This window comes from Stanieria cyanosphaera PCC 7437 (genome assembly GCF_000317575.1).
Lineage (GTDB): Bacteria > Cyanobacteriota > Cyanobacteriia > Cyanobacteriales > Xenococcaceae > Stanieria > Stanieria cyanosphaera.
Genome location: NC_019748.1, coordinates 1,026,715 through 1,084,385 on the forward strand (window position 1 = coordinate 1,026,715; position 57,671 = coordinate 1,084,385).

At 35.0% G+C, this 57,671-nt stretch carries 59 protein-coding genes and 2 riboswitches (2 of these 61 only partly in view); of the genes, 36 read left to right on the forward strand and 23 right to left on the reverse strand.

Annotation, left to right across the window (positions count from 1 at the left end; all coding sequences use genetic code 11):
- On the forward strand, positions 1 to 486 hold the final stretch of the coding sequence (gene tkt, locus STA7437_RS04455; RefSeq protein ID WP_015192175.1) for a transketolase. It extends 1,521 nt beyond the left edge of the window; the window shows 486 of its 2,007 coding nt (coding positions 1,522-2,007); the start codon falls outside the window, past its left edge; it ends in the stop codon at positions 484 to 486.
- A 120-nt stretch (positions 487 to 606) separates the two neighbouring features.
- Here the strand turns inward: tkt and STA7437_RS04460 are convergent, their stop codons facing one another.
- From STA7437_RS04460 to STA7437_RS27340, 6 genes are all read right to left on the reverse strand, one after another.
- On the reverse strand, positions 607 to 2,214 hold the full coding sequence (locus STA7437_RS04460) for a glycoside hydrolase family 3 protein (protein ID WP_015192176.1): 1,608 nt from the start codon (positions 2,212 to 2,214) through the stop codon (positions 607 to 609).
- A gap of 6 nt (positions 2,215 to 2,220) precedes the next feature.
- Complete coding sequence (rbfA, locus tag STA7437_RS04465; RefSeq protein ID WP_015192177.1) at positions 2,221 to 2,622, reverse strand: 30S ribosome-binding factor RbfA; 402 nt, start codon at positions 2,620 to 2,622, stop codon at positions 2,221 to 2,223.
- A 116-nt stretch (positions 2,623 to 2,738) separates the two neighbouring features.
- A complete protein-coding gene (locus tag STA7437_RS04470) occupies positions 2,739 to 2,942 on the reverse strand; it encodes a DUF751 family protein (RefSeq protein WP_015192178.1) in 204 nt (67 codons plus the stop codon).
- A gap of 251 nt (positions 2,943 to 3,193) precedes the next feature.
- Positions 3,194 to 4,039: a hypothetical protein gene (locus STA7437_RS04475; protein WP_015192179.1), complete on the reverse strand. Its 846-nt coding sequence runs from the start codon at positions 4,037 to 4,039 to the stop codon at positions 3,194 to 3,196.
- Positions 4,040 to 4,252: 213 nt separating this feature from the next.
- Positions 4,253 to 4,660 carry a methyltransferase gene (locus STA7437_RS27335; RefSeq protein WP_051036030.1) on the reverse strand — a complete coding sequence of 136 codons (408 nt, stop codon included), beginning with the start codon at positions 4,658 to 4,660 and terminating at the stop codon, positions 4,253 to 4,255.
- Positions 4,654 to 4,989, reverse strand: coding sequence for a methyltransferase (locus STA7437_RS27340; RefSeq protein WP_051036031.1), 336 nt, complete (start codon positions 4,987 to 4,989; stop codon positions 4,654 to 4,656). The genes STA7437_RS27335 and STA7437_RS27340 overlap by 7 nt, the downstream gene beginning before the upstream one ends.
- A gap of 129 nt (positions 4,990 to 5,118) precedes the next feature.
- Here STA7437_RS27340 and STA7437_RS04485 point away from each other — a divergent pair, with 129 nt between their 5' ends.
- Positions 5,119 to 5,976, forward strand: coding sequence for a transglutaminase family protein (locus STA7437_RS04485; RefSeq protein WP_015192180.1), 858 nt, complete (start codon positions 5,119 to 5,121; stop codon positions 5,974 to 5,976).
- 55 nt (positions 5,977 to 6,031) lie between these two features.
- Here the strand turns inward: STA7437_RS04485 and STA7437_RS04490 are convergent, their stop codons facing one another.
- Together STA7437_RS04490 and STA7437_RS04495 are read right to left on the reverse strand one after the other, a co-directional pair.
- Positions 6,032 to 6,355: a thioredoxin family protein gene (locus STA7437_RS04490; protein WP_015192181.1), complete on the reverse strand. Its 324-nt coding sequence runs from the start codon at positions 6,353 to 6,355 to the stop codon at positions 6,032 to 6,034.
- 126 nt (positions 6,356 to 6,481) lie between these two features.
- A complete protein-coding gene (locus STA7437_RS04495) occupies positions 6,482 to 7,252 on the reverse strand; it encodes a PspA/IM30 family protein (RefSeq protein WP_015192182.1) in 771 nt (256 codons plus the stop codon).
- A gap of 681 nt (positions 7,253 to 7,933) precedes the next feature.
- On the opposite strand from STA7437_RS04495, the gene STA7437_RS24690 reads away from it, so the two are divergent.
- Both STA7437_RS24690 and STA7437_RS04505 read left to right on the forward strand, forming a co-directional pair.
- Positions 7,934 to 9,301, forward strand: a complete 1,368-nt coding sequence (locus STA7437_RS24690) for a pentapeptide repeat-containing protein (RefSeq protein ID WP_015192183.1) — start codon at positions 7,934 to 7,936, stop codon at positions 9,299 to 9,301.
- Between the two features lie 93 nt (positions 9,302 to 9,394).
- Positions 9,395 to 9,871, forward strand: a complete 477-nt coding sequence (locus STA7437_RS04505) for a Tic20 family protein (RefSeq protein WP_015192184.1) — start codon at positions 9,395 to 9,397, stop codon at positions 9,869 to 9,871.
- Here the strand turns inward: STA7437_RS04505 and STA7437_RS04510 are convergent.
- The 4 genes from STA7437_RS04510 to dusA form a co-directional block, all read right to left on the reverse strand.
- On the reverse strand, positions 9,868 to 11,079 hold the full coding sequence (locus tag STA7437_RS04510; protein ID WP_015192185.1) for an acetate kinase: 1,212 nt from the start codon (positions 11,077 to 11,079) through the stop codon (positions 9,868 to 9,870). The two genes, STA7437_RS04505 and STA7437_RS04510, sit on opposite strands and share 4 nt — an antisense overlap.
- A 176-nt stretch (positions 11,080 to 11,255) precedes the next feature.
- On the reverse strand, positions 11,256 to 11,630 hold the full coding sequence (locus tag STA7437_RS04515; protein ID WP_015192186.1) for a cyclic nucleotide-binding domain-containing protein: 375 nt from the start codon (positions 11,628 to 11,630) through the stop codon (positions 11,256 to 11,258).
- A gap of 263 nt (positions 11,631 to 11,893) precedes the next feature.
- A complete protein-coding gene (locus STA7437_RS04520) occupies positions 11,894 to 12,613 on the reverse strand; it encodes a cytochrome b/b6 domain-containing protein (RefSeq protein WP_041619150.1) in 720 nt (239 codons plus the stop codon).
- 27 nt (positions 12,614 to 12,640) lie between these two features.
- The gene (dusA, locus tag STA7437_RS04525) at positions 12,641 to 13,633 is read right to left on the reverse strand and encodes a tRNA dihydrouridine(20/20a) synthase DusA (protein ID WP_015192188.1); all 993 of its coding nucleotides are present in this window, start codon (positions 13,631 to 13,633) and stop codon (positions 12,641 to 12,643) included.
- On the opposite strand from dusA, the gene STA7437_RS04530 reads away from it, so the two are divergent.
- Positions 13,632 to 14,054, forward strand: a complete 423-nt coding sequence (locus STA7437_RS04530; RefSeq protein ID WP_015192189.1) for a hypothetical protein — start codon at positions 13,632 to 13,634, stop codon at positions 14,052 to 14,054. The two genes, dusA and STA7437_RS04530, sit on opposite strands and share 2 nt — an antisense overlap.
- 186 nt (positions 14,055 to 14,240) lie before the next feature.
- Here STA7437_RS04530 and nusB read toward each other — a convergent pair whose 3' ends face one another.
- Positions 14,241 to 14,882 carry a transcription antitermination factor NusB gene (nusB, locus tag STA7437_RS27555; protein WP_015192190.1) on the reverse strand — a complete coding sequence of 214 codons (642 nt, stop codon included), beginning with the start codon at positions 14,880 to 14,882 and terminating at the stop codon, positions 14,241 to 14,243.
- A 71-nt stretch (positions 14,883 to 14,953) separates the two neighbouring features.
- Positions 14,954 to 15,691 (reverse strand): DUF502 domain-containing protein, encoded by a 738-nt coding sequence (locus tag STA7437_RS04540; protein WP_015192191.1) that lies wholly within the window; start codon positions 15,689 to 15,691, stop codon positions 14,954 to 14,956.
- 415 nt (positions 15,692 to 16,106) lie between these two features.
- On the opposite strand from STA7437_RS04540, the gene STA7437_RS26455 reads away from it, so the two are divergent.
- The 5 genes from STA7437_RS26455 (at position 16,107) to STA7437_RS04550 (ending at position 18,813) form a co-directional block, all read left to right on the forward strand.
- A complete protein-coding gene (locus tag STA7437_RS26455) occupies positions 16,107 to 16,274 on the forward strand; it encodes a hypothetical protein (protein ID WP_015192192.1) in 168 nt (55 codons plus the stop codon).
- A gap of 209 nt (positions 16,275 to 16,483) precedes the next feature.
- A riboswitch (Glutamine riboswitch) is annotated at positions 16,484 to 16,541 on the forward strand.
- Between the two features lie 33 nt (positions 16,542 to 16,574).
- Positions 16,575 to 16,730, forward strand: a complete 156-nt coding sequence (locus STA7437_RS26460; protein WP_015192193.1) for a hypothetical protein — start codon at positions 16,575 to 16,577, stop codon at positions 16,728 to 16,730.
- Between the two features lie 33 nt (positions 16,731 to 16,763).
- Complete coding sequence (pirA, locus tag STA7437_RS26465) at positions 16,764 to 16,901, forward strand: arginine synthesis PII-interacting regulator PirA (RefSeq protein ID WP_015192194.1); 138 nt, start codon at positions 16,764 to 16,766, stop codon at positions 16,899 to 16,901.
- Between the two features lie 354 nt (positions 16,902 to 17,255).
- Entirely contained in the window at positions 17,256 to 17,471 is a 216-nt protein-coding gene (locus tag STA7437_RS04545) for a hypothetical protein (protein ID WP_015192196.1), read from the forward strand.
- Positions 17,472 to 17,481: 10 nt separating this feature from the next.
- Positions 17,482 to 18,813: a deoxyguanosinetriphosphate triphosphohydrolase family protein gene (locus STA7437_RS04550; protein WP_015192197.1), complete on the forward strand. Its 1,332-nt coding sequence runs from the start codon at positions 17,482 to 17,484 to the stop codon at positions 18,811 to 18,813.
- A 305-nt stretch (positions 18,814 to 19,118) separates the two neighbouring features.
- Here the strand turns inward: STA7437_RS04550 and STA7437_RS04555 are convergent, their stop codons facing one another.
- From STA7437_RS04555 to cobN, 3 genes are all read right to left on the reverse strand, one after another.
- Positions 19,119 to 19,451 (reverse strand): hypothetical protein, encoded by a 333-nt coding sequence (locus STA7437_RS04555; protein WP_015192198.1) that lies wholly within the window; start codon positions 19,449 to 19,451, stop codon positions 19,119 to 19,121.
- Positions 19,452 to 19,702: 251 nt separating this feature from the next.
- Positions 19,703 to 20,308: an alpha/beta hydrolase gene (locus tag STA7437_RS04560; protein ID WP_083856846.1), complete on the reverse strand. Its 606-nt coding sequence runs from the start codon at positions 20,306 to 20,308 to the stop codon at positions 19,703 to 19,705.
- Between the two features lie 548 nt (positions 20,309 to 20,856).
- Positions 20,857 to 24,735 carry a cobaltochelatase subunit CobN gene (gene cobN, locus STA7437_RS04565; protein WP_015192200.1) on the reverse strand — a complete coding sequence of 1,293 codons (3,879 nt, stop codon included), beginning with the start codon at positions 24,733 to 24,735 and terminating at the stop codon, positions 20,857 to 20,859.
- A 107-nt stretch (positions 24,736 to 24,842) separates the two neighbouring features.
- On the opposite strand from cobN, the gene STA7437_RS04570 reads away from it, so the two are divergent.
- Genes STA7437_RS04570 through STA7437_RS04580 form a run of 3 tightly spaced genes read left to right on the forward strand, consistent with a single transcriptional unit; the run spans position 24,843 to position 29,817 of the window.
- Positions 24,843 to 27,116 (forward strand): sensor histidine kinase, encoded by a 2,274-nt coding sequence (locus STA7437_RS04570; protein WP_015192201.1) that lies wholly within the window; start codon positions 24,843 to 24,845, stop codon positions 27,114 to 27,116.
- A complete protein-coding gene (locus tag STA7437_RS04575) occupies positions 27,113 to 27,793 on the forward strand; it encodes an N-acetylmannosamine-6-phosphate 2-epimerase (RefSeq protein WP_015192202.1) in 681 nt (226 codons plus the stop codon). Before STA7437_RS04570 ends, STA7437_RS04575 begins: the two co-directional genes overlap by 4 nt.
- A gap of 44 nt (positions 27,794 to 27,837) precedes the next feature.
- Complete coding sequence (locus tag STA7437_RS04580) at positions 27,838 to 29,817, forward strand: potassium channel family protein (RefSeq protein WP_015192203.1); 1,980 nt, start codon at positions 27,838 to 27,840, stop codon at positions 29,815 to 29,817.
- Between the two features lie 79 nt (positions 29,818 to 29,896).
- Here STA7437_RS04580 and STA7437_RS04585 read toward each other — a convergent pair whose 3' ends face one another.
- Positions 29,897 to 30,397, reverse strand: a complete 501-nt coding sequence (locus STA7437_RS04585; protein ID WP_015192204.1) for a TolB family protein — start codon at positions 30,395 to 30,397, stop codon at positions 29,897 to 29,899.
- A 269-nt stretch (positions 30,398 to 30,666) separates the two neighbouring features.
- On the opposite strand from STA7437_RS04585, the gene STA7437_RS04590 reads away from it, so the two are divergent.
- From STA7437_RS04590 to STA7437_RS04635, 13 genes are all read left to right on the forward strand, one after another.
- Complete coding sequence (locus tag STA7437_RS04590) at positions 30,667 to 32,049, forward strand: sugar transferase (protein ID WP_015192205.1); 1,383 nt, start codon at positions 30,667 to 30,669, stop codon at positions 32,047 to 32,049.
- A gap of 139 nt (positions 32,050 to 32,188) precedes the next feature.
- Positions 32,189 to 34,387 (forward strand): phosphoketolase family protein, encoded by a 2,199-nt coding sequence (locus STA7437_RS04595; protein WP_015192206.1) that lies wholly within the window; start codon positions 32,189 to 32,191, stop codon positions 34,385 to 34,387.
- Between the two features lie 554 nt (positions 34,388 to 34,941).
- Positions 34,942 to 35,850 carry a hypothetical protein gene (locus tag STA7437_RS04600; protein ID WP_015192207.1) on the forward strand — a complete coding sequence of 303 codons (909 nt, stop codon included), beginning with the start codon at positions 34,942 to 34,944 and terminating at the stop codon, positions 35,848 to 35,850.
- Positions 35,851 to 35,947: 97 nt separating this feature from the next.
- Positions 35,948 to 36,094 carry a hypothetical protein gene (locus STA7437_RS26470; RefSeq protein ID WP_015192208.1) on the forward strand — a complete coding sequence of 49 codons (147 nt, stop codon included), beginning with the start codon at positions 35,948 to 35,950 and terminating at the stop codon, positions 36,092 to 36,094.
- 319 nt (positions 36,095 to 36,413) lie between these two features.
- Entirely contained in the window at positions 36,414 to 37,652 is a 1,239-nt protein-coding gene (locus STA7437_RS04605) for an ABC transporter substrate-binding protein (RefSeq protein ID WP_015192209.1), read from the forward strand.
- Positions 37,653 to 37,714: 62 nt separating this feature from the next.
- Entirely contained in the window at positions 37,715 to 38,269 is a 555-nt protein-coding gene (locus STA7437_RS04610; RefSeq protein WP_015192210.1) for a phycobiliprotein lyase, read from the forward strand.
- Between the two features lie 592 nt (positions 38,270 to 38,861).
- On the forward strand, positions 38,862 to 39,737 hold the full coding sequence (locus tag STA7437_RS04615; RefSeq protein ID WP_015192211.1) for a phycobilisome linker polypeptide: 876 nt from the start codon (positions 38,862 to 38,864) through the stop codon (positions 39,735 to 39,737).
- Positions 39,738 to 39,803: 66 nt separating this feature from the next.
- Positions 39,804 to 39,929, forward strand: coding sequence for a hypothetical protein (locus tag STA7437_RS27350; protein WP_015192212.1), 126 nt, complete (start codon positions 39,804 to 39,806; stop codon positions 39,927 to 39,929).
- A gap of 309 nt (positions 39,930 to 40,238) precedes the next feature.
- The gene (locus STA7437_RS04620; RefSeq protein WP_015192213.1) at positions 40,239 to 41,000 is read left to right on the forward strand and encodes a phycobilisome rod-core linker polypeptide; all 762 of its coding nucleotides are present in this window, start codon (positions 40,239 to 40,241) and stop codon (positions 40,998 to 41,000) included.
- A 96-nt stretch (positions 41,001 to 41,096) separates the two neighbouring features.
- The gene (locus STA7437_RS25380) at positions 41,097 to 41,369 is read left to right on the forward strand and encodes a phycobilisome linker polypeptide (protein WP_015192214.1); all 273 of its coding nucleotides are present in this window, start codon (positions 41,097 to 41,099) and stop codon (positions 41,367 to 41,369) included.
- A 199-nt stretch (positions 41,370 to 41,568) separates the two neighbouring features.
- Entirely contained in the window at positions 41,569 to 42,105 is a 537-nt protein-coding gene (locus STA7437_RS04625) for a phycobiliprotein lyase (protein WP_041619156.1), read from the forward strand.
- Between the two features lie 84 nt (positions 42,106 to 42,189).
- A complete protein-coding gene (locus STA7437_RS04630) occupies positions 42,190 to 42,816 on the forward strand; it encodes a chromophore lyase CpcT/CpeT (protein WP_015192216.1) in 627 nt (208 codons plus the stop codon).
- A 55-nt stretch (positions 42,817 to 42,871) separates the two neighbouring features.
- Positions 42,872 to 43,180: a CpeR family transcriptional regulator gene (locus STA7437_RS04635; protein ID WP_150109035.1), complete on the forward strand. Its 309-nt coding sequence runs from the start codon at positions 42,872 to 42,874 to the stop codon at positions 43,178 to 43,180.
- A gap of 95 nt (positions 43,181 to 43,275) precedes the next feature.
- Here the strand turns inward: STA7437_RS04635 and STA7437_RS04640 are convergent, their stop codons facing one another.
- From STA7437_RS04640 to STA7437_RS04655, 4 genes are all read right to left on the reverse strand, one after another.
- Positions 43,276 to 44,109, reverse strand: coding sequence for a 2OG-Fe(II) oxygenase (locus tag STA7437_RS04640; RefSeq protein ID WP_015192218.1), 834 nt, complete (start codon positions 44,107 to 44,109; stop codon positions 43,276 to 43,278).
- Positions 44,110 to 44,166: 57 nt separating this feature from the next.
- Positions 44,167 to 45,675, reverse strand: coding sequence for a haloacid dehalogenase-like hydrolase (locus STA7437_RS04645; protein ID WP_015192219.1), 1,509 nt, complete (start codon positions 45,673 to 45,675; stop codon positions 44,167 to 44,169).
- Positions 45,676 to 46,393: 718 nt separating this feature from the next.
- Complete coding sequence (locus STA7437_RS04650) at positions 46,394 to 47,497, reverse strand: glucokinase (RefSeq protein WP_041619157.1); 1,104 nt, start codon at positions 47,495 to 47,497, stop codon at positions 46,394 to 46,396.
- A gap of 2 nt (positions 47,498 to 47,499) precedes the next feature.
- Positions 47,500 to 48,072, reverse strand: coding sequence for a DUF924 family protein (locus STA7437_RS04655; protein WP_015192221.1), 573 nt, complete (start codon positions 48,070 to 48,072; stop codon positions 47,500 to 47,502).
- Between the two features lie 61 nt (positions 48,073 to 48,133).
- Here STA7437_RS04655 and ureG point away from each other — a divergent pair, with 61 nt between their 5' ends.
- From ureG to urtE, 6 genes are all read left to right on the forward strand, one after another.
- Entirely contained in the window at positions 48,134 to 48,730 is a 597-nt protein-coding gene (gene ureG / locus STA7437_RS04660; protein WP_015192222.1) for an urease accessory protein UreG, read from the forward strand.
- A 209-nt stretch (positions 48,731 to 48,939) separates the two neighbouring features.
- On the forward strand, positions 48,940 to 50,268 hold the full coding sequence (gene urtA / locus STA7437_RS04665) for an urea ABC transporter substrate-binding protein (RefSeq protein ID WP_015192223.1): 1,329 nt from the start codon (positions 48,940 to 48,942) through the stop codon (positions 50,266 to 50,268).
- Between the two features lie 190 nt (positions 50,269 to 50,458).
- Positions 50,459 to 51,625 (forward strand): ABC transporter permease, encoded by a 1,167-nt coding sequence (locus STA7437_RS04670; protein WP_015192224.1) that lies wholly within the window; start codon positions 50,459 to 50,461, stop codon positions 51,623 to 51,625.
- A 67-nt stretch (positions 51,626 to 51,692) separates the two neighbouring features.
- Entirely contained in the window at positions 51,693 to 52,862 is a 1,170-nt protein-coding gene (urtC, locus tag STA7437_RS04675; RefSeq protein WP_015192225.1) for an urea ABC transporter permease subunit UrtC, read from the forward strand.
- A gap of 111 nt (positions 52,863 to 52,973) precedes the next feature.
- Positions 52,974 to 53,726, forward strand: coding sequence for an urea ABC transporter ATP-binding protein UrtD (urtD, locus tag STA7437_RS04680; RefSeq protein ID WP_015192226.1), 753 nt, complete (start codon positions 52,974 to 52,976; stop codon positions 53,724 to 53,726).
- A gap of 73 nt (positions 53,727 to 53,799) precedes the next feature.
- Positions 53,800 to 54,546, forward strand: a complete 747-nt coding sequence (urtE, locus tag STA7437_RS04685) for an urea ABC transporter ATP-binding subunit UrtE (RefSeq protein ID WP_015192227.1) — start codon at positions 53,800 to 53,802, stop codon at positions 54,544 to 54,546.
- 45 nt (positions 54,547 to 54,591) lie between these two features.
- Here urtE and STA7437_RS04690 read toward each other — a convergent pair whose 3' ends face one another.
- On the reverse strand, positions 54,592 to 54,981 hold the full coding sequence (locus STA7437_RS04690; RefSeq protein ID WP_015192228.1) for a hypothetical protein: 390 nt from the start codon (positions 54,979 to 54,981) through the stop codon (positions 54,592 to 54,594).
- A 34-nt stretch (positions 54,982 to 55,015) separates the two neighbouring features.
- Positions 55,016 to 55,092: riboswitch (Glutamine riboswitch) on the reverse strand.
- 160 nt (positions 55,093 to 55,252) lie between these two features.
- Here STA7437_RS04690 and STA7437_RS04695 point away from each other — a divergent pair.
- The 4 genes from STA7437_RS04695 to STA7437_RS04710 all read left to right on the forward strand — a co-directional run.
- Positions 55,253 to 55,711, forward strand: coding sequence for a hypothetical protein (locus STA7437_RS04695; protein WP_015192229.1), 459 nt, complete (start codon positions 55,253 to 55,255; stop codon positions 55,709 to 55,711).
- A gap of 67 nt (positions 55,712 to 55,778) precedes the next feature.
- Positions 55,779 to 56,033, forward strand: coding sequence for a SemiSWEET transporter (locus STA7437_RS04700; protein ID WP_015192230.1), 255 nt, complete (start codon positions 55,779 to 55,781; stop codon positions 56,031 to 56,033).
- Between the two features lie 188 nt (positions 56,034 to 56,221).
- Positions 56,222 to 57,454 (forward strand): exonuclease subunit SbcD, encoded by a 1,233-nt coding sequence (gene sbcD, locus STA7437_RS04705; RefSeq protein WP_015192231.1) that lies wholly within the window; start codon positions 56,222 to 56,224, stop codon positions 57,452 to 57,454.
- Between the two features lie 110 nt (positions 57,455 to 57,564).
- Positions 57,565 to 57,671, forward strand: partial view of a photosystem II reaction center protein K gene (locus STA7437_RS04710; RefSeq protein WP_041619159.1) — the 5' portion only. Its footprint extends 31 nt past the window's final position; the window shows 107 of its 138 coding nt (coding positions 1-107); it begins with the start codon at positions 57,565 to 57,567; its stop codon lies beyond the right edge, outside the window.

Here is a 57,671-nt window from a genome sequence, read left to right on the forward strand (position 1 = left end):
GCTTACAAGGTAGCAGTTGAAAATACTCACGGCCCAACTTTACTCGCTCTTTCTCGTCAGGGACTACCCAACCTAGCTGGCTCTTCAATTGAAGCTGCTGCTAAAGGTGGTTATATTCTTAGTGATAGCGATGGTACTCCAGATATTATTTTGATTGGTACTGGTAGCGAAGTTGCACTCTGTGTTCAAGCAGCCGAAAAATTAACTAGCGAAGGTAAAAAAGTTCGGGTAGTTTCTCTACCTAGCTGGGAACGCTTTGAGGCTCAAGGTGCAGAATATAAAGAATCTGTACTACCAAAAGCAGTTAAAAAACGTTTAGCTGTTGAAGCTGGTTGTACAATGGGCTGGTGTCGCTATGTTGGTGATGAAGGTGGAGTCATTGGTGTTGATACCTTTGGCGCTTCTGCTCCAGCTAATATTGTTTTTGAAAAATATGGCTTTACCGTTGATAACGTTGTTGCTAAGGCTAAAGAAATTTTAGGTTAAATCAATCTACTTTTTTAGCAACTAAATCCAGTTTAAGTTTAGCTCTCTCTTGGTCGAGAGGGCTGTTTTATTTACACCTTCGGTCTTGTCTCTACTAAATAATTAATTTTGCACGACTACTTAAAAACCAAAATTAGATTGATTGTTTAAATTAGAGGTTTCAGAATTAGATAAACCAAATAAAATCTTTAAAGCCATTCCTTGTGCCAAATCCATTTGTCCATAGCTAAATACCCAGGGTAAGTCGTTAGTTAATTGAGCTACAAACCAATCTTTTACATAAGGACTACCATAAATAACTAATCCTTCAAGTTGTCCTGAGTGCAATAGTTGTTGATAAAATTCTTGAGCGACTTTAGTTAAACCTGCTGTACCACGAAAAGGATTACCGCGAATAAATACTTGTAGTAGAGTGCTTCTGGAATCAGATTGAGCAGAAAATAAACTATTTTGATCAATGATTTGTCTTTGATAGCCAAATTTCTGGGGAATAGCGATCGCTGGAGTTTGAAGATCGAGGAAAGAACAATTAAGAACATCATCAACTACAATAAGATTACGTAAATTTTGCTCTGATTGAGGTTTTAAGGGCAAATTACTTCCCATTTGTAGAGAATCTCGCAGAATTGAATTAACAGTTACAGTTGCTTCTGGTTGTGCAAGTTGATTGAGATTGGGGGAATTAGGTAAAAGTTTTTGTTTTGCTTGCCAAATCCTTTTTAACGCTTGATGAATCAAAGATTTGCTTAATTTACCCGATCGCACTGCCTGATAAACTGCTTCAATTGCTTCTTCAGGATCACTAGGCATTAATAAAATATCTACACCTGCTGCTACTGCCATCACAGCTATTTCTGCTAGGGAGGCATATTTGGTTATTCCTCCCATAATTAACGCATCGGTAACAATTAACCCCTCAAATTCTAGTTTCTGTCTCAGTTTACCTCTCAGAATTTTTTCAGAAAGAGTGGCAGGATAATCACTGTCCCAAGCAGGAATTATTAGATGAGCCGTCATGATACTATCTATTTGAGACGTAATGGCATTTTGAAAGGGTAGTAATTCAACTTGATTTAAACGCGAGTCAGAGTGAGGAATCGTAGGTAAATCAAGATGAGAGTCAGTAGCAGTATCACCGTGTCCAGGAAAGTGTTTAGCAGTAGTTAAAATCGGATAGGTTTTTGCTCCTTCAATAAAAGCGGAAGTTAAACTACTAACAACTTCAGGATGTTCACCAAAAGCACGAATATTAATTACAGGATTATCAGAATTATTATTAACATCTACGACTGGTGCAAGCAACCAATTAATACCCACTGCCAAAGCTTCTTGGGCGGTAATCTTACCCATTGCGGTGGCGTAGTTTTGAGCCAGAGATAAATCGTTAGAAGCAATTTCTCCCAATGACATTGGGGGAGGAAACCAAGTCGCACCAGCGAACCTTTGTCCTACTCCTTCCTCAATATCTGCTGCGATCAATAAAGGAATTTTTGCCCAAGCTTGTAATTGCTGCGTCTTCAAAGATAATTCGGCTGCACTACCACCTAATAAAATTACCCCACCCAGAGATAACTCCTCCAACCATTGTTTTAACTTAGGAGTAGAAACTTCCCAGACAGGATAACGAATTTGGTGATCGAACAAATAGCCAGAGGCGCGTACTACAACCATTTGTCCGATTTGTTGTTTGAGAGAAAGTTCTTGCCAATTGGGGAGCAATTGAGACACAGTAATTTAATTAATGTCCTCTTCCAGATCGTCTGTGATTGAATTGTCGTCAGAGCGATCGCTACTAATTTGATTGATTAGGTTTAAAATGCGATCGCCTCTTTCTAAAGAATTATCTTCAAGAAAGATAACTTCAGGAGTTCGACGTAGCCGAATTCGATGACCTAATTCTTTTCTCACAAAAGCAGTAGAAGATTTTAATCCTTCCATTGTTTCTGCTTTTGCTTCTTCAGTCCCATAGATACTAACAAAAATTTTTGCGTGTTGTAGATCGCCAGAAACATCAACATCAGTAATGCTAACCATTCCAGCACCAACGCGGTCGTCTTTAATACCATTAAGTAGCATTTGGCTAACTTCTCGTTTGATTAAAGAAGAAATGCGAGAAACGCGACGGTTATTAGCCATAATTTTCGCCCCCTAAGTTTTCTAACTATGGAATTTAACTCAGTTTCTCGGTTTTACTAGCAAAAAGCAGAAACTATGCCTGAGAACAACCAAGTAAATAGCCATACTTTTCTAGTTTAAACTGGATTTAAGCCAAGCATTGCTCGTAGAGTAAAATAAAAGAAGGCAAAAGTACCTACTGCCAAACCCATCAGGGCAGTAGCGGTGAGAGGATTGTTGAGTAAAGGTCTAAATCGAGCAAAAAAAGCCAGAAAAATTCCCAAAATTAAACCTAGTATAAAGCGAGGATAGCGAGCAATATTTTCAAAAAAATCTTTCATTGTTGTAATTAAAATTTAGGTTAGTTTAAAGTTTTATTGTATGATAAATCTCCACTAAAAAAACTGAACTAAATAATCACTTTATAGCTTTGTTTTTATTCGGAGACAAACCATCAAATTAACATAAAATTTATCAATTAAAAAACGAGAGCCAAAACCCTAAATTCATCTTTGTTTATTTGTGGGCATTCGTAGATAAATATAATTCAATATTCTTGTTAGAAAAAAGCTAAAAATCTCTAATTAAAAATTTATCTAATTGTTTCTGCTTTTCCTAAAGGAGAAAAACGAATTTCTATTCTTCTTCTTTTTGAATCTGCTTGACGATTAGTAGTTGCAAAATCTCCTGAAGGTAAAAGTAACTGAGCAGCAGAATAAGCCCGAAATTGCACTCCTTGTAAACGTCCTTGCTTTTGTAATTCTTGTAATTCTTTAACTACTTCTAAAGCTCGCATCAAACCTAAATCTACATTAGAACCTGGATTTAAACTATTAATTGGTTTTTCTCCATTAGCTACCGCTTCTAATTGTTGGTCTAAATTACTAGGACTATTAACATTAATTTGTCCATCAGTATGCCCAATTATTTCTACTACATAAAGATTTCTTTGTTGACTGATTGACTCAATTCTATTGGCTAAATCTTGAACAATATAATTTTTCAAAGCTTGAGGTAATTCTGCACTACCAGAAGCAAATTGATATTCTCCAGAATCTTGAATCACTACTACAGGAGGAGCAGACTTTAAACGCTGCACTTCTAAGGCTAATAAATCTGCTCGGCTATCACTTTGTTGTAAACGTTGTGCTAAATTTGATGAACCTCTATTTAATTGTCTAATTTCATCAAGGCTTTCGCCTAATTCATTTTCTAAGGATGCTATTTGTCGTTTTAAAACTCTAACTTGTGTTTCACTTTCACTGAGATTTAATTCCGTTTCTTCTGCTGTATATTTTAAAAACAATGATTTAAATAAAGCGAGCAATAAAAACAGACTAATAATCATAAAAGCATTAGCCATTAAATCGGTAAAAGATGGCCAAATATTAAGATCATCAGTTGCTTCATGATTGGGACGAATTTTTTTTCTAGCCATAGTAAGTTTTTGTTAGAAAATATTTGAAAAACCAAAAGTATTAGAGACGTAATAGATTAAGTTTGTCAAAAAAATTAAAAACCAGAGAGGCAAAAGTGCGACAGAAGAATTTATAAACAATAATACTAGGTATCTCCTTCTCTCCTTTTTTTCTAAAGCAAATTACTGGTTACTGATAACTGTTAACTGTAAGCAAGTTTTCTTAGCCGTAATCTAAATTGGTACTGCTTCAATTACACTAATATCGGCTGCGGTAGAAATGATTTGTTTGATCTCAAATCCTGCTGCTGTCAATAATTGACTAAATTCCGCTTGAGTACGTTCTTTTCCCCCAGAAGTCAGAACCAACATATTTAAATCCATGAATTTTCCAGCCATAGGTTCGTTTCCTGATGGAATTACTCGGTCAACTATTAATAGTTTACTTTGATAATTCATAGCTTGATGGCAATTTTGCAGAATAATTAACGCTTGTTGGTCATCCCAATCATGAATGATATGCTTGAGTAGATAAGCATCTCCATTGCTTGGAACTGATTTAAAAAAATTTCCTCCTTGAACTAACAAGCGATCGCATATGCGCCAGCGAAGCTGCTCGCATACTTTTTCTTGAACTAACAATTTGTCTGCTTGTTAACCACATAAGGTTCATCAAATAAAATTCCTTGGAGATGGGGATATTTTTGCAGGATACCCGCTAATAAACTACCTTTGCCACCACCAACATCGACAACTGTTTTAAACTCAGCAAAGTTATAAGCTGCCAAAACAGCTTGGCGATCATAAAAGGAAAAATCTGTCATCGACTGTTCAAAAATAGTCGCAGCTTGGGAATTTTGTTGCAGATAAGCAAAAATATTTGCACCATAAACTTCTTCAAATGCTGAGTTTCCTGTTTGAACACTTTGACACTCCCCGCCGTACAGCGGACGGGGATTCTTAAGAAACAAAAATCTTTAGTCGATACTATTCACAAAGATCGAGGTTTTGACCGTATCTCATGATTAATGAGAACCACTATACAATTGTCAGAAAGTAGTTAAAGTTTTTGTGCTACTACTTTGCTCAACTTTGGCAAAATGTTATATCAAATCAGTCATCAAACAACTTATACTTACAGTCAAACAGTTTCTTTAAATCCTCACTTTGTCAGACTTTGTCCCCGTTGCGATCATTGGCAAAAACTTCATAATTTTTCTTTATTAATTAGTCCCCAACCTCAAGGCATATCTGAATTGATCGATTTGGATGGCAATAATGTGAGTAAGGTCTGGTTTAATACACCTACTAATCAATTAAACTTGCAAATACTAGCTCAGGTAGAAACTTGGCAAACCAATCCTTTTAACTATTTACTTCAACCTTGGACAACAACTTTACCCCTTGATTATCCCAGTTCTCTTTATACTCAACTTAAATCTTATTTAAAACCTTATAGTTTCTTGCTAGATACGGTGATTGTGGAATTAGCAGAAGAAATTATTCAAGAAGTTAACGCCAATACTGTAGCTTTTTTATCGAAATTAAATCAGTGTATTTATGAAAACTGCCAATATATTACAAGGGAAACAGGTGAACCTTGGCAAGCAGGCATAACTTGGCGCAGAAAACAAGGTTCTTGCCGAGATTTTGCTATTTTATTTATGGAAGTATGTCGCGCAGTAGGTTTGGCAGCAAGATTTGTTAGTGGTTATCAAGAAGGAGATCCCGAGCAACAAGAAAGAGATTTACACGCTTGGGCAGAAGTATACTTACCTGGTGCAGGTTGGCGTGGTTACGATCCGACTCATGGTTTAGCAGTTAGCGATCGCAATATAGCTTTAGCTGCTTCTGCTATACCGAGTTATACTGCACCTGTTTCTGGAACTGTTAATTCTCAAAATGGAACAAAAGCTGATTCTCGATTAGCAGCACAGATTATGATTAAATCAATTTAGCCACAACCTAATGCAGTGAAATGCGTCTCGCTAGAAGCGAGATGCAATCATTTAATTAAAGATGATCGTCTAACATTTTTTGTAATTGCTGTTTACCAATAGCTCCTTCATGGGAAGCTACTATCTCATTGTTATTAAACAATCTTAAAGCAGGAACACCTTCAACATTACATTTGGCTACAGATGTAGGACTAGGATCTATTTCTAATTTAACCACTTTCAAGCGATCGCTATAGTTATCAGCTATCCAATTAATTGAAGGAGATACCAAACGACACGGACCACACCAAGAAGCCCAAAAATAGACTAAAACTGGTTTATCAGCTTCAAATACTTCCTGCTCAAATTGTTCATCGGCAATTTCGATTACACTACTCATTTCTCTTGCTCCTCAATAATTAACACAAAATTAAATTTACCGAATAATGTCAAAATATGGAAAGAGCAGGCAACTCGTACCTGCTTAATTCCAGACAATCAGTTCTCAGTTTTACTATTGAACAATTTAACTTTGATTAAGTTCGTTGCGTAATGCTTCTAACTCAGCATCAATCACAGAATCTTTAGGAGTAGAAGAAGGGTTATCCGCAGCAGGAAGGGCAGTTTGAGAAGGAGAAGCACCAGTTAATTGAGCTTTCATGGCAGCCAATTCATCTTCAACACCGCTACCAGCTTCGAGGGCAGCAAACTGTTGTTCTAAACCCATACCGCCCAATTCAGCAGCAGACTGAGATTCAGCTTCTAATTGCATGACTTTATCTTCCATCCGCTCAAAAGCACCCATCGCACTACTGGTATCAATTCCGCCAATAGTTTCTTGGAGTTGTTTTTGGGCTTTGGCTGCATTAGCTCTTGCCTTAAGCATATCTTTCTTAGTTTTAGCTTCAGAAATTTTGCTTTCTAAAGCAATTAAATTACGCTTAAGGCTATCAACGTTAGTCATTTGTTGATCTAACTGATTTTTCAGAGTTACTGCTGCATCATTAAAAGACTTTTTGCGTACCAAAGCCTCACGCGCTAGATTTTCATCTCCTTTAGACAAAGCTAACTGCGCTCTTTGTTGCCATTGATTTGCTTCAGTTTGATTTTTGTTGTATTGTTGCTCAGTACGTTTTTGAGTTGCGATCGCTCTAGCTACTGCTTGGCGAAGCTGTACTAAGTCTTCCTGCATATCGATCACAGCTTGTTCTAAAACTTTTTCTGGATCTTCTGCTTTGCTAACTAAATCGTTGAGATTGGCGCGAACAACTCGACTAAGACGGTCAAATAATCCCATGACTATGTTTATCCTTTAGTGATTTACAAGATTTTTGGTATCAAAAACAAGCTCAAGGATATTAGCTTGCTTTTATTACGGAAATACGGCGAAACGCCGTCCTTCGGGAAGCAAGCACCCGAACTGAGTTTGAGTGTCTTACTCTAAAAATTTCACAGTGAAGCCGTTACTGACTACCCCTTATTGTTCTAGTGTAAACTACCCACCACCAATTGATTCGCTCTACGCACTCGCAATATTGATATATTCCATAGCCTACTTAAACTTGAGCAGATAAGTCCATAAATATTATCTGAAAAGCATACTATAAGCTTGAGGAAACCCAAGTAGGCAAGTAGGGATGTTTCATTTTCGTACTCAAGATAAATGGGGAGATCACGAGATCAATACTCGTTTATGTCAACATTATTGATTGGGTTTAGAAAACACAAAAAAACTATTTGTTATTACTAACAATCAAAAGACTGCTGATTTAATTCATAAAATATATTTTTTTTTAATAAACTAGTCAAATGCAAATTTTAAGTATTATCAATTAAATTAAATAATAGTTAATCAAAAATTACAACCTATTTCTCACTAATTATTTGAGAATATTATATATTGATTGTGTCAATCAGTTTAATTGTTATTTAAGTTTTTTAAACCTAAATTATTGGTCATAATTCGACCAATCTGGACATGACAAATCAAAAATACTATGCTTTACTCAAGCGAAATGTAAGTCTTTGGAATAGCTGGAGAGATAAATATCCAATTAACCAGCCAGATCTTAGGGGACTTAATTTTAATAACGCCAATTTAGTTAATGCTAATTTAAGTAATGTTAATCTCAGTGGCACAAATTTCATTGATGCTAATTTAAGTAATGCTAATCTTGATGGTGCAGATCTGACTAATGCTAATCTAACTAGAGCAAGTTTGACAGGAGCTAGTCTTAATGGGGCAAATTTGACAGGAGCGGTGCTAATTGCTGCTAATCCCCGAGGAGCAAGATTAGTTGGTTCTAATCTTAACTTAGCTAATTTTAGTGGTGCAGATCTGCGCGTTGCTAATTTTAACGGTGCAGATTTGACAGCAGCTAATCTGAGTCAAGCTAATCTTAGTGGTGCAGATTTTTTTGGAGCTACTTTAATTCGGGCAGATCTAAGTTTAGCCAATTTAGAGGGTGCTATTCTTCGAGATGCAAATCTAAGTAAAGCTTATCTTTTTAAAACTCAACTGAAAAACTCAAATTTAAAAGGCGCAGATTTGAGTGAAGCTAATCTCAACAAAGCTAATTTTCAGAGAGCTAATTTAACTGAAGCAGATTTTGTCGAAGCAAATTTAGTCCAAACCAATTTCAAGGGAGCTAATCTAAGTAGAGCTAATTTGACTGAAGCAGATTTGTTAGAAAGCAATTTTTTTCAAGCTAACTTAATCGAAGCAGATTTAAGCCGAGCAGATTTAAGTAAGGCGAATTTTAGTCATAGTAATTTAGCGAAAACAACTTTAATTGAAACAAAAGCTTGGATGACTAATTTTCAAGGTTGCATTTTAACAGGAGCTTGTCTAGAAAATTGGCAAATTAATCTTTATACTATCTTTGATGGTGTAATTTGTGATTATGTTTATTTACAATATGGTCAGCAAAAACGTCGACCACAAAATCCTCAGCAAAACTTTGCTTTGGGAGAATTTAAAGATTTAATTGAGCATTTTTTAGGAACAATTGACTTAGTATTTGAGTCGGGAATTGATTGGCAAGTATTTCTTAAAGCTTTCCAAAAATTACAATTAGAGGCAAAAAAAAATAAAATTTATGTAAAATCAATTGAGGCGGTCTCTAATAATAAATTTGTGATTAAACTCAATGTTCCTCTTGCTTTAAATACTCAAACTGTCAAAAAATCTTTTTGGCACAAATATAGATTGATTTTGCTGGCTAAACAAAAAAAAATCAAAATGAAACAAGAAGAATTTAAAACTCAAAATCAAAAAAATACCGAATTATTAGAAATGATGAAAATTTTATCTCAACAAGAAAATATCTTTTTGTCGTTTTCTTGAGTACAATTAAAACTTAAGAGTAATTATAAAAGTGAGAAAGAAAGCTAGAATAATTAAGTAAAAACCAAATTTAAAATAAAAATTAGCATTATTATGTCTAATCTTGAAGTAGATGGAAAAGAAAGAGCGATCGCAGCATTAGTTTATTTATTGCCTCTGATTTATGTCCTACCATTTGGTTTAATCTTACTGAGGCAGTTTCCTTTTCTCAGTATTATCTATGCTCCTCTGAGTCCCTTAATTAGCATTTATTATGGTCTGCCTTTTGCTGGATTAATTGTTTTCTTTGCCTTATATTTTGCCATTGTCAGAAACGAAAAAGCGAGTTATTTTGTTCGCTTTAACACTATGCAAGCAATCTTAATGGATATTTTGTTAATTCTTTGTAGCGTCTTGATGAGTATTTTAGAAATGGGATTAGGACGCAGTAGTTTGTTAATTGAAACCTTAAATAATACAGTTTTTATTGGTACTTTGGTTGCTTGTTTTTATAGCATTGCCCAATCAGTCAGAGGACAATACGCCGAAATTCCTACTATTTCTGAAGCTGCTTCTTCCCAAATTCGTTAATGAATCAAACGCCAACATTTGCAAGCGATCGCCCAATCTTCATTAGTATGAATTACTAAGACTTGAATCTTTGAGTCTGATGCAGCAATATTTTCATCCTGCGGAGAGGAGTTATTTTTAGCTAGATCTAGTTTTAAACCTAAAAACTCAAACTGAGAAGCAACTCTTTCTCTGACAATTGCTGCATTCTCCCCAATCCCTGCTGTAAACACCAACACATCTAAACCTCCAAGAGAAGCTATCATTGCGCCCAGATTGGTTATTAATCGATGAATAAATAAATCTAAGGCTAATTGGGCGCGCTGGTTTCCCTCAGCAATAGCATCCCGAATGATTCTAAGATCGCTTGATAATCCCGAAATTCCCTTAATTCCAGACTCTTTATTCAACATTTGGTCTAAATCATCAGCAGAAAAATTATGTTCGCGCAGCAAATAAATTAAAATAGCTGGATCGATTGAACCGCTACGAGTCCCCATCATTAATCCTTCTAAAGGAGTAAAACCCATTGTAGTATTAATACTTACGCCATTTTTAATTGCAGCTAGAGAACAACCATTACCTAAATGACAGGTGATTAATTTGAGAGATGCTAAAGGTTGATTAATGATTTGGGCTGCTTGATGAGCGCAATACTGATGAGAAATACCATGAAAACCATAGCGACGAATTCCTTGTTCGTACCAATGATAAGGAATAGGGTAAATTACTGCTTCTAGAGGCATTTGACTGTGAAAAGCGGTATCAAAAACTGCTATTTGGGTTACATCTCCCAATAAGTTTTCTACAGCCTCTATTCCTTGCAAATGGGCAGGATTATGATTAGGTGCAAGGGGAATTAAACGAGAAATTGTCTCTTTTACGTTTGGAGTAATTTTAGTTGCTTGAGAATATTCTGTACCACCATGAACTACTCGATGTCCAACTACGTCAAGATCGGATAATTGTTCTAAGACTTTGGTATCTCCTGAAACAAGCGTTTCTAACATTTGTGCTGTAGCAGCTTGAGTGTCTTGAGATGAAAGTCGAATTTCCTTGGTGATCTTTTGAGTTTTTACTGTTAATTTGGCATTGTCACGAGAAACAGTTAAATCAAGATTAGCCTCCCAAAGCGGGTGGAGTGGAGTTGCTGGTAGTAGATCTGATGGCAGTTGATATAAACAGCTTTTTTGGCTACTTGAACCAGCATTTAAGACTAATATTTTCATGGATAAAAATCCTGGAAGTTTGTAACTTTGTGTAAGAGCAATTGGTGAATTGCCCTTACAACTTTTGCCTTCACTTAACTAAAGTCTCTATTCTTGTTCTAGCTTGATTTTTGCATTATGCAAATTTGTCTTTATGGTAATGCTCTCACAAAACAATCTTGAGCAATGACTTAATTTTAAAATTGCTGTTTAAACTTACGAAGACGATTAGAATAACTTCTCATCACATGAAGGGCAAACATTGGTGTTTCCTGTACAACAAATAAAAAACGCTCTTTATCTAAACAAGCTAACTTACAATCGGTTTTGGCTACGGCATTAGAAGCTCTAGTTGCTTCAGGTTGCACTAATGCTCCCTCTCCAAATACATCTCCTGCATGGATAGTTTCTAGAACTTTACCATTAATTACAATATCAACTTCTCCTTCAATAATGCCGTACATGACATTACCCAATTCTCCCTGCTGAAAAATAGTCTCTCCTGCTGCAAAGCGTTGAAATTCCTGATTAGCTTGAAAAATACTGACTGTTTTGGCTGGTTCTAATAACATATGTTTTTGACTTAAGACAAATAAAAATAATACTTTAGCAATCTTCAATTAAGAAAAGAATAAGATGTAGCAATTTCTCAGTTGAGTTGGTTATCAAAACGAGCAAGCTAAATAAAAGTTGATAGGATTTACTTTACCTAATTAATTTGGGAAACGATAAAACTAAATTATTTGCAGTTACTTAAGAATAAAAAACTTTTTAGAAAGCGATCGCTATAAACTTATTTTTGATAAATATTATAATTTAGAAGCAAAAATATTCATCAAATAATTTCTTTGATTATTGAAATTACCCAAGCTAAAACAATACTAATTAACACAAAAATCTCTATAATTTTGAGTGTAGAAAGAGATAAAAACCATTGTTTAACTATTGCGTGATCAAAATTAGAAGGCCAATTAGTAATATGTTTGCACCACAAAGTAGGACTATCTTGACTGCGAAATTGCCAATTGATCATCGATAAAATTAAGGGAATGCCTCCAACTTTAACACTCATTAAAAGATGAAGCGCAATAAAAATTACTAAAATTAGCCAAGAAATTAGATGGGCATAATACCAGATATGATTAAGTTCTCCTTGAGGTAGCCATTTTTCGTTCATCATCTTGCCAGAAAAAACAGCAAAAGTTAATGCCAAAATACTCAAGGTATTAATTGAGCGATGGACAGTGTACCACCAAATGGGTTGACCAAATCGAGTTATTTTTTTTAAAGAATCAGACTGAATTAATCTTCGTTGACCCCGATGAAAAGCATAAACAACAAAGAAAGGAAAAATCAATAATGTCCATAACCCAAAGGTTCCATGAATACCTTCAATTTCTGGAAATTTAGGTAAAGCAACTTGACCCCAACGTCCGTCATAAGTATTGTAAGTCCAAAAAGCAGTTATAATAGCAGCGATCGCAAATAAACTAGTTAGTCCGTGAAGAATACGAAGTAAAAGTGGTTGATAAGGGTGGGAAAATTTGGTTGGCATCATAACTCCCTCGTCTAATTTTTAATTTTATGAAGGAACTTTGGCTAAAGCATTACTAATAACTATTGAATCAGCATCCATTAAATGAGCATTTTCACTAATATATCTTTTCCAAGCTTTAGTGCCAGGTTGACCAGCAAATAACTGTAACATATGACGACTAATGCCATGAAGTTTTAGCCCTTTTTTAGTCCAATAATCGATATAGGGAAGCATTGCTTCCACTACTTGATGACGAGTCGGTGGCGTAGCTGATTGTTGATAAATATCTCGATCTACAGTGGCAAATAAATAAGGATCGTCATAAGCTGCCCTACCAATCATTACTGCATCAACATAATTTAATTGCTCTTTGATTTGTTCTAAAGTAATAATTCCACCGTTAATTTCAATCAATAAATGAGGAAATTCCTGTTTGAGACGATGAACATCTTGATAGCGTAGAGGCGGAATATTACGATTTTCTTTAGGACTTAAACCCTTTAACCAAGCTTTGCGGGCATGAACAATAAAATGACGACAACCAGCTTCAGCGACAATCTGAACAAATTGAGCTAAATCCTCATAGCGATCGCGTTCATCTATGCCAATTCGATGTTTTACAGTTACAGGAATACTTACAGCATCTTGCATCTTTGCTACTGCCGTTGCTACCAATTCAGGCTGTGCCATTAAACAAGCCCCAAAGTTGCCATTCTGCACCCTCGGACTAGGACAACCAACATTGAGATTTACTGCATCATAACCCCAATCTTCCCCAATTTTGGCACATTGAGCTAATTCTTGAGGATGATCGCCTCCAAGTTGTAAAACCAGGGGTTTTTCTTCAAGCGAAAAATCTAATAACTTATGGCGATCGCCATGAATAATTGCTGCTGTAGTAATCATCTCAGTATAAAGTAAGGTGCGACGGGTAATTTGACGCATTAGATAGCGAAAATGACGGTCTGTACGTTCCATCATGGGTGCTATGCTAAGGGGATTACCAATGTTTGTTTGAAGATGATTTGAGTGGCTCATGCTGCAATTACCTGGATTTTGGCTGACTTTTCTGTATTATTTTGCTGTAACTAATTTAATCGTTGCTATTACAGTTTCTCAAGGCATGGGAATCGATTGGCAAGATAAATCTATTTATCAGTTAGGAGTTTTTTTAGGGTTAATTGCAGGATTATTAGGAGCTAAATTTAATCGCAACATTACCATTAATAAAGCTTTTAAAAATCAAAAAACTTTAGTCAAAACTCTTAATCAAAGTTTAGCTGAAATGGGTTTTCAAGCAAAATCTGAATTGGACGATTTTACTGTTTATGAAAAGTCTAAACTTGCTGCTATTTTTGCTGGTAAAGTATTTGTAAAAATAGAAAAAAATCTCAAGTGTGTTACCATCACTGGGCGAGCTAGCGTCATTGAAAAACTAAATCAAATTTTTGACAATTAAAAACCGCTTCTCAATTAAATGAAATCTAGTCGGATAGTTTAATTTTTGTTGATAGTTGATGGTTAATTGTTAATTGTTTGTCGCTACGCGCACCTTCGGTGAGGTTAATTATTCATCCCTCATAATTAGTAATTAGTAATTAGTAATTAGTAATTAGTAATTACTAACTGGTTTTAAAAAGAAAAATTAATTCTGAATTGCTTCTTGTTTAAGGCGATCGCTAACTCTTCTAAGAACTCCGTTAATAAAACGATAACCTTCCTCATCTGAATAGCGTTTGGCTAATTCTACTGCTTCGTTAATCGCTACTTTAACAGGAACATCAAGAAATAACATCTCAGCTACAGCAATTCGTAAAATATCGCGGTCAATTTTGGGAAGACGATTTAATTGCCATGCTACTAAAACAGTTTCAATTTGTGTTTCAATTTGCTGACGATGTTGACAAACCGTAGAGATAATTTCAATGGCATATTCTCGAACATCCGTTTGACTAGTTAGCTGAATAAATTCTGGCAATTCTACCGCAATTCCTAAACGATTAATCGCTGTTTTGGTTAACTCCATCGCATCACTAACCATTGCTTTAGCACTATTAAGGTTACTGCTGCGGGTTTCGCTTTCTAGTAAACGTTCATCTCCCCGTTTAATTTCTGCCGAAGCATTTTCTAAGATATCTTGAACTTCAACAATTAAAGTACGCACTGCTGCCAATACTAAACTATTGAGGTCTTCTTCTTCTAGTTTAGAAGGATTAGTACTAACTTGAGCAATACTTAATAAAGCTAATTCGCGGGAAATACTTCGGGGTTGTTTACGGACTGGCATAAAATTATCAATCTGGGATTATTAAAGTTAATCGGCTTGTCATTCTAACTATATAACTGTTACCTACTTGCTTAACTTTCTTCTTCTATCGGTATTACTGCTGATTTTTTCTCAGCCACAGAAGTATTTAAACTAAGCTTTTTATAGGGCTTAGGTAAAGCGATCGCAACATCAGTCGCTGGTTGTTCAGGACTAACAATACCACCAGAAATGAGAACTTTAAAAGCGTCTTCAATCGAAATAGTTACATCAATTGCATCTTCTTCTGGCACAATAGCATACCAACCAGAAGTAGGATTGGGAGTGGTGGGAATAAAAACACTAAGCATTTTTTGGTGCAAATGAGATTGCAATTGACTGCTGACTTTTCCTGTCACAAATCCAATTGTCCAAACTCCCCGTCGAGGATATTCTACTAAGACGACACGGCGAAACCTAGTTTTGGAGTCTCTCAACAAAGTTTCTAAAATCTGCTTCAGAGTTTTATATACCGATCCTGCTAACGGAATAGCTTGTAGAAATTGTTCACCAAAATCTAATAGCCACCTGCCTACAATATTTCTTGCCATCAAACCGATAATCAAGATACATAGCAATGGCACGGCTAAACCAACTACTAAATTAAGAAAGTTAGTTAGTAACGGATCTAATCCGTCAAAGGGATTGAGTTGCTTGGGAACACGAGTCAGAAAATCGATTACCCATTTAGCAATAGTAATTGTCAACCAAATGGTAGTAGCTAGAGGAATCACTACCAACAGACCGGCAATTAAGTCGTTTTTTAAATCTTGCTTAAAGCGTTGCAGCACAAAAGGCAAACTCTCCTAATAACTGAATCTAAAATTAGTCCTACTTTACTATTAGTTGTAGAACTTGCAAAGAATTGTTGCAACCCTTGACATTTGTTAATAAGTATCAATTGCTGTTTGAACAAGCAAAAAGCTAATTCTGATTCAAAAATAATGTTTGTAGCACATTTTACCTTAACGCCAATCAATTAAGGGGTTATTTGCTCTTTAATTGCAGTATTTGTCAACCGTACCCTGCCTTAAAACAACAGACGGTGCTTTCAAGGACTCGAATTTACTTCCAGTTACAGCCCCTCCGCTTGCGTTCACTTCGTCAATTGGTTGAATATTTTGTAGAGCAAAAATTTTTCTTCTATAGCATAATTTGGTCAAAATAATCCTATTAAGAGAATAATTACAACAGGAGATACGAACCATGACAGACTTACCATTAGAAAAACAATTAACTCACTTTTGTTTTTGTGATGCTATTGATGACATCGAAGACATTGAAATTCTTAAAATTGAACTAGGCAAATTACATTTACTTTATCTAAGACAACAAGTTCTATTCGCTCAAATGGCTAAAAACTGTTTGTTATAAATCATTACATGAGCAGTAAATAAATATGTCCAGAATTAAACAGGACTTGCTAACTATTTCCCATCTTGATTTACCCCGTATGCCAAAATCCAATTAAGCGACGGGGATTTTAGTTTTACGGATATCTTCACACCCTCATACGGTTCTCTGCCTAATGGTAGAAGTTCTTGAAGCAATAAAATTGATATATAAATAACAGGCAAAGATAAATCGTTCATCTCTTCTGTAAAGAGACGGAAGTAGGGACTAAACCCGAAGGAACGCGCCTCATTCAATGCCACACAACAAGAAGGAGGCGAAATGAAACGCAATAATCTTAATACTCAATCAAATACACATTCTCACTTGGTTTCTGCACAAGCTCGTCGTTTAATGCAGCAAAATCGTCAGAAACAACACAATCGAATTCAATCAATGGGTCAAAGAACTGCCTCAGAATTAGGAATCGAATTGTAACTGTAAGTACAAAAATATTTAAGGATTAGTTCCATGAAAAATAATCAACATCGTCAAATTCATCGTGCTAATATGCTCAAAAGCTTAGAGCATCGTTTACAAGTTGCTGTTGCTAACAAAGATGAACGTTTAATTCGGATTTTGGAAAGAGAACGACAATACTATAGATAAAGCTTAGTCTAGCTGTACCAAGCAGTTGTTCTATAGCACTACGTTTTTGAGTTAGGAAACAATATTGTTTGTAGGGAGGATTCATGAATCCTCCTTACAGTTTTTTGTGGTAAATATGTAGTATGCGTTTGCCCTGGTATATCAGACGTAATATTTTGATAACTAGCTAAAACAAGATATAATTATAGCTTTGGCATTTTTTAAAGTTTAATTTTAGACTATTATTGTTCAAGTTATTGCATAATGGAAAACGTGACTATCGGTAGGGTTGAATAACCATAATTTTGACTACGAAACACTACGGATAGCGTAACAAAGGTTTTTTACCTAGTTTATTAATATAGTTGAATTATTATGAATACCTCTTCTGTAAAATCTCGGGAAACTACCGAAGATTTACTCCTTCATGAATTAAAAGAACATCAAGCACCTATGAGTCTGCAAGAATTAGAAGCTAAACTAAGTACAGAGCTAAATCTGTCTCATCGTATTTTTAAAGAAGCAGCTTGGAAGTTAGTCGAAGAAGGAAAAGCTCAATTTACTGCCAGTTGGGATTTAGAAATTTGTTAAGTCTACTTATATGTTGAGACGGGAAGAAAGACAGTATCATCCTTTTAAGCATAGAAGTGACAAACCAGGAGATCAAAGACAATCTTTTCAAATCGATCGCGACCGCATTATTTATTCTTCTGCTTTTCGTCGTTTAGCTCAAGTTACTCAGGTAGTTACTGCTCAAGAAGGACACGTTTTTCACAACCGTCTTACTCATTCACTCAAAGTAGCACAAGTAGCCAGAAGATTATCGGAAAAATTAATTGATGAACAACCATTGATTGCTGAAGAATTAGGAGCAGTCAATCCTGATGTGGTTGAAGCAGCAGCTTTGGCACATGATCTTGGTCATCCGCCTTTTGGTCACACTGCTGAAGAAGAATTAGATGATTGTGCGACTAAGTGTGGTTTAATTGATGGTTTTGAAGGAAATGCTCAATCGTTTCGGATTTTGACAAGGTTGGCAATTCATCGTACTGATTATTATGGTCTTAATTTAACCAGAGCAACTTTAAATGCGGTATTAAAATATCCTTGGCTACGTTCGACTAACCAACAATCGAAACAATGGCGTAAATATTCAGTTTATCATCAAGACCGAGCAGCTTTTAACTTTGTTAGACCGACAGAAGAACAACAGCAAACCATTGAAGCTAGCATTATGGATTTTGCTGATGATATCACTTATAGTGTTCATGATTTAGAAGACTTTTATTTAGCTGGATTAATTCCTTTAGAATTGTTAGCGACAGAAAAAGATGAATTAGCTAGATTTGTTGAAGAATGGTTGCGAGAATTACCTGATAATCAATGTGCTAAAGCAGTACAAGAAAATCCTGCTCGGTTTCAAAATTTTCTCAATGCTACTTATAATTTGAGAGGACAATATCGACCAGGTTCTTTTGAACAAAAAGCTCAAATAAAACGAATTAGTTCACAATTAATTCAAGGTTATCTTCAATCAGTTGAACTAAGTCTTGAATATAGCGATCGCGGTTATTTAAAATACGATTGTGCCAAAGAAGAAGAGTTAAAGTTTTTACAACGAATTGTTTGGTCTTATGTTATTTCTAACCCGCGTTTAGCTACTCAAAGATATGGACAAAAAAAAATTATTAAAACCTTATTTGAAATTTATCTTGAAGCTATTGAGCGCAAAGATTTAAGTTTTATTCCTGCCAGATTTGTTAAAGAATATTTAGATTTACATGAGAAAACCAACGACTTAGAAGATATTGAGCAAGAAAAACTACGTATGGCGGTAGATATTGTGGCAAGTCTTAGTGAAGCAGAAGCTGTACTCAAATATCGTCGTCTTACTGGCATTAACCAAGGTTCTTTTTTGGATTATTGGGAATAATCTTAAATCCACTTAAATAGTTATTAATCAAGTTGACAAGGGGACACGGAGAAGGAGAGATATGGAGATTTTTTATTACTATAACACTACGTATTTAGGTTAGGACACGCAAATCTTGTCAGGGCGAGAGCGCCAATCGCCCCTACGATTTACAATAATGTCCTAATCTTTCTTTGTACTGCTATACTAATGCAACGGATTTTATCTAAAATTTTTATTTAAGTACCTAAGCAAAATTGATTATGCTTTGTTGCTTATTTCCTATTTACCCCAGTTTTTCTCAACTATGTAAATTATCTACACGACTACTTAAAAGAAACTTGATTTTCTAACCAATTAGTAACTAATACTGGTAAATTTTTTTTAACCCAACGTAAAGCAACAATTCTAAGAATTGGTTTTGACATATTGGCAATAGCTTTCATAAATCTATTTAACGGTTGATTATGAAATTTTTTATTAACTAAATTAAGCGAGCCGACATCATAAAGACAATCAATAATTAATTTTAAAGTTACTTCTTCTCGTTCTACTAATTGTTCGAGCAAAAGAAGTACATCACGCATCCTTTCTTGTTTTTTTAGTTCTTCTGGCGAAATTTTTTGGATATTAACTTGTTTGTCAGGATAAGTCAGCATGAATGGTTAGCCAAATTTGATTGATGATGCCCAAGGAAAAGCTTGATTAATTAAATCAAAAAATTGCAAGCTAAACCTCTATGATCGAAATATTTTCTTGTGGTTATTACTTAGTAATGATTAATCAATAGCTAAGTTTTGTCAAAGACAAATAAACCATAATAAACTATAACCTTTTCATACTGATTTTTCAGCTTAATCTAGCTAAAAATAGTAAGATTTTTTTAACCCAGAATCTAACTTGAGATAGTTTACAAACCTTTGATCCAATCTTCCAAAACAGTTAAGGGTAGCTCAAAATTGTTTTCTACAGTATTAACCAAGTTGTTCACAGTTCTTACTGTATTTCCTAAAGATTTACTGTCTATATAAACTTGTGTAGTTGGATAGTTTTGCAACAATTCTAATAATGAGATTTGATTGTCATCTTGAGCAGAGGCAATTAACGTAGCTCTTAAAGCTTCTTTACTAGACCGATGTGATTTAGTATGAAATAATTGGCTAGTTTCTCCTAAAACTAATTCTCCTGGTGCGGTGTTAAACAAATTTGCCATCAAGATTTGATTGGTAGGCAAGGGTTGAGTCAACACAGAACGAACAACTTCAGGATTTTGCTTACTATAATCAAACAAAAATTGAACTGATGGAGACATTTCTCCAGTTAAGGCAAATTGTTCTAGTTCCTCAATCGAAACTGATTGAGAAAGAATACCGTGAGTAAAAATAACTTCTTCAGCAGCTAAGACTGGATGGCTAGCACTCAAAATTATCATCACTACACTAGTTTTAAGTAATAATTGCCATAATTTTGGCATCATCAACTTCAATAAGAATTTTTTTATTGTTTGTTTATTCATAATATAAATTTTAACGTTTAAAACATATGATATTTATTTCAATACGGTATAGCCTCGATAATGATGCGTTTTGTTGAAATATTTCTCAAATGATGAAGTAGGGTAAATATATAGCCTTTCTCGCTCTTGGTGAGGTACACCATTACCAGTTACTAATTACTAATTACTAATTACTAATTACTAATTATCAATCCACTATCAACGCTCTACCTGGAAAATGAACTGTATCTCATTAATCTGAGAACCGCTATATAAATAATTCTGCCTACCTACTAAATAATACGATCGCTAGTTATAATTAAATTCATGGCAAAGTCGCGATCGCTTTGATGTTTAAGTTCTTAAGATAGTAGATTGAGGTAATTTAATATCCCCATCTTATTTTTCTGGTGCTAAAACGGACATTTCGCAAGTAGGTTAGCAAATTAAATAATATTAATGATTATTTTAGTCTAACCCATAGCTTTGAGTATTTACTACTAAAAAAATACGAGTTTTAATTTTAGTTTTCAAAGTTTTGGCAAGCTAAAAATTGAAAATATATAAACTTAGCTGAGGTTTTCAATTATTCCCTCAGTATGATTCACAATATTTTTCAACTCTTCTAACATTTCTTGCTTAACTTCTTGCCACATTCCCCTTTGATTAGCTTCTAATAATCTTTCTGCCAAATCTCTTAATGCCCAAGGGTTTTTATCCTGAATAAACTGTTGTACTTGTTGATCTAAAATGTAAGCTTGAGCTATTCCTTCATACATATAATCGGAAACGCATTTAGTTGTCGCATCATAAGCAAATAAATAATCTACTGTAGCAGCCATTTCAAAAGCACCTTTATAACCATGACGCATGACTCCTGCAATCCATTTCGGATTAATGACACGGGAACGATAAACTTTAGCAATTTCTTCTGATAATTGTTTGACTTTGGGGTTATTCGGCAGAGAATTGTCCCCAAAATAAACGGTGGGATTTTTGCCTGTGACAGAACGAACTGCTGCGGTTAAACCTCCTTGGAATTGATAATAATCATCGGAGTCTAATAAATCGTGTTCGCGGTTGTCTTGATTGTGAAGGACTATTTGTAATTGTTTTAATCTATTATTAAAGGATTCTGGTGCAGAATGTCCATTGCCTTGAGCATCGTAAGCGTAACTACTCCAATTAATATAAGCACGAGCTAAATCTTCATCGCTTTGCCAATTTTGTGACTCAATTAAACCTTGTAAACCTGCACCATAAGCACCTGGTTTAGAACCAAAAATTCTATAACTCGCTCTGGTGGAAGCTGATTGTTGATCTAATCCTTGTTGTTGCCAAAACTTCGTTTCTGTTTTGACTTGAGCAGATAAAGGATTAATTTCTGGAGATTCTTCTAGAGACGCGATCGCTTTTGTGATATTATTAAGTAAGTTGAGTATATTGGGAAAAGAGTCGCGAAAAAAGCCTGATACTCTCACCGTCACATCAACCCTCGGTCTTCCTAATACTCCAGGAGAAAGTATTTCAAAATCTACTACCCGACGGGAAAAGTTATCCCAAATTGGACGCACTCCCATGAGTGCCATTACTTGGGCGACATCATCACCACCTGTCCGCATGGTAGAAGTTCCCCAGATTGAAACAGCTAAGGATTTAGGATATTCACCATTTTCCTGGGTATAACGTTCAATTACGGCTTCTGCTGCTTTACTTCCTACTGTCCAGGCAGTTTCTGTAGGAATAGCACGAATATCTACTGAATAAAAGTTTCTGCCAGTGGGTAGTACTTCTGGTCTACCTCTGGTAGGTGCGCCAGATGCGCCACTAGGAATATATTTGCCATTTAAGGCATTGAGGAGATTAGTTATTTCTTGTTTAGTTTGCTGAAGTGAAGGAAGAAGTTGCGTTTCGATCCATTGTAATTGTCGATGAGTATGGGGAAAAGAGCCACTGATGAACGCTGATAAACGCTGATAATTAATCTGTGTTAATCTGTGTGTATCTGTGGACATTGATTGTGATGAACATTCATTATCAATTTGTGCATCTATGCATCTATCCTTAGATAGACTTTGCCCAATTAACTCTTCTACTAATTCCGCAGCGATTAATTCTAAAATTTCGACAACATCTGGAAGATTCTGCGGTGATTTGAATTGAATATTGGGTAATATTTCTCTGATAGCAGCAAATTTATCTTTAATATCTTCCCACCTCCTCTTCTCTTCTTCCTCTCTCCAATTCAGTGGCTCAAAATCCAAACCCAAATCAAGAGCGATCGCACTAGTTAAACCAAGACGATTAAGGTTAGGAAAACGAGCAATCGCTAGAATTAAGTCTCTTAATTGTCTTCCTTGAGGACATTGCCCAAAAATGTGTAAACCATCCCGAATTTGGGCTTCTTTGAGTTCGCAAAGATAACCATCGGCAATAGTAAGGAATTGAGAGATGCTTTGAGTATCTACATCTTTAATTCCCAAATCTCGATCCAAGTTTTCTTGTTGAATTAATTGAGAAATGCGATCGCTAATAGTTGGTAGTCTGGCAGGATCTAAAGTTTGTGCTTCGTAATATTCATCAATCAGAGTTTCCAGTTTAGCAAGTCCATCATACAATTCCGCACGGGTTAGAGGTGGTGTAAGATGATCGATGATTACTGCGTGAGATCTTCTTTTTGCTTGAGAACCTTCTCCTGGATCATTAACAATAAAAGGATAGAGATTAGGAATAGTTTGTAAGACGACTTCAGGATAACAAGTGGAAGATAAAGCTAAACTTTTGCCTGGTAACCATTCCAAATTACCGTGTTTACCAACATGAACGATCGCTTGTACCCGAAACTTCTCTCTCAACCAATAATAATAAGCCAGATATTCGTGAGTCGGTTCTAAATCTGGGGCATGATAATTTAAACTCGGATCGCGGTCGTATCCTCTTGATGGTTGTATACCTACAAATATATTACCTAATTGAATGCCAGGAATTGGTAATTGATCGTTTTGTAGGGGCAATTCATGAATCGCTTCTACATTATCCCATCGGGCAACAATTTCCTGTTGAACTTTTTCTGGTAAGGTTTGAAAATACTGTTGGTATTCTTCGATTGATAAAGATTGATAAACAGTACGAATGTCTCGACTTTCTAAATCGTTAGTAATACCTGTAGTTAGACGTTTAATTAATTCATCTCCAGAAGCAGGCAAATCTTCAACCCAATAACCTGCTTTAGCACAAGCTTTTAAAATTTCAATACAACTAGCAGGAGTATCTAACCCCACTCCGTTAGCAATTCTGCCATCTTTGTTAGGATAATTAGCCAAGATTAAAGCTATTTTTCTTTCCGAAACAGAAGTTTGTTTTAACTTTACCCAATTAGCAGTTAAATCTGCCACAAAATTAACGCGATCGCAGTCAGGTTGGTAAATCACCACATCTGTTTCTAATTTTTCTTGCCAATTTTTAACCGATTTAAAAGAAATAGCTGTAGTAATAATGCGCCCATCTACTTCTGGCAAAGCAACATTCATTGCTACATCTCTAGGTGTTAAACCTTGCCAACTTGTTTCCCATTGTTGTTTAGTGCTTCCGCTTAAAATTACTTGTAAAATTGGCATATTTAATTGTTGCCAAAATTGAATTTGAGATTCATCATTAATTTGCGCCAAAGCAAAACTAGTAGTATTAAGCAAAATTTGCATTGGTTGTTTTTGAAAAATATTTAATAATTCTGCTTGGACTTCTGCTTCTCTCAAAGAAGAAATAAAAATCGGTACGGGTTCTAAATTTCTTGCGATTAAAGCTTGACAAAGAGCGTCAATTACTAAAGTATTTCCAGCCAAATAATGAGAACGATAAAAAAGTATTCCTACTTGATAATTATGTTTTGATTGAGTTAGGTAAGGATACAATCCAAGTCGAGGAATTACTTGAGGTTGAGGAGGTTGATAGTTAGTATTTAAACAAATATCGCTAATAAAACAAAAAGCATTAAAATAATTTTCAATGCCACCTTCGGTGAAATAACGCCATAATTGATTAACCACAGCTAAAGGAATTGTCGAATGACTAACTAAATCAGGATCAGGGCGATCGTCCCCTGGAAGTACCCATAAAGCAGCATCAGTAGCTTCTGTAATTTCTTTTACTGCTTCTAAACCATAAGACCAATAAGTACGTCCACCTAATAAACGTAGAATAACAATTCTAGCTTGAGATAATACTGTTTCTACGTAGGTGTCTATACTTAATTGTTGCTGTAAGTTTAAAAGATTATTTACTCTTATTTCAGGGAAATTACTGGGAAAATAAGTCAAAGATTTAGCTAAAGTTTGAATATCTGTATCAGCAGAGGTTAGAAAAACAATTGGTGCAGGAGTTTGGTCAATAATAATTACCCCTTCTGTATTAGGATTCCAACCTCCAGGAGTTGCATTTAATCTGTGCATAATTAATCGGCTAATCTTGAGAAATAATTACAGTTTAGATTAAGGGCTACAAAATAAGAGATGCTAAGAATAGACAGCGTAGAGTTGTTTGCTGCCTAACTGCGATTATGTCTATTTTTCAACCTTTTATCATCAAGAGAAAGATATCCAGTACAAGTTTTGAGCAACTTTATTCTCTCTGGGAAAAAACAGCTAAAATGGCAGGCGAAGAAGCAACTTTTTTCACCGAAGAGATGTTTTTGTCTTTCATAATTACCAACAAAATCAATCCGAAAATAGATAACAAACTAGAAAAATTTTGTTTGTTAATAACGCCACAATTAAACGCATTATTATTAGGAAGATTGGACAGAATTACCGACTCTTATCAAATCAATATTACTTTCGAGCCAAAAGCAATCGCTGATTATTTTAATAGGTTAACCGAACAATATCAAGTTACTCCCGATTGTTTTAAACATTTACAAGAGCGCGTACTCTTAAAATTAAATAATTTTTGCAAACCCATGAATGAATTTACTTGTCAAGTTATCAACATCTTAACTGCAAATCCAAATTATGAAGAATATCCCAGTTTTTTTAACAATCTTCCTGTTGAACAAATTATTCACGATCAAGTAGAACAAGAACGAATTCTCAATCAAGTAAAAATCCAAATCAGTCAACATACAGATTTGCCAGAGATTATACAGATGACAATCGAGCAGGTTTGTAGTTTATTGTGCTTAGATCGTTTAGTTATTTATCAATTAGATGTGCCAATTGATTCAATTGAGTCTAATGATCGTAACACTAAATTAATCGATACTGTTACTTATGAAGCTAAAGCTTCTGAGGATATTAATTCGATTTTATATTTTCAAGATGAAATTTGTTTTCAAGAGGCTATCCAATTTAAACATAAATATCGCAATGGATTTAGTTTAGTTGTTAATGATACACGAACCGAGACAAAATTTAATCCTTGTCTACAAGAATTGATGAGAAGATTAAATGTTAAAGCTAAATTAGTTACACCGATTAACGTTCAAGATCAACTTTGGGGATTTTTAATTGCTCATCAATGTTTAAATTCAAGACAATGGCAAAGTAGAGAGAGCAGGTTTCTGAAACAAATTGCTGAATATTTAGCTATTGCAATTTATCAAAATCAATCTTATCAACAATTACAAGCACAAAAACAACTATTAGAAGAACAAGTTAATACCAAAGCTAAACAGCTACAAGACGCATTACTTGCTGCCCAAGTGGCTAGTCAATCTAAACATGAATTTATTGGTAGTATTAGTCATGAATTACGAACACCTCTAACGTGCATTATTGGCTTGTCTGGTACTTTATTGCACTGGTCATTAGCTAATGGAAAAATTCCTCTCCCTGTAGAAAAACAACAACAATATCTTAAAACCATTCAAGATAGTGGAAAACAACTTTTATCATTAATTAATAATATTTTAGAAGTTTCGGAACTAGAAGCTGGAAAATATTTATTAAATATCAGTCGGTTTTCTTTACAGGAATTAGCTAAAAACGTTTTACAATTTGTTCAAGAAGATGCTCAAAATAAACAAATTAGTTTAAGTTTAGAATTTAAAGTAAAGTTAGAAGAAGATTTATTTTATGCAGACCGAGAAAGATTAAGCGAGATTCTGTTAAATTTATTGAGTAACGGAATTAAATTTACCCCTGCAGGCGGAAAAGTTACGCTTAGAATTTGGAAAGAACAACAAAAAACTATTTTTGAAGTTGAAGATAATGGTATTGGAATTTCTCAACAACAATTACCTTTGTTATTTGAAAAGTTTCAGCAACTAGAAAGTTTTCTGCAACGTACTCATGGAGGCGTAGGATTAGGTTTAGCTTTAACCAAACAATTAGTAGAATTGCACGGTGGTAATATTTCAGTAGAATCTGTTTTAGGGGAAGGTTCTATTTTTACTGTTTATTTGCCTAATCAAACTTCAGAAAAATTACCCGTACATGAAAATGTATTATATAGCGGTGAGCGCGAAATTGTTGAAACAAAAACTATTATTTTGATCGCTCAACAAGAAGAAAATGCTACTTTACTGTGTCAATTAATTACTGCTGCTGGTTACCAAATTGTTTGGTTAATTAATGTTGAAACAGCTATTGAACAAATTGCAGTTTTAAATCCTAATTTATTAATTATTGAGCAAAGTTTTTCTCGGGAAGAAATTAAACAATTAAAAGATAATTTACCTGAAATAAACGGAGGCTGTTCTTTAAAATTGGTTTCGTTATATTCTCAATTAAACGAACAAAAACAACATTTTTCTGCACAAGGGATAGATGATTATTTATCCTTAGCAATGTCTCCCAGTGAACTACTACAAAAAATTGATGCTTTAATTAAATGAATCAATTATTAAATCAGTTAAAATCAAAATTAATTGTTTCTTGTCAAGCACCAGTCAATTCACCTCTTCATCATCCCGAGCTTATTGCTGCGATCGCAACTGCTTGTGTTAATCAAGGTGCTGCAGGAGTTAGAATCGATACTCCTAGTCATGTTCAAGCTGTGAGAAAACAATTACCAGCAATTCCGATTATTGGTTTATGGAAACAACAGAATTTAGGTAGCGAAGTTTATATTACACCTCGTTATCAAGATGCTTACGCGATCGCTCAAGCTGGTGCAGATATTATTGCGATAGATGCTACCACAAGAGAACGTCCGGGAGGAGAAACCGTTACAGAAATTATTGAACGCATTCACGCCGAACTAGGAAAATTAGTCATGGCAGATGTAGATAGTTTTGAAAATGCCCAAAGTGCTGTAGCAGCAGGGGCAAATGTAGTAGGAACAACTCTTTATGGTTACACCCAAGCAACTAAACACCTTATTCCCCCTGGTTATGATTTACTAGCAGAAATGGTAGAAAAACTAACTGTACCTGTGATTTGTGAAGGAGGAATTGCTTCACCAACAATGGCAAAACAAGCCTTAGAATTAGGTGCAGATGCTGTAGTTGTAGGTACTGCCATTACAGGCATTGACTTACTTACTCAATCCTTTCAATCCATATTTGAGTAACATTTGAGAGCTATATTTTAGTGAATAATTAACAATTTACTTACGTGAACTTGGATTGGTTTTTAATTTGTGGCTTAGGAAACTTAGGACAACATTGTGTAGTAGCCTTAGCTGAATTTGGCGTTAAAATCGCTGCTATTGAGCAAAAAGAAGTTATTCACTGGGAAATTACGAAGATTCCAGATTTAATAAATAATCTAATTATTGGTGATTGTCGTCAGAACAATATTTTAGAACAAGCCCAAGTTAAACAATGTCGTGCAGCGTTAATTGTTACTAGTAACGAACAAGTCAATCTTGAAACTGCTTTAGCTATTAGACAATTAAATCCTTATACCCGTTTAGTAGTTCGTTCCAGTCAAACCAATCTTAATTATCTTTTAAGTCAGCAACTCGGTAATTTTATTGCTTTTGAACCCACAGAATTACCCGCTTCTGCCTTTACTTTAGCTGCTTTAGGTAGTAACATTTTAGGTTTTATCGATCTAGATGGTTATAGAATTAGAGTATGTCAGCGTCAGATTACCGAAAGCGATCGCTGGTGTTATCAAAGACATCTCTACGAGTTAAATAGTAATCAAAGAAAAGTTATTCATTACCGTCCTAATTCCTTACTGACACAATCATCTTCTTTACATTGGTTACCTGATGCAATGCTTGATTATGGCGACACTTTAATTTATTTAGAAGTTGTTGAAAAATTTTCTCCTCATTTCTTAGGTAAAGTTGCCAAAAAAAAGCAATTTACTGGTAATTTGCAGTTATTTCATCCCCAGCAATTATTCCAACAAATTATCAGTTTTGTTCTAAGTTTATCGATTAGAAAAGTTGCTTTTGCTTATAGTGCCGTAGTATTTTTATTATTGTTAATTGGAACAAGCGTATTTCATTGGTATTACCCCAAAATTAATTTTGGTTCAGCTTTTTTTGCCACTGCGACCTTACTATTAGGTGGTTATGGTGATTTATTCGGTGAAATAACTGATAATACTGAGATTCCTTGGTCAATTAAACTGTTTAGTCTGGGTTTAACCATAGCAGGAACAGTATTTGTCGGTGTTCTTTATGCTGTATTGACAGAAGCATTATTATCTTCTCGTTTTGAATTTGCTAAACCGCGTTTTCCTCTGCCTCAAAACAATCATGTCGTCATTATCGGATTAGGTAGAGTAGGACAACAAGTAATTAATTTATTACAACAATTTCAACAAACTGTAATTGGCATTATTTTTAAACCTCAGATTCAATCACAATATTCAATTCCGATCCTCTATGGCAATATTCAAGAAACTTTATCACAAGCTAATTTAACTCAAGCTAAAAGTGTGGTGATTGTCACCGATGATGAAGTACTTAATTTAGAAGTTGCTTTAATGATACGAACAATTAATCCTTTGCTTCATCTAGTGATCCGTACTTCAGGCAATCGTTCTGGTCAACATTTAACTAAATTATTACCAAACATTCAAGCAATTGGAGTCAATACGGTTGCTGCGGAAGTATTTGCAGGTGCTGCTTTTGGTGAAAATATTTTGAGTGTTTTCCGTCTCAATCAACAGACAATTTTAGTAACAGAATATCAAATTGAAATTAACGATACTCTCAATGGTTTATTGTTAGGAGAACTTGCCTATGGTTATGATGTTATCCCAATTTTTTATCAAAAACCTGTTCATTCTTCGATGTTTTTACCCTCAGAAGAATTAAAATTGGTCACTGGCGATCGCCTGATCATTTTAGCAACAATTGAAGGATTACGTCGGATCGAACAAGGTCAAATTGATCTGACAAGTAAATGTTGGCAAATTAAAATTATTCAAGCATTAACTCCCGATGCGATTTTTGAAGGAGCAAATTTGATTTCTAGAATTACTGGTTGTAGTCTTGTTTTAGCACGACAAACTATGAATAATTTACCTCAAATTTTACCTTTATTTCTTTATCAACCACAAGCGCAAAAATTGGTAAGAGAATTACAAAAAACTTTAGTGACATCAATCATCTTTGCTGCTGATGAAAATTAATATGATAAAATTTTTAACAAGTAAAGGAAATACAAAATACTTAAAATATTTAGACAACAAGATTTATTTCGGATTCATCTTAATTACGATTAACAATTACAATTTGCCATTGACCAGATTGACTAGTTTGAAAAGCTACTTTACTGCCATCACCGCTAATAGTTGGATGACTAACCGAACCGCGAACATTAGCACTTAATAATTCTGTGGTTTGAGTTTGACGATTATAAACAAAAATATCAGTTTTACCCCGTTCATTGGAAACATAAGCTAAATATTGTCCGTCAGCACTGAGGGAAGGTTGGTCTTGAGAAGAATTTCGACGATTGAGGTTGGGCAATGAAACCAATTGACGCTGTTGTAAATCATACAAAAAAATGTCTCGATTGCTATTACGGTCTGAAGCAAAAGCGAGATAGCGACCATCACTACTATAAGTAGGGTGTTCTTCAGCAGAGTTACTATTAATTCCTCCTGTCAAAATTTCAGGGGTAGTCAATAAAGCTCGGCTACAACTACTCATCAAAGCAGCACTAAGGAAACATAACCAGATTAAATTAAACTTTCCTAAAGCCTTCATTTATTTTATCTTAATGGTAGTTTCTTGTTTTTCAGCAAATTTACCAAGAAAATGTAAAATTATACATGATTCAGGAGTCATCGGTATACCGCCGTTTAACGGACGAGGCGTACAAGTTCCGCCTACAAGCTGCGGAGTTTACTGCGATTAGTCAAACAAATTCAATTCCTGAGTTTAAGCAACTATTGTGAATGGACGGTACACTGTCATTAAACGACAGTTCCTATGTTCATTGCTTTCCGCAGTCAGTATCTCGATCTCAATATCTAATGAATAGTCCTGCTTCTCGTTCTACTATTGCTTGGTTGCTTTTTACTAGCGATATCATCGGCTTACTGTTCTGTTTTAATTTAGCTTTTTTGTTGCGCTTAGAAGAAATTATCGATTGGCGATCGCCAATTTTATATGGATTAATTTTAGTTTATTTACTAGGGCTTTATTTAGCAGATACCTATCGACTAGAAATTAAACTTTCTGGTCTGTGGACTTCAGAAAGAGTTTTATTTGGAATATTGGCTACAGTTACTGTCATTACTTCCTGTATTTATCTTACTGGCTTATGGGGAAGTGAACCAATTGTTGGAAGAGGTATTTTATTCATTAGCGTTGGTTTTTTTACAATTTGGGCGATCGCCTGGAGATTATTAACAGGAAAATGGGTAAAAATTACTGAAGCAAAAAGTCGTTTTTTAGTTTTAGGTAGTGGCGAACAAGCTTTACGTTTTGGTTTAGAATATCAAAGTTTTCATGCCAAAACTGATTTTGTTTTTTTAACAAAAAATAATTTAGAAATTAACCAAAAACTTGAAACAGAGCAAAATTTAATTATTGATAATTTTGATAATTTTAGTACTTGGAGTAAGCAATCTTGGTCAGGAGTTTTAATCGACGATACAGTAGATAATCTTTCTAATGAAATGATTAGAGAGTTAATGGAGATGCGATTAAAAGGTGTATATGTTTACAGCTTGGCAAATTTTTGCGAACAATATTGGCAAAAAATTCCACCTTCCTATATTCAAGATGATTGGTTTGCTTTCACTTCAGGCTTTAGTATTTTACATAATCGCATTAATATTAAACTTAAAAAAGTAATTGATAAAGTAGCAGCAGGATTGTTGTTAATCCTAACCTTCCCACTATTTGTACTCGTAGCAATTGCCATTAAACTAGATAGTCCTGGTGCCATTCTTTATTCCCAAGTCCGAACAGGATTAAACGGTAAAAAGTTTAAAGTTTATAAGTTTCGTTCGATGTGTCAAAATGCGGAAAAACAAGGAATTCAATGGGCAAAAAAAAGAGATCCTAGAATCACGAGAGTAGGTTTTTTTCTCCGTCTTAGCAGAATTGATGAACTACCACAAATTTGGAATGTTCTTAAAGGAGATATGAGTTTAGTAGGCCCGCGTCCAGAAAGACCAGAATTTGATTTACAGTTAAGAGAAGAAATTCCTTACTATGATGTTCGTTATTTAGTTAAACCAGGAATTACAGGATGGGCGCAAGTTTGTTATCCTTACGGTTCTTCAGTAGAAGACGCTTATCAAAAAGTTGCTTACGACCTATACTATATTAAAAATTATTCCTTGCTTTTAGACCTCAAAATTGCTTTTAAAACCTTGCGTGTGATGATTTTAGGCAAAGGAAGGTAACTTGAAAAAGTAGTGATTTAATTTAATTGAATAAGTAATCCTCAATAGAACCTATAACAATACACAATCGCAGTCTTACCTCACAAAACTGTAAGATTTACTTAATACTTGCAGTGATGTAAACGAGGTATAAATTTTTATGACCGTTGCCACCAACATTCCAGCATTTTGTCAAGGTATTCAGTATTTTCAAGAAAAATTGTCGGGTTTTGCTGAATACGGGCAAGAACCAGCTATCAAAGAGGGAGAAATTGCGATCGCCTCTACTCAAGACAAAGCAGCGGTTTATCAAACCATGTTAGCAGCCGATGCGCTACGTTATCTAACTCTACAAATTACTGCTAGTAAAGAATCAGGACATCCAGGCGGGTTTGCAAGTATTGCCGATACTATTGCTGCTTTAGTGATGCTAGGCTACAAAAACATTATTACTGAAGTAGGACATCACGCCCCAGGGTTTTATAGTAATGTCTTTTTAGATACTTCCTTAGAAGCAATAAGTATTAATACCGTGCAGGATTTACGCGATCGCTTTCGAGAAATGCACGGACTTTTAGGACACTTATCAGGACAAATTCCAGGACTATTAAATCCCGCAGGACCTTTAGGACAAGGACAACACTTTGCGATGGCAGGGGCAAAACTTCATCCTGGTGTGCTATTCCCTGTTACCATTGGCGATGGGGGTTTGGGCGAACCCTATATCATGAGTAGTTTTGGTCATTTTAATACTGCCTATCCTGAAGTTACCAATTTCTTACCGATTCTAGTTTGGAATGGTTATTCTCAAGAACACCACAGTATGGTGTCTACCAAAACCAATGAAGAGATGATTGCTTATTGGCATGGTAATGGTTTTGCAGAAGTAATTTTAGTTAATGCTAAAGATTATGATGATAGCAATCAACCAGGAGAATATGTAGATAGCACCAAGTTCTCTTTTGACAGTAGAATGGCATTTACTCAAGCAATCTTAGAAGCAACGGATCAAGCTGCTAAATCTGCATTGAGTGGAAAACTAACCGTTTTAATTATTAAGCAATTAAAAGGTGCAGGTGTACATAAACGAGGCGCACAATCCCATAATTTATATCCAGGAGATAGTGTAGAAAAAGATTATATTGTTAACGCATTACAAGAGAGGGCATTAACTCCTGAAGCTTGGCAACTAGTTAGAACTAATTATCTTCGTTCTAATGGTGGTGCAGCAGTAGATACAGTAGTTACAGAAAAAGAATTACCTTTACCAGACTTAGGCAACTTACCCTTAGAAGAATATCCTGTCGAAGGAGATAAAAAAGTTGCTACGACAGCAATGGGTGCGATCGTAGGTTATGTTGGTAAACAAGACCCTAATTTTGTCGTGACAAATGCTGATGGAAATGCAGCATCAGGCATCAATAATATTAATGTTGCTCTCAAAATTATTCATCCTACCACCGATGATCTTTACTTTCAGCAACCCCAAGGACAAGTTTACGAACCTCTTAGTGAAGATGCTTGTGCTGGTTTAGCAGTTGGGTTAGCTTTGTTTGGGGCGCGTACTCTTTGGTGTTCTTATGAATCTTTTGCCATCAATGGTTTACCTATTTGGCAAACTGTCACCCAAGCCATGGCAGAATTACGTCGTACTACACCTTCTACTATTACCTTGTTTACCGCAGGGGCATTAGAACAAGGACGCAACGGTTGGACTCACCAACGTCCCGAAATTGAAAACTACTTCGCTGCCATGATGCGCAATGGTAATGTTTTTCCTCTCTTTCCTTGTGATGCCAATAGTATCCAGGTTTGTTACGAATGGGCATTGAGTACTAGAAATAAAGGTATTACTATTACTGCTAGTAAATCTCCTCTCCCAATTCGGACTACTTTTGCTCAAACTCACGAAGGATTAGAAAAAGGTGCAGTAGTATTGCAAGAGATATCTGGAGATAAAACGGTGACTTTTGCTGTCATCGGTGATATGACCTTAATTCCCGTTTTTGAAGCAGCAGAACAACTCAAATCTCAAGGAATTGGTTGTAAAATTGTTTCTGTAATTAATCCTCGTCGTTTATACCGTTCTTCCGATGTTGCTTGGGAAACTTGTAGCGAAAAAGACGGCGGTTTCTTAACTGATGCAGAGTTTGACAACCTATTTAGTGGTGATGCCTTAATTGGAATTACTGGTGGTACAAGTGCCATGTTAGAAACCATTATGTTGCGTAGTAATTCTAGGCGAGATGTATTTGCTTGGAAGCGTGGCGAAACTACTGCTAGTGCTGGTCAAATTATGGCGTTTAATGGTTTAACCGCCGATAATTTTGTCAAGCGTGCCAGACAATTGATTGGCTAAAATTTAATTCTTTTTCCCCCTTTTCTGATTCTTGTAAAAGAGCGGAGTGACAAATAAGGAAATAGGGGGTTTTTCAGAAAAAGTCGACCTATTCTTAGTAATTTTAGTTGCTTTAACTAGAATAATTAGAAAGAATTAAAATACTTAATTAACTACCAAATAAACTAATATCAATTATCAAATAAACACGTTAATTTTCTCGGACTTTGAAGCATTCATGCCGAGAACGAAATGATAATTTTTGTTCAGAATTTTTAAATATCAATAATTTTCAGTAAGCTTTCGGATGTTGATTTCTAAACAAATATCTAATAATTGCAGAAGAAGGCACAAATTGATTAGCAACTACTAGGTATTTTTTTTCCTTCATAGCTTTGTTCAAAATATTCAATGAGGCTAAAGATTTTCAAAATCTTGTTTTGAAGCAACACCTAAATTAGCTTGCTATAAATCTATTTTGTGCTAAAAAAAATAAATTGCGGTTCTATAGCAATTATTTCGGCAAAAAAAATGCTTTTGACCGCAAATATTTAATGAATTGTTTTGTGATTCTTATGGTTAATCAGGATAACATAAGTTCTGCGAAAAAACAAGCAGAAAAGCTTACCTTTACTATTCCAGGTAGCGATCGCTTAATTCAATCCGATCAGACTAAGATTGAATGGGCGCAGATTGCTCCAGGCAAAGTAGTAGTAGCAACGGTCGACCGTGCTTGGTTGTATCAACCTCATTCTATAGAAGATCGTTTTGCCCAACCGATGGAAGGTGCGGGTAGCATTGCTACAACTAGGAAATTATTGGATACAGCGATCGCTGCTGCCAAATACGCTATACAGTCTAACGTTAGACCTCCTGCGCTAACTTGTACACGCTGGGTATGGCGATTAGCAGGTGCTTATCATTTAACTGCCCCTACTCCCAGACTTTTGAAAGATGCTGCTATTGGTTTTGCTGGCAATGGTCGTAGTCTTTTAAAAAAATGGGCTTTAGAAAAAGCTCAAGAAGAAAAAGGTCACGACAGACTTGCTTTACTCGACATCCAGTCTTTGGGATACGATGCCGAAGCAGTGGTAAAGGCTCTTGTTCCTCCTGCTGCGGTAGCTTTGATTGATTACTTTACTCGTAGTGTGCAAGATGACGATCCCATCGATTGTGTAGGGTACACCTATACAATGGAACGCCTATCTTTAGGCATTGGAAAAGATTACATCCAAAATGTAGAAGCATTACTACCACCAAAGGTTAATGCTACTCGATGTCTGTGCGTACATAGTTCTGTTGGTGCTGATGCAGATCATGTAGATGAAAATGTATCACTTATATCTCAACTTACTCCCTCGGAGCGGACGCGTATAGCGAGAGCTTGTTACGAAACAGCATTAATGTGTTTTAGTCCACCACCTGAAGGTTATATCTCGGATGAGGAACTTGATCAGATCGTGCAACCATTCAAGAAAAGCTAGTCTTTACCTGCTCTTATCAAAATTTGAAAACTAAGAACAAACTATTTTTAGTACTAATTCACTGATTATCTCAAACACAAACTAAGGAGAATTAATTATGAACACTGCAATAGCTACTCAAATCAAACCAATTGAAAATAGCTTAGAAGTTTTGAATCAGTTTGGAATTGAGCTTGATTTAGATGGTATTTTAATCACAGAATTTGAACAAGGATTAGCAAACGACCTGGATAATCCTTTCTAATCAATTTCGATTATTTCGTTGGTTAAATAAGTAGCTAGGTTTGATCAATATTTTGAGTTGCCTAGCTTCTAAGTGTAATTTGGACTTCACCAAGCCAAATTTTTTTTTGCTTGAATTGTTAATAAATGTAATATTTAATTACAAAAGTTGTAAATTTTTGTGACTAGCCGTCAATTGAATAGATTAAGAAAACTCCAAAAGTTGATAAGGTAAATTTATTAGGAAACACCCTTAAAATAACAAACTAAGTCAAAAAAATACCTTGTTTAAAAATAGTGATTTTAAAATAAAAAAAACACTAAAATTTCTTAGCTACTTCTTGATTCTTGGTTGCTCAGTTCTTGTTTTAAGTTTAATTATTTTACCTGCTTTAACACAACAAGCAACCACAGTTACAGTTTTAATTCAGGCTTTAGAAGCAGCACAATGGCAACCTTTAGTTACAGAATTTAATCAAACTCATCCTCAAATTAAACTACAAATTATTGAAGGTCCAAATGCTACTAATCAGGTAGAAGATTTATATACATCTTCGTTTTTATTAGGACAATCTCCTTATGATTTAGTTTATATGGATATTGTTTGGGTACCCAAATTTGCTGCTGCTGGTTGGTTATTACCTTTATCAGACCGACTTACTACTACAGAATTAAAAGAATTTTTAGCAGGCGATGTCAACGGTGGTACGTTTCAAGGGCAATTATATCGAATGCCCTTTCGTTCCGATGCAGGAATGCTTTATTACCGCCAAGACTTATTGAGTGCCAATAACTATCAACCACCCAGAACCTTTGAAGAATTAATGGCAATTTCCCAAGATTTACAAGAAAAAGGAGTAAGTCAATGGGGTTATTTGTGGCAAGGAAAACAATACGAGGGTTTATCCGCCATGTTTGTCGAAATTTTACAAGGTTTTGGCGGTTTTTGGATTGAACCAGATACTCTTGAAGTAGGATTAGACCAACCAGAAGCAATTCGAGGAGTAGAATTTTTACGTAGTACTGTAGCGAAAAATATTTCTCCTGCGGGAGTGACTACCTACGCAGAAGAGGAAACTCGTCGTTTATTCCAAGAAGGAAAAGCAATCTTTTTACGTAACTGGCCTTATGTGGTTGGTTTAGCTTCAGCAGAAGATTCTCCCATTCAAGGTAAATTTGCTATTAAACCAATGGTTCATGCACCAGGTTATCCTAGTGGTGCTTGTCAAGGAGGATGGGGACTAGGTATTGCTGCAAATACTCAACATCCAGATGCAGCGTTGGAAGTAATTAAGTTTTTTGCTAGTGAGGATTCTCAACGTGAATTTGTTTTAGCTACGGGTTATGTTCCTAGTCGTAGATCTTTATTTAATGACCCTAAAATTGTTGCTAAATATCCCCATTATCCTGAATTGTTAAAAGTGGTGGAAAGTTCTGCTCTGCGTCCTCCTATTGCTCAATACGCTCAAGCTTCTGATATTTTACAACGCTATCTCAGTGCAGCTTTAACTAATAAAATGAATCCTACTGAAGCTATGCAGGCAGCAGCTAAAGAAACACGAAGATTATTAATTAACTAGCTAAAAAGCTTAATTAACATACAAAAATAAAAGTAAGTTAAACAGTTCATTCTCTATAAATTATGAATACATCTGTTTTTGAGCAATTTTTTGATCACTGTGTAGGTAACTGGCAATCAGAAAGAACTTATCATTATCTAGGTCATCAGGAAATAGAGCGATCGCGTACTGAATTTGAAATCAAACCTCTGACAAAGGCTCAAAAAGAACAAGTTTTAGCCGATAATGAGTATCAACAAGTTAATGATTTAGATAGTTTTCCTGGTTTTAATCTAGGTTTCTACACTATTTCGGACAAAGGGGAAGAGGTAAGTCAAAATCTTAATTTGATGTTTGTGCCAAAAACTGAAAATGGTTTGTGGTTAGAAGGAGATTATTTACGCGATCGCGCTTACGAAGAAGCTAGACCCATTATTTCTCACTTTCAGTTTAATAGCCAAACCAAAGAACTATTGATGACGACTAATTACACTAAAGTAGTTTCCGTTGATTCGATCACACTAACCAATCCTGATTTACGGATTCGGAAAATTCTTAACTATCAACGTCCCCCTGCTGGAAAACCTTTAGAAAAAGTATTACTAGTTGGATTTGGAGTTGAACAGAAAGTAATCTGAATTTTAAGCTGATTTTTTTTAAAATTTGTTAAGTTTTAAATGATGTCAATCAATTACGAAAACGTTATCTTTACAAAACTTAATGAAGTTCTTGTTAAGTTTTACAAAACTTGATGATATGGACTTCGACATCATTGTATAAATAAACTTGTCAAGGTGTTACAAAAAGTAAGGGGCTGACCTCGCTTTTTATGGGCAAGGCTTGTACACCCCATCAACTCAACTACTTTTGTTAATTTCTTTGACAAATATTCTCTCTAAGAAACTGCACTTAAATTAAAGGTGCAACTAAAAAACAGAGTTTAATTCCTCCAAGAGGAATCTTTGACTCTATGTAATCACTAGCAAAAAGTTTTGCAGTTGAGATCAAAAAGTAGGCGTAGTGAAGTGAAATATCTTCAAGGTTTTTGACATCATTGCGTTTTGCTTTAATCTTCAAATCAAGCAATCAAGTTTGCTAGAAAAGGTAAATTATTGTAACAAGATTAAGCAGAAGAGCGATCGTCTTTAGACCGTTATCTCTTCCAATGCTTGCTTAATTGTACTCAAACCTATTCAGAAAAATTTTATTCCTGAAAGGAGACTTTATTTAATGGCTTTTGGACCAGCATCGGAATTAGGTGTAGCTTTATTTGAAGACACCGCTCCTTTAGAATATATGCCAGGTCTTTCAGAAGAAGAACGAGAAAGTATTATCAAAGCCGTCTATCGGCAGATTTTAGGTAATGCTTATGTGATGGAAAGTGAACAAGCTACTGTTCCAGAATCCCAATTTAAACTTGGTAATCTCAGTGTCAGAGAGTTCATTCGCGCAGTAGCTAAATCTGACCTTTATCGTTCTCGTTTCTTTGAAACCTGTCCTCGTTATCGTTTTATCGAGCTTAACTTTAAACATTTCCTTGGTCGCAGTCCTGAAGGCTTAGAGGAAATGAGAAAGCACAGCACCATTTTAGATACCCAAGGCTTCAACGCAGAGATTGATTCTTATCTCGATAGCGATGAATATCAAAATGCCTACGGAGAAAATGTTGTTCCTTATTATCGAGGCTATAAAACTCAACCTGGTCAATCTATGGTTGAGTTTACTCATATGTTTGCGCTATTAAGGGGTGCTTCTTCAAGTGACTTCAAAGGAAGCTTATCTGGTAAGAGTCCAGTTCTCAACAAGTACGCAATTCAAAGCACACCTTTAGCCGTAATTCCTCCTTCTGGTGGCGTTGCTGGCGATGGTTGGTCTTTCCAAGATACCGGTCTTGGTGCGCGTACTCGTCAGGGAGTTGGTGCTGGTGCAAATGGTAAAGTTTACCGCATCGAAGTAACTGGATATAGTTCACCTGGAGCAGTGAATCGAGTTTCCAAGTTCCGTCGCAGTAACAAAGTTTATTTAGTTCCTTACGATAAACTTTCTGAAGAATATCAACGTATTCATCAGCAAGGTGGCAAAATTGCCAGCATTACTCCTATTTAGTGAGATAAAAAAACTTAATTAGTTTTAAATATCTTGCTAATTAAAAAATTGGTCAATAGCAGCACCATGACTTTTGTTAGTTATTGGACAAGATTTGAAGCTCAAAAAGGACAATCACCGCAATTATTTTTGGTGGGGAAACAGTCCATTAACCAGTTATTGGGACTAGCAAACAATCAAGTTTGTGTCTAAGCTGACAAAAGTGAATTTAGCTTACTTATTTATAGCCAATTTTTTCTAAGAAGCAGGGAACTTATGTTTATTTTCCCTGTTCTCTCTATCAAAAATAATCCACCTTCTTCTGGCAATTTGATAGTCCTCGTTCCATTGGTAATACGGAATATATAGCTCAAGGAGTTCGTATGACTCCTCAAATTCAACTTATTCATCGTGCGGGGGGCAAAATTAATTGTCAGTATTACAGAAATTAGTTAATTAGACGCACTCAAACCAATAGTTATTAATTGTTGAAAATTTGTCTACAATTCAGGAGAAACAAAAATGTCACTATGGATTACCGATGTTAAACCAGTTGAACTGCGGAATAATTTTAGTAATGAAGATTTAGAAGTAATTATTCGGGCAGTTTATAAACAAGTGTTGGGAAATCAACATTTATTAGAAGGCGAGCGTCTTGTAAGTGCTGAATCTTTATTACGTGATGGTGATATCACCGTGCGTGGTTTTGTCAGAATGGTAGGGCAGTCTGAATTATATCGCTCCTTATTTTTTGAGAAAGTTTCTCAGTATCGTTTTATTGAGTTAAACTGTAAGCATTTTTTGGGACGCGCACCTTTAAATCAAGCTGAAATTTCTCAACACGTTCAAATTTATAATGAACATGGTTACGAAGCAGAAATAGATTCTTATATTGATAGTGATGAGTATCTAAACAGTTTTGGCGAAAACATCGTTCCCTGTCCACGCACAGAAAGCAATCAAAAAACCCTACAAAATGTTGGTTTTAATCGAACCTTTGCTCTTTATCGTGGTTTTGCTAGTAGCGATCGCGACAAAAAAGCTCAATTAATCACCGATTTAGCTACTAATCGTGCTACCCCGATCGTTTTCCCCAGCAAAGGAAAAGGTGGTACTCCAGGTAATACTAACAAACGCTTTCGGATTAAAGCAACTAAGGCGAGTATTGGCTCTCTCAACCGAGTTAGTAATATGACTTATGATGTCGGTTATCAACAACTCAATCAAAAAATTAAAAATATTCAACGCATTGGTGGCAAAATCCTCAGTATTACTGAAATATAAAGGTAATTTTGAGTTCAAACTGAAATAATTTTTAAAGGCAAGTTAGGATACTCCTATTTTTGCCTTTTTACTACTAAATATTTAGGAGATACTTTTATGGCAATGACAATTGACAGAAACAGTTTTCAGAGCGATTATAGCAGTCGGACAGTAGCAATCGAAGTGACAAACCTCTGTCGCCAAGATATTATGAAGAACAGTAACTATGTTATCAGAGTTCCTCTGTCTCAGATGTCTTCTTCTATACAAAGCATTACCAGAATGGGAGGTAAGGTTAACCAGGTTACTTTTGATTCTATTTCTGCAACTGGTAAATCAGTTAAAACGACAACCGAAAAATCGGTTCAATCGGCAGTTAAAAATAAATAAAATTGTGCTTGCCAGCATTGCTAATGATAATTTCTTAAACCAGTCACTTAATCTTGTTCAATTGTACTTCATCAGCGTGTTTTTAATCGTAAAAAGTATTAAAAGCAGCCAAGCAAAAAATTGGAGGATTAATTGCTCAGCAGTGCTGGTATTGCCATGAAATTCAATTAAATACCTAAAATAATTGATTATTTTAATGATGGATATTACTAGATTTGTAGAACTTTCTTTTGGACGATGGCGATCGCAACGAAGCGCACACCATCTTGCTTTTAGTTACTTTGAACAGGTAATTTCTACGATTGATATCGAACCTTTAGAATTAGATGATCCTCAAGTAATTAATCTTTGTGAATCGTACAAAATTGCTCCTCAATTAGCTAGTGTTCCTTTTAAAATGAGTTGGGAAGGAGAATCAGATTGGGATGACAATGAAGTAGTTAAAGGTTCAACAATTTTAGTACCAATACCAGATCTTCAAGAACCAACCAAAGGTAAATTATTAAGAGAACAAGGATACGCTGAAACTATTCCTGCTATTGGTCATTATCAGTTTAGTAACGATGGAACTTTTGTTTTAATGACTGACTATGAAAGAGCAACAGCAGAAGAAAAAATTTGGTTTGTCACACCAAATTTACGTTGTCGCGTTTCTTTAATTAAAACTAGTGATGGGAATGGAGCGACTACGGCTTCTTTTGCGTCAGAAATTCGTTCGTTAACAACAAATTCTTAAAAATTTTTTCTTTTTTTAAAATAATTTATTTCATAAAAATAACCTTTAATATTTTTTCATAAATTCTAATTATTTACTCAAAAAATGTTGCCCACAATTGATAATTCCCAAACCCAAGAAACCAATTTATTAATAGATTTAGCAAAATTAATGGCTGGTGATTTTAGTAATCATAAACAAGCTCTTGCTGATTCTAAAACCTATGCTCATATTCGGATTTTTTTCCGTCCTTTACCTTATGAATTTTTCTCAGGAATTGGTTTTTATTCCGAACAAACTTATGATTACGACCTTTGGAGTCCTTATCGTCAAGGAGTACACCGTTTAATAGACTGTGGTGATGAGATTTATATTGAAAATTATAGTTTGCAAGACGCTTATTTATATGCTGGAGCGGGACATAATCGCGATATTTTATTAACTATAAATCCTAATTGTTTAGAACGACGTTATCACTGTTCAATGATTTTTAAAAAAGATGGTGATTTATTTCGTGGTAGCGTAGAGCCTGGTAATAGATGTCTAATCAATCGTAATGGAACTGAAACTTATTTAGTGAGTGAAGTTGAGCTAACCGAAGCTACTTGGATCAGTTGGGATCGAGGCATGGATCTCGTTACTCATCAACAAATTTGGGGGTCAGCAGCAGGACCTTTGAAATTTGAAAAACGAGCAAGTTTTGCTCATGAATTACCTCTATTAAAAAGATAAATATAGTTGTATCAAAACGGAGAAATCGATGATTATATCGGAGCTAAAAGAGAGCATGCTGCCACCTGTAGCTCAAAAGAAAATGCAAGCCTGGATTAGAAGTAGACATCTGATTTGTTCCGGTCATTTTTTTATATTTGAAACTTTAGAATATTCCACAGTAGAACGATTTGAAGAATGTGTTAAAAGTTTAGGTGGAACATTAATTTCTGTTGAACCAACTAAAAAAGTTTGGATTGGTAATCATCGTCAAGTAATTCTTTATCAAGCAAAGGCAAGTTTGCATACACCACACCATGCTCTTAACCAATATTGGATTAAATATGGTGGTTTTTATACCAGATTTGACGAACGCCCTTGTTAGGAAATATTCGGATGAGTTTTTGAAGTAAGTAAATTGATCGCGCTCACGCTGAACAACAATCAAATACCTACAATTTCTCAAAGAACAAAATACTTTTATAAACCAAAACCGTTACCTTTATCTCCACTTATATTAGTAGCGATATTTCTCAAGATTTTTCTTACCTTGTTCTGCCAATTTTGTTGAGAACTCCAAATAATGGGAGTTCCGGCTTTGATTAAAGAAGGTGCAGGACTCCAATAATAAATTGAAATTAGTTTACGACTTTGTTCTGGAGGACAGGACAATCGTTTGGGTACACCGTGGAGTGTTTCTGAAGTGGTTGGGAAAATTACGGTTCGGTTGAAATCAGGAGTATAACCAACTCGGTTTTCTTTGTCTGTCTCAGACCAAAGTTCGATATCGCCTCCCCAGGAAGGTTTCCAGTCGCGATTTAAATAGATCAGAAGATTGATCCGACGTATTAATGGTAAGGTAGGATGTTTAGTATAGTCTGCGTGTATATCAAGCCAGCCATCTCGATACATTTGATGTAAGCCAGCACCGAAAAATAAAGGATCGGGGATTAAGTCTTGTATTCCTGTAATTTTTTTGAGTTCATCAATAAATTCAGATGAATTAAGCCAGAGACAAAAGAATTGGGTAAATGGTGATAAACCAACAATTCCACGAGAAGTAGTTTTTAATTCGTAATTGCTATTCCAAACAATCCAATCTCTATCTTGAGTTTTAGGAAATTCTGCAACAATGCGGTCTAGTATAGTAGGTTCAAAAAGGTCGTCAATAGCTAAGTGAGGATAAGGCTGACCAGAATTATAGGTTTTTTGTAACGATTCTGAATCTTGACGAAGTTTGGCAATCGAGTTGGTAAATGAGTTTAGCTCAATTAGATTTTGATTAAGATTGACTTGATTTTGATGAATATTCATTTAAAAACTAAATTACTATTAAAATAAAATAATTTTGAACTTGCTATCTTTAACTAATTAAGTTACTTGATTTGAACCATCTTTGACAACAGGTTTAATTTGACTAATAAAGTTTAAAATTTGTCTACGAGATTGAATCACACACCAAGCCATTATCGCCCAGGTTTGGAAATTTAACCATAATGAGAAATCTCTAGCTCCAATCGCGATCGCTGATAAAATTAAGCTAAACATTACCATGCGCAACATTCGCCTTGGAACTTGGCTGGGCCAATTATTGGCATTACCTCCTGCATAACGATAAACAATATAAAGTATGGTTTGAGAAAGTATCTGACTACAGATGAGGCTAGAACCAATTAGATTAGTTGGGGCGATCGCTAGAAAACCGTAGTATCGACAAGACTGAAGTAATAAATAGAACCAAGTCCTTGTATGTTTATTGAGGTAGTTGAAAATCCAAAAACAAAATCTGGTTGTCAGTAACAAAAAAATCCAAAAAATTAAATGTATCCAAATCGGATTTAATGACTGTAATTGAGGGAATATTAGTTCATAATTAACTGGTGTGGTTATTCCTTCCGCTTTAGTTAAAAAGACATCTCCTAAAACCGCAAACATTAAAGCCCAAAGCCAAGGATGCCATGTCTGCATCATTTTTTTGTATTGATGATATTGATTAGATAGTTTGGGTTTGGCTTCATATTTTTCGGCAACAAAATCGTTTTCATAGTAACCAATTTCATAAACACACCAAAATGAAATTAAAAACAAAGAAATACTAGTACCATGTAAAAGGGTATTACTAGCTTGCCAAGAAAAAGCTAACCATAATAATGGTAAATCTTCCCAAATGATTACTTTAGCAAGGTATTGTTCTCCAAACCGTTTGACTTTTTCTACGTACAAAAATGGTAGATAAACATTTTGTAGCGGTGGAATATATTCAGCTAAAGGCCAAATTACTAAACAAGGTTTTGCTACTTCTCGCAACAAAGGCAGATCATCTTCAGAGTCGGTAATGGCGATCGCAGATGCCAGTTGTTCTTGAGATAGTACTTTTTTTAACATCAGCAATTTGCCTTCGGTTCTATCTTTGAACCCTTGCCAAAATCTACAACCAACAAGGCGATCGTATTTGATTGGGATCTGATTGAGAATAGGATTGACAATAAAATTAAATCCTACAGTCGCAACTATAATTGGAGAACCAATATTATTAATAGCAGCAAGTAATTCTAAATTTTGATACCGTTTGGCTAATTTTCGAGCCTTTTTTTGCCAGAAAAACCACGTCCAAGGTAAAAATATTGTTGAAGTTATAACTAAAAACCAATCTTCAACTTTTGATTTTTTAAATTTTTCAGGTAACCAATTCCAGGGTTTAAGTAAATATAAAAACTTTAATAATAAAAATCCTAATATTCGAGGTTTAAGATTATCAAGATATTCGGCTGTTGAATTACGCAAAAATAAAGTTTCATCAAAATCAATGATGATTGGCGTATTTTGAGAAGCGGTTGCAACCGATGTAATCGCTTCTGTCTTTTTAATTTGCTCGCTCATCTGTATAATAAAAATATCATATTATTTGAAATCCTATAGTGATTTATAAATCAGCCACACTAGAATTTTTTTTGACAATAAAATTAAAATTATGAAAAATAGGTAAAATTTTGAGTAATGTTCTCAAAAGACTAATCCCTTTTGTTCTATTATCTAAAAATTTTTATTGGATTTACCAAAAGCTAGAATAGTTTTTTAAATTATTAAAAATTAAATTAGTCTACAAGCTATGGAAGTACGAAAAAATTTATCAATTCATTTCAATTACCTCATAAAAACAATTGACGAAGGCAGAGTACCTTCGACTGTTCACATCAAAAACCGAGCAATATTGCTAATAATATTGATGAGGTTTAATTCTGTAAGTATTGACTTTTTCAGTCTCTTCTCAATGCCAACAAAATTAGCTGCTCGGTTAGGACTGATAAATATTATTCTTGATTGTAATTTTTAAAGATAAGTCTTTAGTTTGATGCTCCCAGTCCTATTTGCTTTATTACACAATTAGGATTAGGCTCAATACAACCGAATTAGCTATCAAATGTAACATTTATTACCATAAATGTCAAGCTATCAATATTAATTTTTTAGCTATTACCTTTCTGCCAATTAAAATAAACCCAAAAACCAATCATTTGTTGCTCAATCTGGTTATTGTTTAAAAGGACATAATGTTTAAAGAGCGGTTTAAAAAACAATAAAAGTTAATTATTAAAAATTAAACAAATTGTAGAGCATATAAAATTGAGCCTAATAATCCGACTTGGACATTATTAACTAAATTGATTGGAATATTTTCTAATAAAAAACTTACTCTACCCTTTTGTTTAAAACTAGCTAGAAAGCGACCATCTGACATGATTTCTAGATTTTTAATTGCCACACCACCAGTCAGATAAATACCACCATAAGGTAATAATTTTAAAGCTACATTACCTACTTCCGCTCCATAAGCTTCAACAAACATTGCCATTGTTTTTTGACAAAGGCGATCGCCTGAAACTCTTGCACCTTGAGAAATAATTGCAGCAGGATCGATTTTTGGACTTTTTTGTTGTTCCCAATTCAAAATTTTTGCACTTATTTCTGGTGATTCAGCAGCATAATTAGAATCTCGTAAAAATTGATAAATTGCGACAATTCCCTGACCCGATACTACTCGTTCTACAGAAATATGTTCTGTATTTAATTTATGTTGAAGATATTGTAAAAGTTGCATCTCTAAGTCATTGCGAGGAGCAAAATCTGTGTGTCCTCCTTCGGTCGCAAAAACTTGATAAAATCTGCCTTGGGGTATTAAAAATCCTTCTCCTAAACCCGTACCTGCACCTATTACAGCAATGGGACTAGATGGTTGAGATTGACCGATTTGTAAAGGATATAAATCAGATTCTTTTAAAGCTAAAACCCCATAACTATTAGCAGCAAAGTCATTAATTAGATCGACTTTTTCAAGATTTAATTCTTGTTCTAATCTTTTACTATCTAGATGCCAATTAAGATTAGTTAAGGTAGAGGAATTATTAATTACTGGTCCTGCGATCGCAAAACAAGCTCTTTGTGGTGCTTTTGATTCTACTCTAGCTAAAAACTCTTTTACCATTGGGACAAGATCGCAAAAGGAACTACTAGAGTAATTAGCTTGTTGAATCGTTTCAAAAGATTGAACTTGTTCTGCTATTTCTACCAAACGCAAGATAGTCTTTGTGCCACGATAATTAGCTTGTTGAATTGTTTCAATGGATTGAACTTGTTCTGCTACTTCTACCAGACGCAAGATAGTTTTTGTTCCACCAATGTCTCCAATCAGCAATAACATAATAATTAAAATTTTGAACCAGGTTGACTAAGGAATTCTAATTCTTCGGGAGTGCTTTCCCTGTCAAGAATTTGATTGCGATGAGGAAATCTGCCAAAACGCTCAATAATTTCTAAATGGCGCATGGCATATTCAATTGTTCTAGCACTATTGGGGTCATCTTTGAGGGTCAGAAATAAATTTACTGCTGTTTGTTGGTGTTCTAAATTTTCGCTATGTTCCCAAGGAAGATAAATAAACCAACGTTGGACTGGTAATAATTGTTGATCGTAATTTTGAGATAGAGCAAATTGAGCATATTGCAGAGCAAAAATGTCTGTCGCAAAAGCTTGAGGTTTTCCCCGAAACATATTACGAGGAAATTGATCTAAAACAATAATCAACGCCAGACAGCTTAAAGGTTTTTCCTGCCAAAAGTTCAATTTACCCTTTGCAGCTAGTTGATAGACGGAATAAAAACGAGATTTAATTTCTCGATCAACATCATTGTCTTTGACGAACCAAAACTGATGGGGTTGACCATAACCTTCACTCTCAGGTTTACCAAACCAAAAATTTAAAACTTCCTCAAATTCCACTATTTTGCCTTATTTTCCAGGTTTAATATTGGTAATTCATGTTTTCTTAATTTAACTTGTTATGAACAGTTTTCGCATTGGCATTGCTGGCCCTGTTGGTTCTGGTAAAACCGCTTTATTAGATGCTTTGTGTAAGTCCCTAAGAGAAAAATACCATATTGCTGTAGTTACTAATGATATTTATACTCAAGAAGACGCACAGTTTTTAGTTCGTTCTCAAGCCTTAAGCAGCGATCGCATTATTGGTGTAGAAACAGGTGGTTGTCCCCACACTGCCATTCGGGAAGATGCTTCAATTAATCTTATTGCGATCGAAGAGTTAGAACATCGTTTTGAACATTTAGATTTAGTTTTTTTAGAAAGTGGTGGCGACAATTTAGCTGCTACCTTTAGTCCCGAACTGGTTGATTTAACTATTTATGTAATTGATGTAGCTGCAGGCGATAAAATTCCTCGTAAAGGAGGACCAGGAATTACCAAATCAGATTTATTAGTAATAAATAAAATCGATCTTGCTCCCATGGTGGGTGCTAGTTTAGATGTTATGGAACGAGATACCAAAAAAATGCGTAGAGACAAACCCTTTGTCTTTACAAATTTGAAAACAAAACAAGGACTAGAAAATGTAATTAATTTTATAACTAATCAAAAAGTTTAACAGTAACTTAACTATCGCCTCAAGCACTACAAAATCTAGTCAAGGCAGAAAAAACACATTTTTTTTTGTTCATAACGATCTTGTTTTTTTTGTAACTTAGAGTACAATTACAGCCCAACAGTCTAATTAAGATACAACAGCGTTTAGATATTTTTTTCTTTTGGATTGTTTCTAATTAGCAACAAAAAACATAGACAGATTTAAAAATTATGTCAAAATTAGGACGACGTAAATTTCTTATATACGGTTCAGCAGGGATTGGCACTAGCATCTTGTTAAAAGCCTGTGCTAATGGCGGAGGGGATACCAACACAACTGAAACACCTAGTAACACTAATGATGCTGCTACTCCTGCTAGTAGTAGTAGTGGTGATACAATTAAAGTCGGAATTCTTCATTCTCTCAGTGGTACGATGGCAATTAGTGAAACCACTGTAGTAGAAGCAGAGAAACTAGCGATTAAAGAAATTAATGCTGCTGGTGGTGTCTTAGGTAAACAAATAGAAGCAGTTACTGAAGATGGTGCTTCTGATTGGCCTACTTTTGCCGAAAAAGCAGCAAAATTAATCGATAACGACAAGGTTGTCACTGTATTTGGTTGTTGGACTTCTGCCAGTCGTAAAGCAGTATTACCTGTGTTTGAATCTAAAAAACATATGTTGTGGTATCCTGTCCAATACGAAGGACAAGAATGTTCCAACAATATCTTTTATACAGGTGCTGCACCCAACCAACAAATTGAACCTGCGGTAGATTGGTTGTTAGAAAACAAGGGTAAACAGTTCTTCCTGGTTGGTTCTGACTATGTTTTTCCCCGCACTGCTAATACTATTATCAAAGAACAGCTAAAAGCCAAAGGCGGAACAGTAGTTGGTGAAGACTATTTACCCTTGGGCGATACAGAAGTCACTTCTATTATTACTAAAATCAAAGCAGCTTTGCCTGACGGGGGCATAATTTTCAATAGCTTAAATGGAGATAGTAATGTCGCTTTGTTTAAGCAAATGCAGGGTGCAGGATTAACCGCCGATAAATATCCCACCATGTCTGTCAGTATTGCTGAAGAAGAAGTACGACAAATTGGTAAAGAATATTTACTAGGTCATTATGCAGCTTGGAATTATTTCCAAACTGTGGATAGCCCTACTAACAACAAATTTGTTGAAGCTTTCAAAGCAGAATATGGTGAAGACAGAGTAACCAATGACCCCATGGAAGCTGCCTATATTATGGTTTATCTCTGGAAACAAGCAGTAGAACAAGCGGGAACTACTGATTTAGAACCAGTACGTAAAGCTGCTGTGGGTCAAGAATTTGATGCTCCTGAAGGTAAAGTCAAAATGTTCCCCAACCACCACATTTCTAAAACCGTCAGAATTGGTCAAGTTAGAGATGACGGTTTATTTGATATTGTTTGGTCAACTGAAGGACCTGTTGATCCTGTACCTTGGAATCAGTATGTTCCAGAAACTAAAGGTTTTGCCTGTGATTGGACTGATCCTAACAAAGGTGGTAAATACAAAGTAGAGACAACTTAAATTAGTGGCGTGCGTTCGTAGTGTAGTTATTGGTTATTTGTCGTTGCTGAATCGATAACTCGTTACCGGTGATTACAAAGTAAAAATTAATTTAATTTTTAGTTGAACAAGGTAGGAAAAGTAAAAAATAATACTTTTTTTGCCTTTTTTATTATTTAAAGTTTAATAGTTTAACACATAAATAAGACAAGTGACAGCATTAATAGAAGGTTTATTCAACGGAATCAGTATTGGTTCAGTTTTGTTAATTGCTGCTTTGGGGTTAGCAATTGTCTTTGGACTCATGGGGGTAATTAATCTTGCCCACGGCGAATTAATGATGCTTGGCGCATATACTACTTTTGTAGTTCAAAACGTTTTTAAACCTTTAGGTTCGCCTTGGTTTGATTTTTACATTATTTTTGCTATTCCAGTGGCATTTTTGGTCGCTGCTTTGGCAGGTTTAGTTTTGGAAAAGGGAGTAATACGATTTCTTTATGGACGACCGCTAGAAACTCTTTTGGCAACCTGGGGTGTCAGTTTGATTTTGCGACAGTTTGTTCGCAGTGTTAGTTGGATGTTGATTATTAGTTTAGTAGTCTTCTGTCTATTGTTTTTTGGTGGTATGACTGTTTTAAGTCGTCGTCCTAATTGGTCAAGAATTAGAAATTGGGCGATCGCAATTTTAATTCCCTTATCCGCAGCGATCGCTACTCTCACAGGATTTTTGATTAATAAAACTGGTCAAATTGCTTTGAATAGGGCATGGTTTAGTGCTAGAAATGTTGATGTTACAGCCCCTAGTTGGTTACGGGGAGGATTAAAAATCCTTGGTTTTCAAATGCCCTATGCTCGTTTATTTATTATTGTCTTAACAATTCTTTGTTTACTGGGAGTGTATTGGTTTTTAAACCGTTCTGCTTGGGGTTTAAGAATTCGTTCCGTAACTCAAAATCGCAGCATGAGTTCTTGTTTAGGTATTCCTACAGCTAAGGTAGATGCTTTAACTTTTGCCCTCGGTTCAGGTTTAGCTGGAATTGCAGGAGTTGCAGTGAGTTTACTTGGTTCAGTTGGCCCGAATACAGGACAAAATTACATTGTTGACACCTTTATGGTGGTAGTTGTCGGTGGTGTTGGTAATCTTTTAGGTACAATTGTTGCTGCTTTAGGAATTGGGATTCTGAATTATTTGATTGGTTCAGGAACTTTAGCATTAATATTTACCTCAACAGAAAGTTTGAAACCATTGGTCGACTTTTTCCTCTTCTTTGCCACAATTAGCATGGCAAAAGTGATGGTTTTTGCTTTAATTATTGCCTTTTTACAATTAAAACCTGCTGGATTATTTCCTCAAAAAGGAAGAACTGCCGAGTTGTAGGTAGGGGGAATTGCCCGTAAATTTATCAGTTATCAATTTGAAATTTATTACATGATAAAAATTAATCATGGATGTAGAAGTAAAAACCGGTTTTGAAAAAAGAAGAGAACAGCGACAAAAAAAATTAGTTGAAATAGTAACTATTGCTGTACTAACAATTGTTTTTGGAATTATTCTTCCTCTGTTCATCCCTGCATTTCGTTTGCGATTATTAGGAAGATTTATTTCATTAGCAATAGTCGCTCTTGGTATTGATTTAATTTGGGGTTATACAGGTTTATTAAGTTTAGGTCATGGTATCTTTTTTGCTTTAGGTGGTTATGCCCTAGCTATGCACCTAAATTTACAACCGCAAGGACAATTACCAGAATTTTTTACTCTTTATGGAGTCAGTGAATTACCTTGGTTTTGGCAACCTTTTAATTCTTTTTTAATCACAATTATTGCTTTAGTAGTCATTCCTGGAATTGTGGCAGGATTATTAGGTTATTTAGTCTTTCGCAACCGCATCAAAGGAGTTTACTTTTCAATTCTGACTCAAGCAGCTTTAATTGTTTTCTTTAACTTTTTCAACGGACAACAAAAATTAATTAATGGTACTAACGGACTTAAAACAGATACTCAAACTATCTTTGGTGTTTTAGCAAGTTCTCGTCAAGCTCAATTAGCATTTTATGAAATATCAATTATCTGTTTAATTTTAGTTTATTTATTATGTCGCTGGTTAACCATCGGAAGATTTGGCAGATTATTAGTAGCAATTAGAGATGATGAAACTAGGGTTCGTTTTTCTGGTTATAATCCCACAGGATATAAAGTTTTAGTCTTTGCAATTTCAGGCGCGATCGCAGGACTTGCTGGCGCATTATATACAGTTCAAACAGGAATTATTACTCCCAATGCAATGGATGTTGCTTTCTCAATTGAGATGGTAATTTGGGTAGCTGTAGGTGGTAGAGGAACATTAATTGGTGCTATTTTTGGAGTTTTATTAGTTAGATTGGCACAAACTTTCTTAAGCGAACGTTTTCCTGAAGTCTGGTTATTTTTCCAAGGTGCATTATTCTTAATTGTAGTTACTGTTCTTCCTACTGGAATTATTGGTTGGTGGCGTGATGATGGATGGGAAAAATTACTCAATTTCTTTGGTTATCGTCGTCCTGTAGTCACTTATCCTTCTTTAGAAGAAGACCCAGAAATTCAAAGAGAAAGAGAAGAATTAACCCCTAAACAGTGACCAGTTACCAGTGAACAGTTATCAGTTAACCATCAAAAAAAACTACTAACCGATAACTCCATCTGTGTTCATCTGTGTTTATCCGTGGACAAATAATTAACTATCAATCTAATGACTACTAGCAAAATCTTAGAAATTGAAAATCTAACTATAAATTTTGACGGATTTAAAGCTCTTAATAATCTTAATTTTAGTATGGATACTGGAGAATTAAGAGTTATTATTGGCCCTAACGGAGCAGGAAAAACAACATTTTTAGATGTAATTACTGGAAAAGTCCAGCCAACGGAAGGAAGAGTTTTATTTAAAGGCAAAAATATTAAGAAAACTCCAGAATATCAAATTGCTTGTTTAGGAATTGGTCGAAAATTTCAAACACCTAGAGTTTACTTAAATTTAACAGTTAGAGAAAATTTAGATTTAGTTTGTAATCGTAATAAAAGCGTTTTTTCTACCTTATTTAATCGTCCTGCTGCCACAGAAATGAGAACCGTAGCAGAATTATTAGAAACAATTGGTTTAGAAGCTAAAGCAGACTTAGCAGCAACTTTGCTTTCTCATGGGGAAAAACAACGTTTAGAAATCGGTATGTTAGTCGCTCAATCTCCTGATTTATTATTAGTAGATGAACCAGCAGCAGGATTAACCGATGAAGAGACAGAAAATGTAGGTGCTTTACTACTTTCTTTAGCAGAAAGTCATTCAATTATTGCGATCGAACATGATATGGAATTTGTCCGTCAAATAGCCAATAACAAAGTAACAGTTTTACATCAAGGTTCAGTACTTTGTGAAGGCACGATGGATCAAGTTCAAAATGACCCCCGTGTGATTGAAGTTTATTTGGGACAACCAATTACATAAAGTAAAAAGCGCGGAGCGTCGTGAGCGCAGCGAAGGATCAAAAGTAAAAAATTTTAAATTAGTCACATCAAAAATGCAAGTATTAAGTGTCGATCCTCAATTACCAAAAACAGATTTAATGTTGCAGGTTAGAAACCTGAATGTTTATTACGGAGAAAGTCATATTCTACGCAATGTAGATTTGAGTATCCCTTCAGGACAAATGGTATGTTTAATTGGACGCAATGGTGTAGGCAAAACTACCTTATTGAAAACCATTATGGGTTTATTAAAACCTCGTACTGGAGAAATTATTTTTAACGATTTACCGATTACTAAATTGCCAACCGATCGCCGTGCGAGAATGGGAATAGGTTATGTTCCCCAAGGAAGAGAGGTTATTCCTCGTGTCACAGTCAAAGAAAACTTACTTTTAGGTATAGAAGCTCGTCCTGAAGGAAGAAAAGGTAATGAAGAAATTCCTGAAGAGATTTTTGACCTTTTCCCTGTCCTGAAAACAATGTTATCTCGGATGGGTGGAGATTTAAGTGGTGGACAACAACAACAACTTGCGATCGCTCGTGCTTTAATGGGGAAACCTCGTTTATTGGTTTTAGACGAACCTACCGAAGGAATTCAACCTTCCATTATTCTGGAAATAGAAGCAGCAGTTAAACGAATTATTGAAGCTACAGGTATTTCAGTTTTGTTAGTTGAACAGCATTTACACTTTGTTCGTCAAGCAGATAGATATTATGCCATGCAAAAAGGTGGAATTGTTGCTTCTGGAAGTACTGATCAATTAAGTCAACAAGTAATTCAAAGATTTTTAGCTGTGTAGATTAAGATTACTGCATTTTTTGATTTTTCAGCAGTTTTTAACAAATTATCGATAATAAGTAACGCCACGATATTTTAATTGAATAGGTCGATCGCTTATACGATAAATTTTTGGGTTAAGTGCCAAAGTCAGATACCAACAGTGTTCGAGTCTTTTACGTTCATCCAATTGCCAATAAGTTTCTAACAATTGACTTTTGTAAACATACAAAAATAAAAAGGGATTTAAAACTCGTTTTGCGTCTGAGGGAAAAAATAGTTGTTTAAAATATCTTAGGAAAGGAAAATTGTTTTTAGTGGCAATTTTAGACTGAGCGGAAAATATTTCGCGATCGCTACGCGCCTCTGCTGCGCCAATACCGCTTTTTCCCTGAGTTTCTATTGATAATGGTGATTTATTGTTGTTGTATCGCACTCCCCGATATACTAATTCCATCAGTGTCACCTCTGTTCTGTTTTCTCGATTGTGAGGCGCGTTCCTTCAGGAGTTGAAACTTGTTCCTTACTTCCGTCTCTCTGAAGATTAAATTTTAGAGAGATGAACGATTTGTTATTCTTATTTTTATAATAAGTCATCTTTTAGTTGGTCAGATATCGGTCAAAAGGCTGAAATAGATAAACAATCAGCATTTAATGACTTTTATTGCTTCAACTTTGGCGACAAACTTCTTGAAATGATTCATTAAAATTAACATTGATGAAAATTGATGGTTCAAAATTGGTTGACAATAGATGGAGTAATTAAATCAGGACATCAAGTAGCTTCTGGATTAGCTGGTGATAGTCCTTATCCTCAAGGAACAATTGAAATGCAATTACCATTTTTTCAAGAGCGAGGATTAAATTTAAGCTCATTCTTTTTGGGTACTTTAAATATTTCGATTGCACCTGCTACTTTTATTTTGAAGCATCCAGAATATACTTTTAAGCAAGTTCAATGGCATCCTGATTATCTTGCGGAAGATTTTTCTTTTTCTGCTTGTCAAATTATTTTTCAAACAAAAAATTATAATGGTTGGATTTATTATCCTCATCCAGAAACTAAAATTGGACATTTTCAAGATAATTCAACTATAGAAGTTATTGCACCATTTATTCCTTCTTTGAATTATGGAAACCGCGTTGATTTATTGATTAATCCTGATGCAGTAATTATTGTTAATTAATTGATTGTTTTTTACCAATTAAATTTATTAGATTAAAAACAAACTATTTTTTTAAAAGAACCAAAAGATGAATTTGATTACTGTAATTGGTTTGCTTGCAGGTGGTTTGACCACGATCGCTTTTCTTCCTCAAGTTCTTAAAACCTGGAAAAGTAAATCGGCTAAAGATATTTCTTTGGGAATGTTTTTTACTTTTTGTACGGGAGTATTTTTATGGATAATTTATGGTTTTTGTGTTAATGATCTTCCTGTGGTAGTTGCTAATATTATGACTTTTATTTTTGCTTCAACAATTTTGTATTTTAAATTTAAATATGGTTAAAAAATTTGTCCACAGATGAACTCAGATGGAGTTATTAATTGATAGTGTTTTTTTATAAATCTGTCAACAATTAGGGTGATAATAATAAGTTTTAAAATAATTTGATTTGCTCTCTTGATTGTAGTTTTTTTGTTTGAGAATTTATAGTATCAGCAATATTTTATTCACAACATCTATAGAGAATTATTATGATCAAAGTCCTTCATTTAGCAGATATTCATTTGGGCAGTGGTTTCTCTCACGGTAGAATTAATCCTGAAACTGGAATAAATACTCGTTTAGAAGATTTTGTTAAAACTTTAAGTATCTGTATTGACAGAGCGATCGCAGAACCTGTAGATGTAGTTTTATTTGCTGGTGATGCTTTTCCTGATGCCACACCTGCACCTTTTATTCATGAAGCTTTTGCTAGTCAGTTTCGCCGTTTAGCTGATGCCAATATTCCTACTATTCTTTTAGTAGGCAATCACGATCAACATTCTCAAGGCAATGGAGGAGCGAGTTTATGTATTTATCGTACCTTAGTAGTGCCTGGATTTATTGTAGGCGATCGCATTACTACTCATCGCATTGATACTGCTAATGGTAGTCTGCAAGTGATTACTTTACCTTGGTTGAATCGTTCGACGCTGCTTACTCGTCCAGAAACAGAAGGTTTATCATTAGAAGAAGTCCATCAATTATTAATCGAAAAGTTACAACCAGTTTTAGAAGCAGAGATTCGTCGTCTCGAGCCTAATTTACCTACGATCTTGTTAGGTCATTTGATGGCAGATCGTGCTAATTTGGGTGCAGAAAGATTACTCGCAGTAGGAAAAGGATTTAGCATTCCCCTATCTTTGTTAATTCGTCCTGAATTTGATTATGTCGCTTTAGGTCACGTTCACAAACATCAAAATCTCAACAAAACTAACGATCCTCCGATCATTTATCCTGGCAGTATTGAAAGAGTTGATTTTAGCGAAGAAAAAGAAGATAAAGGCTATGTTTTATTAGAAATAACGAAAGAAAAAGTAAATTGGGAATTTTGTCCCTTACCCGTTCGTCCTTTTTGTACGATTAATTTAGATATTTCTAGTGCAGAAGATCCTCAAGAAGCAGTGTTAAATGCGATCGCAAAAGAACCAATTGAAGATGCTGTAGTCAGACTAATTTATCAAATCCGCTCTGAACAATTAGAATTAATTAATACAACTGCACTTTATCAAGCTCTTCAACCCGCCCATAGTTACACCATTCGTCCTGAATTAGTTAGTCAGTTAGCTCGTCCACGTCTGCCAGAATTGGGAGTAGAAAACACCCTCGATCCCATTGCTGCACTAAAAACCTATTTAAATAACCGCGAAGATTTACAAGAGCTTAAAACGGATTTAATTACTGCTGCTCAAGGGTTGTTAGCTAAAGATACGATAGAAAATTAGGCAGGAAAGAATGGATAACTGGTAACCGATGAGAGGATCGTTTATACATATCCAAATCGTGATACCATTGCTACTATCTTTAAGAAAATTTTTGGAAGGTAGATAGATATATGGAAGCAGCAATGCTATTAGCAAAGCTACCAGAAGCCTACGCTATTTTTAACCCTTTAGTAGATGTTCTGCCCTTGATTCCCTTATTTTTCCTTTTACTGGCTTT

What these genes read in the sequence shown, in the direction of transcription:
- rbfA (WP_015192177.1), bottom strand. Translation starts at nt 2,622, where the DNA reads ATGGCTAATAACCGTCGCGTTTCTCGCATTTCTTCTTTAATCAAACGA.
- STA7437_RS04470 (WP_015192178.1), bottom strand. Translation starts at nt 2,942, where the DNA reads ATGAAAGATTTTTTTGAAAATATTGCTCGCTATCCTCGCTTTATACTA.
- STA7437_RS04475 (WP_015192179.1), bottom strand. Translation starts at nt 4,039, where the DNA reads ATGGCTAGAAAAAAAATTCGTCCCAATCATGAAGCAACTGATGATCTT.
- STA7437_RS04485 (WP_015192180.1), top strand. Translation starts at nt 5,119, where the DNA reads ATGTTATATCAAATCAGTCATCAAACAACTTATACTTACAGTCAAACA.
- STA7437_RS04490 (WP_015192181.1), bottom strand. Translation starts at nt 6,355, where the DNA reads ATGAGTAGTGTAATCGAAATTGCCGATGAACAATTTGAGCAGGAAGTA.
- STA7437_RS04495 (WP_015192182.1), bottom strand. Translation starts at nt 7,252, where the DNA reads ATGGGATTATTTGACCGTCTTAGTCGAGTTGTTCGCGCCAATCTCAAC.
- STA7437_RS24690 (WP_015192183.1), top strand. Translation starts at nt 7,934, where the DNA reads ATGACAAATCAAAAATACTATGCTTTACTCAAGCGAAATGTAAGTCTT.
- STA7437_RS04505 (WP_015192184.1), top strand. Translation starts at nt 9,395, where the DNA reads ATGTCTAATCTTGAAGTAGATGGAAAAGAAAGAGCGATCGCAGCATTA.
- STA7437_RS04510 (WP_015192185.1), bottom strand. Translation starts at nt 11,079, where the DNA reads ATGAAAATATTAGTCTTAAATGCTGGTTCAAGTAGCCAAAAAAGCTGT.
- STA7437_RS04515 (WP_015192186.1), bottom strand. Translation starts at nt 11,630, where the DNA reads ATGTTATTAGAACCAGCCAAAACAGTCAGTATTTTTCAAGCTAATCAG.
- STA7437_RS04520 (WP_041619150.1), bottom strand. Translation starts at nt 12,613, where the DNA reads ATGCCAACCAAATTTTCCCACCCTTATCAACCACTTTTACTTCGTATT.
- STA7437_RS04530 (WP_015192189.1), top strand. Translation starts at nt 13,632, where the DNA reads ATGCTGCAATTACCTGGATTTTGGCTGACTTTTCTGTATTATTTTGCT.
- dusA (WP_015192188.1), bottom strand. Translation starts at nt 13,633, where the DNA reads ATGAGCCACTCAAATCATCTTCAAACAAACATTGGTAATCCCCTTAGC.
- nusB (WP_015192190.1), bottom strand. Translation starts at nt 14,882, where the DNA reads ATGCCAGTCCGTAAACAACCCCGAAGTATTTCCCGCGAATTAGCTTTA.
- STA7437_RS26455 (WP_015192192.1), top strand. Translation starts at nt 16,107, where the DNA reads ATGACAGACTTACCATTAGAAAAACAATTAACTCACTTTTGTTTTTGT.
- STA7437_RS26460 (WP_015192193.1), top strand. Translation starts at nt 16,575, where the DNA reads ATGAAACGCAATAATCTTAATACTCAATCAAATACACATTCTCACTTG.
- pirA (WP_015192194.1), top strand. Translation starts at nt 16,764, where the DNA reads ATGAAAAATAATCAACATCGTCAAATTCATCGTGCTAATATGCTCAAA.
- STA7437_RS04545 (WP_015192196.1), top strand. Translation starts at nt 17,256, where the DNA reads ATGAATACCTCTTCTGTAAAATCTCGGGAAACTACCGAAGATTTACTC.
- STA7437_RS04550 (WP_015192197.1), top strand. Translation starts at nt 17,482, where the DNA reads ATGTTGAGACGGGAAGAAAGACAGTATCATCCTTTTAAGCATAGAAGT.
- STA7437_RS04555 (WP_015192198.1), bottom strand. Translation starts at nt 19,451, where the DNA reads ATGCTGACTTATCCTGACAAACAAGTTAATATCCAAAAAATTTCGCCA.
- STA7437_RS04560 (WP_083856846.1), bottom strand. Translation starts at nt 20,308, where the DNA reads ATGAATAAACAAACAATAAAAAAATTCTTATTGAAGTTGATGATGCCA.
- cobN (WP_015192200.1), bottom strand. Translation starts at nt 24,735, where the DNA reads ATGCACAGATTAAATGCAACTCCTGGAGGTTGGAATCCTAATACAGAA.
- STA7437_RS04570 (WP_015192201.1), top strand. Translation starts at nt 24,843, where the DNA reads ATGTCTATTTTTCAACCTTTTATCATCAAGAGAAAGATATCCAGTACA.
- STA7437_RS04575 (WP_015192202.1), top strand. Translation starts at nt 27,113, where the DNA reads ATGAATCAATTATTAAATCAGTTAAAATCAAAATTAATTGTTTCTTGT.
- STA7437_RS04585 (WP_015192204.1), bottom strand. Translation starts at nt 30,397, where the DNA reads ATGAAGGCTTTAGGAAAGTTTAATTTAATCTGGTTATGTTTCCTTAGT.
- STA7437_RS04590 (WP_015192205.1), top strand. Translation starts at nt 30,667, where the DNA reads ATGAATAGTCCTGCTTCTCGTTCTACTATTGCTTGGTTGCTTTTTACT.
- STA7437_RS04595 (WP_015192206.1), top strand. Translation starts at nt 32,189, where the DNA reads ATGACCGTTGCCACCAACATTCCAGCATTTTGTCAAGGTATTCAGTAT.
- STA7437_RS04600 (WP_015192207.1), top strand. Translation starts at nt 34,942, where the DNA reads ATGGTTAATCAGGATAACATAAGTTCTGCGAAAAAACAAGCAGAAAAG.
- STA7437_RS26470 (WP_015192208.1), top strand. Translation starts at nt 35,948, where the DNA reads ATGAACACTGCAATAGCTACTCAAATCAAACCAATTGAAAATAGCTTA.
- STA7437_RS04610 (WP_015192210.1), top strand. Translation starts at nt 37,715, where the DNA reads ATGAATACATCTGTTTTTGAGCAATTTTTTGATCACTGTGTAGGTAAC.
- STA7437_RS04615 (WP_015192211.1), top strand. Translation starts at nt 38,862, where the DNA reads ATGGCTTTTGGACCAGCATCGGAATTAGGTGTAGCTTTATTTGAAGAC.
- STA7437_RS27350 (WP_015192212.1), top strand. Translation starts at nt 39,804, where the DNA reads ATGACTTTTGTTAGTTATTGGACAAGATTTGAAGCTCAAAAAGGACAA.
- STA7437_RS04620 (WP_015192213.1), top strand. Translation starts at nt 40,239, where the DNA reads ATGTCACTATGGATTACCGATGTTAAACCAGTTGAACTGCGGAATAAT.
- STA7437_RS25380 (WP_015192214.1), top strand. Translation starts at nt 41,097, where the DNA reads ATGGCAATGACAATTGACAGAAACAGTTTTCAGAGCGATTATAGCAGT.
- STA7437_RS04625 (WP_041619156.1), top strand. Translation starts at nt 41,569, where the DNA reads ATGGATATTACTAGATTTGTAGAACTTTCTTTTGGACGATGGCGATCG.
- STA7437_RS04630 (WP_015192216.1), top strand. Translation starts at nt 42,190, where the DNA reads ATGTTGCCCACAATTGATAATTCCCAAACCCAAGAAACCAATTTATTA.
- STA7437_RS04635 (WP_150109035.1), top strand. Translation starts at nt 42,872, where the DNA reads ATGCTGCCACCTGTAGCTCAAAAGAAAATGCAAGCCTGGATTAGAAGT.
- STA7437_RS04640 (WP_015192218.1), bottom strand. Translation starts at nt 44,109, where the DNA reads ATGAATATTCATCAAAATCAAGTCAATCTTAATCAAAATCTAATTGAG.
- STA7437_RS04645 (WP_015192219.1), bottom strand. Translation starts at nt 45,675, where the DNA reads ATGAGCGAGCAAATTAAAAAGACAGAAGCGATTACATCGGTTGCAACC.
- ureG (WP_015192222.1), top strand. Translation starts at nt 48,134, where the DNA reads ATGAACAGTTTTCGCATTGGCATTGCTGGCCCTGTTGGTTCTGGTAAA.
- urtA (WP_015192223.1), top strand. Translation starts at nt 48,940, where the DNA reads ATGTCAAAATTAGGACGACGTAAATTTCTTATATACGGTTCAGCAGGG.
- urtC (WP_015192225.1), top strand. Translation starts at nt 51,693, where the DNA reads ATGGATGTAGAAGTAAAAACCGGTTTTGAAAAAAGAAGAGAACAGCGA.
- urtD (WP_015192226.1), top strand. Translation starts at nt 52,974, where the DNA reads ATGACTACTAGCAAAATCTTAGAAATTGAAAATCTAACTATAAATTTT.
- urtE (WP_015192227.1), top strand. Translation starts at nt 53,800, where the DNA reads ATGCAAGTATTAAGTGTCGATCCTCAATTACCAAAAACAGATTTAATG.
- STA7437_RS04690 (WP_015192228.1), bottom strand. Translation starts at nt 54,981, where the DNA reads ATGGAATTAGTATATCGGGGAGTGCGATACAACAACAATAAATCACCA.
- STA7437_RS04695 (WP_015192229.1), top strand. Translation starts at nt 55,253, where the DNA reads ATGGTTCAAAATTGGTTGACAATAGATGGAGTAATTAAATCAGGACAT.
- STA7437_RS04700 (WP_015192230.1), top strand. Translation starts at nt 55,779, where the DNA reads ATGAATTTGATTACTGTAATTGGTTTGCTTGCAGGTGGTTTGACCACG.
- sbcD (WP_015192231.1), top strand. Translation starts at nt 56,222, where the DNA reads ATGATCAAAGTCCTTCATTTAGCAGATATTCATTTGGGCAGTGGTTTC.